The 57671-nt window shown below is 71.3% G+C and carries 43 protein-coding genes and 1 riboswitch (1 of these 44 running past the window's edge); of the genes, 15 read left to right on the top strand and 28 right to left on the bottom strand.

Features of this window, described 5'->3' with window-relative positions; all coding sequences use genetic code 11:
- Positions 1 to 269, bottom strand: the 5' end (the start) of a protein-coding gene (locus ABZS58_RS24790; RefSeq protein WP_354785250.1) for a glycerol-3-phosphate dehydrogenase/oxidase. The gene continues 1612 nt to the left of window position 1, outside the view; the window shows 269 of its 1881 coding nt (coding positions 1-269); its start codon is at positions 267 to 269; its stop codon lies beyond the left edge, outside the window.
- Positions 270 to 278: 9 nt separating this feature from the next.
- Here ABZS58_RS24790 and ABZS58_RS24785 point away from each other — a divergent pair, with 9 nt between their 5' ends.
- A complete protein-coding gene (locus ABZS58_RS24785; protein ID WP_354785248.1) occupies positions 279 to 716 on the top strand; it encodes an SRPBCC family protein in 438 nt (145 codons plus the stop codon).
- On the opposite strand, the gene ABZS58_RS24780 is transcribed toward ABZS58_RS24785, so the two are convergent.
- Entirely contained in the window at positions 707 to 2296 is a 1590-nt protein-coding gene (locus tag ABZS58_RS24780; RefSeq protein ID WP_354785246.1) for an NAD(P)/FAD-dependent oxidoreductase, read from the bottom strand. The genes ABZS58_RS24785 and ABZS58_RS24780 overlap by 10 nt on opposite strands.
- A 62-nt stretch (positions 2297 to 2358) precedes the next feature.
- On the opposite strand from ABZS58_RS24780, the gene ABZS58_RS24775 reads away from it, so the two are divergent.
- Both ABZS58_RS24775 and ABZS58_RS24770 read left to right on the top strand, forming a co-directional pair.
- Positions 2359 to 4641 carry a S8 family serine peptidase gene (locus ABZS58_RS24775; RefSeq protein ID WP_354785244.1) on the top strand — a complete coding sequence of 761 codons (2283 nt, stop codon included), beginning with the start codon at positions 2359 to 2361 and terminating at the stop codon, positions 4639 to 4641.
- 64 nt (positions 4642 to 4705) lie between these two features.
- Positions 4706 to 4960 (top strand): hypothetical protein, encoded by a 255-nt coding sequence (locus tag ABZS58_RS24770; RefSeq protein ID WP_354785242.1) that lies wholly within the window; start codon positions 4706 to 4708, stop codon positions 4958 to 4960.
- A 175-nt stretch (positions 4961 to 5135) separates the two neighbouring features.
- Here the strand turns inward: ABZS58_RS24770 and ABZS58_RS24765 are convergent, their stop codons facing one another.
- Positions 5136 to 6206, bottom strand: a complete 1071-nt coding sequence (locus ABZS58_RS24765; RefSeq protein ID WP_354785240.1) for a dipeptidase — start codon at positions 6204 to 6206, stop codon at positions 5136 to 5138.
- A 91-nt stretch (positions 6207 to 6297) separates the two neighbouring features.
- Between ABZS58_RS24765 and ABZS58_RS24760 the strand changes: the two genes are divergently transcribed.
- On the top strand, positions 6298 to 6528 hold the full coding sequence (locus ABZS58_RS24760) for a hypothetical protein (RefSeq protein WP_354785238.1): 231 nt from the start codon (positions 6298 to 6300) through the stop codon (positions 6526 to 6528).
- Between the two features lie 118 nt (positions 6529 to 6646).
- Here the strand turns inward: ABZS58_RS24760 and ABZS58_RS24755 are convergent, their stop codons facing one another.
- The 4 genes from ABZS58_RS24755 to ABZS58_RS24740 all read right to left on the bottom strand — a co-directional run bounded on the left by ABZS58_RS24755 (position 6647) and on the right by ABZS58_RS24740 (position 11530).
- Positions 6647 to 7513: a GNAT family N-acetyltransferase gene (locus ABZS58_RS24755; protein WP_354785236.1), complete on the bottom strand. Its 867-nt coding sequence runs from the start codon at positions 7511 to 7513 to the stop codon at positions 6647 to 6649.
- Positions 7514 to 7682: 169 nt separating this feature from the next.
- Entirely contained in the window at positions 7683 to 9305 is a 1623-nt protein-coding gene (groL, locus tag ABZS58_RS24750) for a chaperonin GroEL (protein WP_354785234.1), read from the bottom strand.
- Positions 9306 to 9688: 383 nt separating this feature from the next.
- Positions 9689 to 9892 (bottom strand): cold-shock protein, encoded by a 204-nt coding sequence (locus ABZS58_RS24745; RefSeq protein ID WP_203848689.1) that lies wholly within the window; start codon positions 9890 to 9892, stop codon positions 9689 to 9691.
- 381 nt (positions 9893 to 10273) lie between these two features.
- Entirely contained in the window at positions 10274 to 11530 is a 1257-nt protein-coding gene (locus ABZS58_RS24740; protein ID WP_354785232.1) for an MFS transporter, read from the bottom strand.
- 51 nt (positions 11531 to 11581) lie between these two features.
- Here ABZS58_RS24740 and ABZS58_RS24735 point away from each other — a divergent pair, with 51 nt between their 5' ends.
- Positions 11582 to 12088, top strand: coding sequence for a winged helix-turn-helix domain-containing protein (locus tag ABZS58_RS24735; protein ID WP_354785230.1), 507 nt, complete (start codon positions 11582 to 11584; stop codon positions 12086 to 12088).
- Here ABZS58_RS24735 and ABZS58_RS24730 read toward each other — a convergent pair.
- On the bottom strand, positions 12077 to 13102 hold the full coding sequence (locus ABZS58_RS24730; RefSeq protein ID WP_354785228.1) for a GNAT family N-acetyltransferase: 1026 nt from the start codon (positions 13100 to 13102) through the stop codon (positions 12077 to 12079). The genes ABZS58_RS24735 and ABZS58_RS24730 overlap by 12 nt on opposite strands.
- Before the next feature lie 364 nt (positions 13103 to 13466).
- Positions 13467 to 14735, bottom strand: coding sequence for a threonine synthase (gene thrC, locus ABZS58_RS24725; RefSeq protein ID WP_354785226.1), 1269 nt, complete (start codon positions 14733 to 14735; stop codon positions 13467 to 13469).
- Positions 14736 to 14745: 10 nt separating this feature from the next.
- Positions 14746 to 14884, bottom strand: a riboswitch (SAM riboswitch).
- 101 nt (positions 14885 to 14985) lie between these two features.
- On the opposite strand from thrC, the gene ABZS58_RS24720 reads away from it, so the two are divergent.
- Positions 14986 to 15900, top strand: coding sequence for a glucosyl-3-phosphoglycerate synthase (locus tag ABZS58_RS24720; protein WP_354785224.1), 915 nt, complete (start codon positions 14986 to 14988; stop codon positions 15898 to 15900).
- Here the strand turns inward: ABZS58_RS24720 and ABZS58_RS24715 are convergent.
- The 3 genes from ABZS58_RS24715 to ABZS58_RS24705 are packed head-to-tail and all read right to left on the bottom strand — an operon-like array spanning position 15881 to position 20022.
- Positions 15881 to 16351 (bottom strand): hypothetical protein, encoded by a 471-nt coding sequence (locus tag ABZS58_RS24715; RefSeq protein ID WP_354785222.1) that lies wholly within the window; start codon positions 16349 to 16351, stop codon positions 15881 to 15883. The two genes, ABZS58_RS24720 and ABZS58_RS24715, sit on opposite strands and share 20 nt — an antisense overlap.
- 36 nt (positions 16352 to 16387) lie before the next feature.
- Positions 16388 to 17269 carry an ABC transporter permease gene (locus ABZS58_RS24710; protein ID WP_354785220.1) on the bottom strand — a complete coding sequence of 294 codons (882 nt, stop codon included), beginning with the start codon at positions 17267 to 17269 and terminating at the stop codon, positions 16388 to 16390.
- Positions 17266 to 20022 (bottom strand): alpha/beta fold hydrolase, encoded by a 2757-nt coding sequence (locus ABZS58_RS24705; protein ID WP_354785218.1) that lies wholly within the window; start codon positions 20020 to 20022, stop codon positions 17266 to 17268. The genes ABZS58_RS24710 and ABZS58_RS24705 overlap by 4 nt, the downstream gene beginning before the upstream one ends.
- A gap of 84 nt (positions 20023 to 20106) precedes the next feature.
- On the opposite strand from ABZS58_RS24705, the gene ABZS58_RS24700 reads away from it, so the two are divergent.
- Positions 20107 to 22293, top strand: coding sequence for an AAA family ATPase (locus tag ABZS58_RS24700; RefSeq protein WP_354785216.1), 2187 nt, complete (start codon positions 20107 to 20109; stop codon positions 22291 to 22293).
- A gap of 60 nt (positions 22294 to 22353) precedes the next feature.
- Here the strand turns inward: ABZS58_RS24700 and ABZS58_RS24695 are convergent, their stop codons facing one another.
- Both ABZS58_RS24695 and ABZS58_RS24690 read right to left on the bottom strand, forming a co-directional pair.
- Entirely contained in the window at positions 22354 to 22707 is a 354-nt protein-coding gene (locus ABZS58_RS24695; protein ID WP_354785214.1) for a DUF3263 domain-containing protein, read from the bottom strand.
- A gap of 59 nt (positions 22708 to 22766) precedes the next feature.
- Positions 22767 to 23552: a DeoR/GlpR family DNA-binding transcription regulator gene (locus tag ABZS58_RS24690; protein ID WP_354785212.1), complete on the bottom strand. Its 786-nt coding sequence runs from the start codon at positions 23550 to 23552 to the stop codon at positions 22767 to 22769.
- Positions 23553 to 23738: 186 nt separating this feature from the next.
- On the opposite strand from ABZS58_RS24690, the gene ABZS58_RS24685 reads away from it, so the two are divergent.
- Positions 23739 to 24686 (top strand): ROK family protein, encoded by a 948-nt coding sequence (locus tag ABZS58_RS24685; protein ID WP_354785210.1) that lies wholly within the window; start codon positions 23739 to 23741, stop codon positions 24684 to 24686.
- The gene (gene nagA / locus ABZS58_RS24680) at positions 24683 to 25795 is read left to right on the top strand and encodes an N-acetylglucosamine-6-phosphate deacetylase (protein WP_354785208.1); all 1113 of its coding nucleotides are present in this window, start codon (positions 24683 to 24685) and stop codon (positions 25793 to 25795) included. The genes ABZS58_RS24685 and nagA overlap by 4 nt, the downstream gene beginning before the upstream one ends.
- Here nagA and ABZS58_RS24675 read toward each other — a convergent pair.
- The 5 genes from ABZS58_RS24675 to ABZS58_RS24655 all read right to left on the bottom strand — a co-directional run bounded on the left by ABZS58_RS24675 (position 25753) and on the right by ABZS58_RS24655 (position 31474).
- A complete protein-coding gene (locus ABZS58_RS24675; RefSeq protein WP_354785206.1) occupies positions 25753 to 26619 on the bottom strand; it encodes a hypothetical protein in 867 nt (288 codons plus the stop codon). The genes nagA and ABZS58_RS24675 overlap by 43 nt on opposite strands.
- Positions 26620 to 26648: 29 nt before the next feature.
- Entirely contained in the window at positions 26649 to 27680 is a 1032-nt protein-coding gene (locus ABZS58_RS24670) for a helix-turn-helix domain-containing protein (RefSeq protein WP_354785204.1), read from the bottom strand.
- Positions 27681 to 27688: 8 nt separating this feature from the next.
- Positions 27689 to 28396, bottom strand: a complete 708-nt coding sequence (locus ABZS58_RS24665; RefSeq protein WP_354785202.1) for a phosphatase PAP2 family protein — start codon at positions 28394 to 28396, stop codon at positions 27689 to 27691.
- 65 nt (positions 28397 to 28461) lie between these two features.
- A complete protein-coding gene (locus tag ABZS58_RS24660; RefSeq protein WP_354785200.1) occupies positions 28462 to 29670 on the bottom strand; it encodes a serine protease in 1209 nt (402 codons plus the stop codon).
- Between the two features lie 109 nt (positions 29671 to 29779).
- Positions 29780 to 31474: an NAD-binding protein gene (locus tag ABZS58_RS24655; RefSeq protein ID WP_354785198.1), complete on the bottom strand. Its 1695-nt coding sequence runs from the start codon at positions 31472 to 31474 to the stop codon at positions 29780 to 29782.
- Positions 31475 to 31722: 248 nt separating this feature from the next.
- Here ABZS58_RS24655 and ABZS58_RS24650 point away from each other — a divergent pair, with 248 nt between their 5' ends.
- Complete coding sequence (locus tag ABZS58_RS24650) at positions 31723 to 32796, top strand: hypothetical protein (RefSeq protein ID WP_354785196.1); 1074 nt, start codon at positions 31723 to 31725, stop codon at positions 32794 to 32796.
- A 124-nt stretch (positions 32797 to 32920) separates the two neighbouring features.
- On the opposite strand, the gene ABZS58_RS24645 is transcribed toward ABZS58_RS24650, so the two are convergent.
- Positions 32921 to 33484, bottom strand: a complete 564-nt coding sequence (locus tag ABZS58_RS24645) for a DUF1684 domain-containing protein (protein WP_354785194.1) — start codon at positions 33482 to 33484, stop codon at positions 32921 to 32923.
- 9 nt (positions 33485 to 33493) lie between these two features.
- Positions 33494 to 34483: an acyl-CoA desaturase gene (locus ABZS58_RS24640; RefSeq protein WP_354785193.1), complete on the bottom strand. Its 990-nt coding sequence runs from the start codon at positions 34481 to 34483 to the stop codon at positions 33494 to 33496.
- 100 nt (positions 34484 to 34583) lie between these two features.
- Between ABZS58_RS24640 and ABZS58_RS24635 the strand changes: the two genes are divergently transcribed.
- Positions 34584 to 35540, top strand: a complete 957-nt coding sequence (locus tag ABZS58_RS24635; protein WP_354785191.1) for a lactonase family protein — start codon at positions 34584 to 34586, stop codon at positions 35538 to 35540.
- On the opposite strand, the gene ABZS58_RS24630 is transcribed toward ABZS58_RS24635, so the two are convergent.
- Positions 35537 to 35779 carry a hypothetical protein gene (locus ABZS58_RS24630; RefSeq protein WP_354785189.1) on the bottom strand — a complete coding sequence of 81 codons (243 nt, stop codon included), beginning with the start codon at positions 35777 to 35779 and terminating at the stop codon, positions 35537 to 35539. The genes ABZS58_RS24635 and ABZS58_RS24630 overlap by 4 nt on opposite strands.
- Positions 35780 to 35937: 158 nt before the next feature.
- Positions 35938 to 36939, bottom strand: a complete 1002-nt coding sequence (locus ABZS58_RS24625; RefSeq protein WP_354785187.1) for a hypothetical protein — start codon at positions 36937 to 36939, stop codon at positions 35938 to 35940.
- A gap of 418 nt (positions 36940 to 37357) precedes the next feature.
- Here ABZS58_RS24625 and ABZS58_RS24620 point away from each other — a divergent pair, with 418 nt between their 5' ends.
- Positions 37358 to 38452 (top strand): EamA family transporter, encoded by a 1095-nt coding sequence (locus ABZS58_RS24620; protein ID WP_354785185.1) that lies wholly within the window; start codon positions 37358 to 37360, stop codon positions 38450 to 38452.
- Positions 38453 to 38675: 223 nt separating this feature from the next.
- Here ABZS58_RS24620 and ABZS58_RS24615 read toward each other — a convergent pair whose 3' ends face one another.
- Together ABZS58_RS24615 and ABZS58_RS24610 are read right to left on the bottom strand one after the other, a co-directional pair.
- On the bottom strand, positions 38676 to 44459 hold the full coding sequence (locus ABZS58_RS24615; RefSeq protein WP_354785183.1) for a ThuA domain-containing protein: 5784 nt from the start codon (positions 44457 to 44459) through the stop codon (positions 38676 to 38678).
- 308 nt (positions 44460 to 44767) lie between these two features.
- On the bottom strand, positions 44768 to 46333 hold the full coding sequence (locus tag ABZS58_RS24610) for a ricin-type beta-trefoil lectin domain protein (RefSeq protein ID WP_354785181.1): 1566 nt from the start codon (positions 46331 to 46333) through the stop codon (positions 44768 to 44770).
- 215 nt (positions 46334 to 46548) lie between these two features.
- Between ABZS58_RS24610 and ABZS58_RS24605 the strand changes: the two genes are divergently transcribed.
- Entirely contained in the window at positions 46549 to 50385 is a 3837-nt protein-coding gene (locus ABZS58_RS24605) for a hypothetical protein (RefSeq protein ID WP_354785179.1), read from the top strand.
- Here ABZS58_RS24605 and ABZS58_RS24600 read toward each other — a convergent pair.
- Complete coding sequence (locus ABZS58_RS24600; protein ID WP_354785177.1) at positions 50365 to 51309, bottom strand: TIGR03557 family F420-dependent LLM class oxidoreductase; 945 nt, start codon at positions 51307 to 51309, stop codon at positions 50365 to 50367. The two genes, ABZS58_RS24605 and ABZS58_RS24600, sit on opposite strands and share 21 nt — an antisense overlap.
- An 85-nt stretch (positions 51310 to 51394) precedes the next feature.
- On the opposite strand from ABZS58_RS24600, the gene ABZS58_RS24595 reads away from it, so the two are divergent.
- Positions 51395 to 52624, top strand: a complete 1230-nt coding sequence (locus ABZS58_RS24595; protein ID WP_354785175.1) for an MFS transporter — start codon at positions 51395 to 51397, stop codon at positions 52622 to 52624.
- Here the strand turns inward: ABZS58_RS24595 and ABZS58_RS24590 are convergent.
- Complete coding sequence (locus tag ABZS58_RS24590) at positions 52594 to 52980, bottom strand: hypothetical protein (RefSeq protein WP_354785174.1); 387 nt, start codon at positions 52978 to 52980, stop codon at positions 52594 to 52596. The two genes, ABZS58_RS24595 and ABZS58_RS24590, sit on opposite strands and share 31 nt — an antisense overlap.
- Positions 52981 to 52982: 2 nt before the next feature.
- A complete protein-coding gene (locus ABZS58_RS24585; protein ID WP_354785172.1) occupies positions 52983 to 54785 on the bottom strand; it encodes a sigma-70 family RNA polymerase sigma factor in 1803 nt (600 codons plus the stop codon).
- A gap of 146 nt (positions 54786 to 54931) precedes the next feature.
- Here ABZS58_RS24585 and ABZS58_RS24580 point away from each other — a divergent pair, with 146 nt between their 5' ends.
- A complete protein-coding gene (locus ABZS58_RS24580) occupies positions 54932 to 57529 on the top strand; it encodes a Tex family protein (protein WP_354785170.1) in 2598 nt (865 codons plus the stop codon).
- Positions 57530 to 57671 lie beyond the last annotated feature (142 nt).

Here is a 57671-nt window from a genome sequence, read left to right as displayed (position 1 = left end):
CCGTGGATCAGCTTCGACGACCGGCTGGACGTGCCGGAGGCCAGGTCACGGGCCTCGACGAGAGCGACGGACAGCCCGCGGGACGCGGCGTCGAGCGCCGCACCGGCGCCGGTGACGCCACCGCCGATGATCAGGACGTCGAAGCGCTCCCGGCGCAGCCTGGCGACGTCCTGCGCGCGGCGGCGCGGCGACAGGCGGCTGGCCTCGAAACGGGACGTGGAGGGTTCACGGCGCACCTCACTACGGTAGCCGCGCCCGTCACGGGGCATCACATCATCGTGTCCATCACCGAACGCATCATCGAAGCGCCGGCCGACCGAGTCTTCGCCGTCCTGTCCGACGGGTGGACGTACAGCGACTGGGTCGTCGGCACCGCACACATCCGCGACGTCGACCCGTCGTGGCCCGCACCCGGGGCGCGGCTGCATCACAAGGCCGGCCCGTGGCCGCTGTCGATCAAGGACCACAGCGAGTCCCTGGAGTGCGTCCCGGACCGGATGCTGCTGCTCAAGGTCCGCCTGTGGCCGCTGGGCGCCGGCGAGGTGCGCTTCACGCTCGACCCCCTCGACGCGCAGGCGACGCGGGTGACGCTGCAGGAGCAGTTCACCGACGGGCCGATGCTCGGGGTCCGGAACAAGATCGGCGACGTGGCGCTGTATTACCGCAACGGCGAGGCGCTCTCCCGGCTGGCCGATCTGGCGGTCGCTCAGCGGTAGATCGCCCGCATCGCCTTTCCGACACCTGCCGCGTAGGCGTCGCCGAGCAGGGGGCGGTGCCGGGCGAGCGCCGCCCGCGCCGCGTTCGCACCGGCGGCACCGTGCACGCCGCCACCCGGGTGGGCGCTGGAGCTCGCCAGGAAGAGCCGGTCGACGGGGGTGTCCGCACGTCCGAGGCCGGTGACCGGTCGCCAGACGAGTTGCTGGTACGCCGCCGCGGTCCCCCCGTTGATCGCGCCGTCGACGAGACCCGGGTTCTTCGCGACGAGCTCGGCCGGGCCGCTGACGTGCCTGGCCAGCACCAGGTCGTCGAAGCCCGGCGCGTGCCGGCGCATGGCGTCCTCGACGCGGGCGACCTGGGTGCGGACCATTTCCCCGTCGACCTCACCGGGTTTCGCCGGTCGCGGCAGGTGCGTGTATGCCCACAGCGACTCGGTCCCCGCCGGCGAGCGGGTCGGGTCGGCGGTCGTCATCTGCCCGATGAGCAGGAACGGGTCCTCCGGCGCGCGGCCGAGGGACAGGTCAGCGGCGTAGCGCCGCGGGTCGGCGCCGAGGTGGACCGTCCCGGCGCCGGCGACGTCCGGCGAGATCCACGGCACCGGCCCGGACAACGCCCAGTCGATCTTCAGTGTGGCGTTGTCCCAGCGGAAGCCTTCGAGGTCCCTCAGGAGCCCGACCGGCAGATGCTCCTGCTGGATGAGGCTCTGGTACAGAGTGGGCGCCGGCACGTCGGCAAGCACCGCGCGCCGGGCCCGGACGAGCCTTCCGCCGGCGCACCGGACGCCGAGTGCCCTGCCGCCGCCGACGATCACCCGCTCGACCATCGCGCCGGTGTGGATCGTGCCGCGCTTCCCGAGCCGCCTGACCAGGGCGTCGGTGAGCTGCTGGGCGCCGCCGACCGGCACGGGGAAGCCGTGCTGCTGACCGAGCATGGCCAGGAGCCAGCCGAAGCCGCCGCTGGCCGCGTCGTCGGGGGCGAGGTCGGTGTGCAGGGCGAGGCCGGTGAGCAGCAGCCGGCCGCCGTCGCCCTGGAAGAGTTCCTCGCCGAGGACCCTGGCCGGGACGAGGAACCGCCGGCCGAGCCGGAGCGCGTCGCCGAGTCCGGCGCGGGCGGCCAGCCTCACGCCGGACCGGACCGGCGGAAACGGGGTGAGCAGCGACGGGAGCAGGGCGTCGGAGAGGCGGTGCCATTGCTGGTAGAGCCGCCGCCAACGCAGACCGTCGCCCGGCGCGAAGCGTTCCAGCGACTCCGCCGTCAGGTCCAGCTCGCGGCTGAGGACCGCCGCGCGCCCGTCCGGGAAGAGGTGCGCGACGACCTCGGGCGCGTGTGTCCACCGCAGGCCGTGCGCCTCCAGGTCGAGCGCGAGCAACGGCGGCGACCCCGCGCTGAGCGGGTAGAAGGCGCTGCACAGATCGCTGAGGAAGCCCGGCGCGGTGATCTCCGCCGACCGGACCGCGCCGCCGGCGTGCCCGGTGCCCTCCAGCACGACGACGTCCCAGCCCGCGTCGGCGAGCATGTTGGCGGCGACCAGACCGTTGTGCCCGGCGCCGATGACCACCGCGTCGACCGTTTCCGTCATGCCTCCCAGTTTGCCCCTCCGGCTCATCCGAAACTGTCACAGGCGGGTCGTAGAGTGCGGCCATGATTCGGTCACGGGGTTGGGCGCTGGGATTGACCATCGTCCTCGGCCTGTGGACGGTGGCGGTCACCGTCGCGGTCCACGCCGGGGTGTGGGTGGTCAGTGAGGGCCTCCTCGCCCTGGGCTTCGGCCTGCCCCGCTCCGTCTGGCCGACCGCCGGCTGGCTGGTCTTCGTCCTGGTCGCGGTGCCCGCGCTGCTGCTCGCCCGGCTCTGCGGCGTGCCGTTCGCCCGCGTGGCGGGGCGGCAGTGGGCGCTGACCGCGCTGTTCGGCGCCCTGCTGGGCACCGTCCGCCTGATCCCTGACACCTATCACGAGGTCTATCTCGCGCTGCTCGCCCTGGTGGCGGGCCTTGCCGCGGTCGTGCACCGCTTCACCCGGGGGCGTGCTGATCGGGCCGACGGTTGGCTGCTGTGGTTGTCGCTCACGATCGGCCTGGTGGCGCTGCTGCCCTGGCTGTGGGTCGGCGCGTTCGGCGGGCAGTTGGAGACGGCCCTCGCCGTCCTCGCCGCCGTGGCGGTCGCCTGGCTCGCCGTCCGGCCGGCCACCGCGCTCGTGGCGCTCGGCGGGCCGCTGCGCAGCACCTGGGGCGGCACGGCGGTCGGCGGCCTGACCGCGTCCGTCGGCCTGGTCACCCTCGTCTCCGGCGCCGGCGAGCCCGGGGTGCAGCTGTTCGCGCTGATCGCGGTGCCTGCGCTGGCCTTCGCCCTCGCGGCGCTGGCCCGCCGCGGCCGCCCGTCGGTCCTGGCGATGCTGGCGCCCGCGCTGCTCGGCCCGCTCGCCCTGGTCGACCCCGAGGAGACCTCGCTGCTGCTCGGCACCCGCGACATGGCGTGGTGGGCCCTGATCGGCTCCCTCGCCGGCCTCGCCCTCGCGCTGCTGGTGGGCGCCCTCGCCGTCCCGGCGACCGGCAGGATCCGGTGGCAGCCGCGGTTCGCCGCCCTCGCCGCGGTCGTCGCCGTTGCCTGCGGCGTGGGCGTCTATGCCAGCGCCGGCCGGCCCGGCTTCCACGGCGAGCACCTCTTCGTGATCATGAAGGAGCAGGCCGACCTGAGTGGGCTGCGCGACGAGCCCGACCGCACCACCCGCATCCGCAAAACCTATGAGCGGCTCGTCACCACCGCCGAGCGCTCCCAGGCCGCACTGCGCTCGACGCTGCGCGCCAAGGGCATCGGCTACACACCGTTCTATTTGGTCAACGGCATCGAGGTGGACGACGGGCCGCTCGCCCGCCGGTGGCTGGAGGGCCGCTCCGACGTCGACCGCGTGCTGTTCAACCCGCGGCTGCGCCCCTTGCCGGCCGCGGCGGCCCCGACCCGCGGCGACCTGCCCGCGCCCACCGCCCCCGCATGGAATCTCACGCTCATCAAGGCCGACCGGGTCTGGTCCGAATACACGACCGGCCGCGGGATCGTCGTCGGCAGCTCCGACTCCGGCGTCGACGTCACCCACCCGGCCCTGCGCGCCTCGTTCCGCGGCGGCGACGACTCCTGGCTCGACCCGTTCAACCACGCCCCGCTGCCCGACGACAACAACGGCCACGGCACCCACACCCTGGCCACCGCGGTCGGCGCCGGCGTGGGCGTCGCCCCCGGCGCCCAGTGGGTCGCCTGCTCCAACCTCCCGCGCAACCTGGGCAGCATGGCCAACTATCTGAGCTGCATGCAGTTCATGCTCGCGCCCTATCCACCCGGCGCCGACCCCATGCACGCCGGCCGCCCCGACCGCGCCCCGCAGGTCCTCACCAACTCCTGGGGCTGCCCCTCCGTCGAGGGCTGCGACACCCGCTCGCTGCGCCACGCCGTCGACGCCTTCGCCGCCGCGGGCATCTTCTTCGTCGCCGCCGCCGGCAACACCGGCCCCGGCTGCGCCACCATCACCGACCCCCCAGCCAACTACCCGGCCACCTTCACCATCGGCGCCGTCACCCGCTCCGCGAAGGTCGCCTCCTTCTCCAGCCGCGGCCCCGCCCCCGGCAACCTCGCCAAGCCCGACCTCATGGCCCCCGGCGCCGCCGTCGTCTCCGCCCTGCCGGGCGGCGGCTACGGCGCCCTCAGTGGCACCTCCATGGCCACCCCCCACGTCGCGGGCGTCGTGGCCCTGATGTGGGCCGCCAACCCCACCCTCATCGGCAACATCGAAGAAACCCGCCAACTCCTCCTCACCACCACCCAGCCCGTCGACGCATCCACCTCCCCCTGCGGCCAACCCGACACCGCGGGCGCCGGCCTCGTGGACGCGCTGGCTGCCGTGACCGCCGCCGTCGCCACCCGCCCGTCCCCCTGACCCTGGCTCGGGCGGCGGCCTGTGCGCGGAGCGTTCGACGGCGTCGGTGCGGCCGGGGATCTCGATGTCGCTGATCACGAAGGTGGTGCCGGTGTGGCGCCGCTTGCGAGGGGCGTCCGGGTCCATCGATGATCGGCTCGAACCCGTCCAGCTTCACGGCAGCGGCCTGTTTCTCATGATCTGTGAAGGGTTTGTGTCGCCAGAGAGCCTGTTGCGTTTTGGCGGAAACCGTCTCGTCGACGGTCGTCGCGACCCTCGACGGCTACCGATCGGCCGCGACCGGCTCGCACAGCCGTGTTTTTCTCAGCACGGAACGTGAGACGGCCATTTCGCAACAGGCTCCAGAGTGGCGCAAACTCTTCCGGATCATCGAGAACCTCGCCGAGGCGGCGCAGCCGACACCAGCGCACGTTCGCTCGACCGAGGATCCGCGCGCGCCTACCCACAGACGGGCGGCGGCTTGCGGGCGGGACTCGTGTTGCGGGGGGTGCTGGTCAGCCGCAGGTGTCGCGCAGGACGCGCAGGGGGTTGTCCCAGGCGAGTTTGCGCAGGTCGGCATCGGACCAGTTGCGGGTGCGGAGCTCGTCGAACAGGGCTGGGTACGCCGACACGTCGGGCAGGCCGGTGGGGAGGACCTCCGTGCCGTCGAAGTCGCCGCCGAGGGCGACGGCATCGAGGCCGGCGACGGTACGGACGTGTTCGACGTGGTCGGCGACGTCGCGGACGCTCGAGGGCGGGCAGGGGTTGGCGGCGATCCACTGTCGCTGGAGCCGCTCGAACTCCGGCGAGCCGACCTCCGCGGGGATGGCGTCCTCGACCCGGAAGAGCTCGTCGCCCCACTGGCGGCAGGCCTCGTTGAGGAAGAACGGCACGAAGGTCACCATCACCACGCCGCCGGTGTCCCGGACGCGGGTCAGGACGTCGTCGGGCACGTTGCGTGGGTGGTCGCACAGTGCCCGGGCGGACGAGTGCGAAAAGAACGCCGGTGCGGTCGACACGTCCAGCGTCGCGTGCATCGTCTCCGGCGAGATGTGTGACAGGTCGGCGAGCATCCCGAGCCGGTTCAGCTCGCGGACCACCTCCACGCCGAAGGCTGACAGGCCCCCGACCGCGGGGTCGTCCGTCGCGCTGTCGGCCCACGCCGTGTTCTTCCCGTGGGTCAGCGTCAGGTAGCGGACGCCCAGCCGGTGCAGGCTGCGCAGGACACCGAGTGAGTTGTCCAGGCAGTGCCCGCCCTCGGCGCCGAGCAGCGAGGCGATCCGTCCGCTGCCGGCTGCCCGCTCGACCTCGCCGGCCGTCGTCGCGAGGGCCAGATCATCGGGGTACGCGCCGATCAGCCGGTGGACGAGGTCGATCTGCTCGAGCACCTTCACGGTCGCGTCCGCCTCGGGACCGCCGCACGGGACGTAGACCGACCAGAACTGTGCCTTGACGCCGCCCGTCCTGAGCCGGGGGATGTCGGTGTGCAGCCCTTCGACGTGCCCGGTCATGTCGGTCGCGCCCCGCATCCGGAGTCGCCAGGGCAGGTCGTTGTGGCCGTCGATGACTGGTATCGCACCGCTCATCCCACCGACTGTAGGGACGATATGAGGATTTTGCCCGCATCACGTGAAGGGTCCTCATATGGTGGGAGCGGCCTACACGAGGGGGAAAGCCATGGGCAAGTCAAAGAAGAACAGCGACTTCGACGGCCGCGGCATGCACCGGAGCGAAGACGACCTCGGTTACCTGGACCAGGACATGTCCGACGACATGACCATCACGCCGGACACGGACATCGCGGCCCGGACGGCGACCACGAACACGGCCACCATGCAGGCGAAGAAGATCCTCCAGGACCAGCAGACGAGCGTGCAGGACAAGCGCGCCAACCAGCCCGACCGCTGAGCTTTCCGAAATGTAGAGACGGCATCGGCCGCCCGTGGCACAACGGGGGATCACTGGGCGCCGATGCGACGTGTGCGGGGCAGGACTGTGGCGAACCCACGGCCTGCCCTTCATGCGTTCACAGCGTCTTCGTGTAGATCCAGAAGATCCGTTCGAGCCGCGCGCCGACCGTCTTGGAGTAGAACGCGACCGGCCCCGCCCACCCGATCTGCGCCGTGCGGTGCCCGTCGGCGTACTGGTCCGCGAGGCACCGCCGCAGCAGCACCCGCCCGACGCCGAGGCCTTCCGCCGCCGGCGCGGTGCCCATGGGGCCGAACCAGCTGGGGCGGTTCGCCCCGTACGCCGCGAACCCGAGGATCTCGCCGTCCCGGGTGGCGACCCAGCAGCCCTGCGCCTGCCGCACTTCCCAGGCCCAGCCGTCGCCCCAGATGCCCCGCACCCACTCCGGCGCGGCGGCGTCCGCCCGCAGGACCTTGACGCCCGCGCGGTCGAGCCGCTCCTCGTCCTCCTGTTTCGCCTGGCCGGCCCTTTCCAGGTCGGCGGTCATGTTCCAGGCGGTGTCGGTGTGCTCGTATCCGGCCCGCTGCGCGAGGCACACGGCCGGCGTGTACCGCACGTCGATCCCGGGCCACGCGTAGCACGGCGGGTTGCCGCCGATCCTGACCCGCCGCGCCCCTCGCTCCGCCAGGCCGCGCTCCGCCGCTTCCAGCAGTCTTCGGCCGATGCCGCCACGCCGCCGGTCGGGCCGGACCACGAGCAGCTCGACGTGCCCGAGGTGCGGGTCCCGGTCACTGATCGACCCGAACACCGCCCCGGCGAGGCGCCCGGCGTCGTCCCGCTCCGCGAATCGCACCGTAACCCGCCCGGCCGGCGGCGCGCCCAGCCGCCGCACCAGCGCCTCCGCCTCCCCGGCATCCTCCGGGAGGTCCAGCGCCGCGGCGCACAACCGGCTCACCTCACGGTCATCCACCCGCTCCACGATCATTTGGTAAAGATACCTAACTGTTAGCGCCCACCCTGCTGTCCACGCGCCTCAGGTGTCCCGAATCTCACAAACACCAACACAACCGCCCATGCCGCGAAGACCCGACCTGGACAGCAAGAAGGGCAGGCCCGAAACGGGCCTGCCCTTCTTGACGAAGGAAGACGTGGACTCAGAAGTCCATGTCGCCGCCGCCGGGCGCACCCGCCGGCGCCGGGTTCTTCTCCGGCTTGTCCGCGACCACTGCCTCGGTGGTGAGGAAGAGCGCCGCGATGGAGGCGGCGTTCTGCAGGGCGGAGCGGGTGACCTTGGCCGGGTCGATGATGCCCTCGGCCAGCAGGTTCACGTAGTCGCCGGTGGCGGCGTTGAGGCCCCAGCCGGCGTCCAGGTTGCGAACCTTCTCCACGACGACGCCACCCTCGAGGCCGGCGTTGACGGCGATCTGGCGCAGCGGCGCGTCAAGGGCGACCTTGACGATGTTGGCGCCGGTGGCCTCGTCGCCGACCAGGTCCAGCTTGTCGAACGCCGACTTGCCGGCCTGCACGAGCGCGACGCCACCGCCGGGGACGATGCCCTCCTCGACGGCCGCCTTCGCGTTGCGAACGGCGTCCTCGATGCGGTGCTTGCGCTCCTTGAGCTCGACCTCGGTGGCCGCGCCGACCTTGATGACCGCGACGCCGCCGGCGAGCTTCGCCAGCCGCTCCTGCAGCTTCTCGCGGTCGTAGTCCGAGTCCGACTTCTCGATCTCGGCACGGATCTGCGCCACCCGACCGTTGATGCCGTCGGCGTCGCCGGAGCCCTCAACGATCGTGGTCTCGTCCTTGGTGATGACGACCTTGCGGGCCTTGCCCAGCAGGTCGACGGTCGCGTTCTCCAGCTTGAGACCGACGGTCTCGGAGATGACCTGACCACCGGTCAGGATCGCGATGTCCGTCAGCATCGCCTTGCGGCGGTCGCCGAAGCCCGGGGCCTTGACGGCGACGGACTTGAACGTGCCACGGATCTTGTTCACGATCAGGGTCGCGAGGGCCTCGCCCTCGACGTCCTCGGAGATGATCGCGAGCGGCTTGCCGGACTGCATGACCTTCTCCAGCACCGGGAGGAGGTCCTTCACCGCGGAGATCTTCGACTCGACGATGAGGATGTACGGGTCGTCGAGGACCGTCTCCATCCGCTCGGTGTCGGTCACGAAATACGGCGAGATGTAGCCCTTGTCGAAGCGCATGCCCTCGGTGAGCTCCAGCTCGAGCCCGAAGGTGTTGCTCTCCTCGACGGTGATGACGCCTTCCTTGCCGACCTTGTCCATCGCCTCGGCGATGATCTCGCCGACGGTGGAGTCACCGGCGGAGATCGAGGCCGTGGAAGCGATCTGCTCCTTGGTCTCGACGTCCTTGGCAAGGTTGGCCAGCTCCGACGCGACGGACGCGACGGCGGCCTCGATGCCGCGCTTCAGCGCCATCGGGTTGGCACCCGCGGCGACGTTGCGCAGGCCTTCACGGACCAGCGCCTGGGCGAGGACGGTCGCGGTCGTCGTGCCGTCACCGGCAACGTCGTCCGTCTTCTTCGCGACCTCCTTGACCAGCTCGGCGCCGATCTTCTCGTAGGGGTCCTCGAGCTCGATCTCCTTGGCGATGCTCACACCATCGTTGGTGATGGTGGGCGCGCCCCACTTCTTCTCGAGGACGACGTTGCGACCCTTGGGGCCCAGCGTCACCTTGACGGCGTCGGCGAGGATGTTCATGCCCCGCTCGAGGCCGCGGCGCGCTTCCTCGTCGAACGCGATAATCTTGGCCATTCGGCGTTGTCCTCCTGGACACTCCGGCTACGCCTCGGCCCACGTGGGGCCGGCGGCTCGCCGCCTGCTTTCGCACCTTCAAGGACCCAGTGGGATCCTCGCTGGCCGGGCCGGATGAGCCCGCGACGACCAGCCCCTCGACGCTCCCGCGCCCAGGCGCTGCACCGCCCCGACCGTTGGCACTCGCCTGATGCGAGTGCCAACTCCTGTTTAGCACTCTGGCCCGGCGAGTGCAAGCAAACCCGAGGTGACGGCCCGGGTGGTCGAAGCGCCGCAAAGAGCGTCAAATCAGGCATGAATGGCGCGAACAATGCCGAAAAAGACGCAGGGCACCGTTCCTCATCAATGAGGACGGTGCCCCGGCGGGGTGTGGACGAACGTTGTCAGGCGAGGTGACGAACCTTCTCCGCCTGCGGGCCCTTCTGGCCTTGCGCGATCTCGAACTCGACGCGCTGTCCGTCTTCCAGCGATTTGTAGCCATCCATCTCGATCGCGGAGAAGTGGACGAACACGTCCTGTCCCCCGTCGACCGCGATGAAGCCATAGCCCTTTTCGCTGTTGAACCACTTCACGGTGCCCTGAGCCACGGTGCACTTCCTCTACTTCAGTCCCTCTTTTGTCACTCCGGCTGGCTGTGGGGACCAGCCTTGAGGTCCTCGGCCGGCACGCCGGGCCAAGGGGTGGCACCGCGCGAGGATCGACGACCGAAACGGACGGTACACGAGATATACCGAGGCCCGACAGCCCCAAACCGGACAGCAAGGTCACGGTTCATGCGCGCACAAAAGGTCCCCGATCGAACCTTTCTTGGGGTGATCGACAAACAGCGAGCGCATCGGCAGGCGTCGAATAGTGAGCACAAACGAATAAGGAAACGTCAGACGAATCCGAGAGGAAGCGCCGATCTTGCGGTTGGAACCGGAAGCCGCGACTGGAACCACGCAACCTGTCACAACCGCAAGATCGGCCTACTTCCGCACTGCTTCCGTGCCCGCGGAAGGTGCGGACGTCAACTCGCGGAGACTCCGCAAGGGTGACAGAACAAGCGGCACGACGGATATCAGCATTCCGGCGCACGCCACCCAGATCGTCGGGTGGACACCGATGACCGTGCCGAGCACGCCGCCGACGAGCCCGCCGATCGGCATCGTGCCCCACACGATGAAGCGCATCGTCGCGTTCATCCGGCCCAGCAGGTCGTCGGGAGTGATGGTCTGCCGGAAGCTGACCTGGGTCACGTTGTACACGACGACGCCGATGCCGAACATGACGCTGCCGAACGCGGCGAGCCACAGCCGCCAGTCGTCCCGGGCGAACGGCACGAGCAGCTCGCCGAGCGACGCGCCGAGCATCGAGATCCACATCGCCGGCCCCTGACCGAACCAGCGCACGAACGGCCCGACCAGGAACGCGCCGGCCAGCGCGCCGAGGCCGGTGACGCTGAAGTACAGGCCGATGACCGCCGGCGACAGCGCCAGGTCACGGGCGAAGTAGATGATGATCATCGCGTTGAAGATGGAGCCGAAGAAGTTGCCGGTGGCCGTGCACATGGAGATCGCCCGCAGCAGCCGGTTGCCCAGCACGAACCGGAGGCCCTCCATGATCTCCCGCCCGAGGTGGGCGTCGGCCTTGCGCGTGGGCGCCGGCTCGATCTTGCGGATCCGCCACAGGGCCAGCGCCGAGACCAGGTAGCTGGCCGCGTCGGCGGCGATCGCGAGGGGCCCGCCGAGGAACTTGACCAGGCCGCCGGCGACGGTCGGGCCGCCGATCTGGGAGGTGGAGCGGACCATCTCCAGCCGGGCGTTGCCCTCGACGAGGTGCTCCTTGCCGACCAGGAACGGCAGATAGCTCTGGTACGACACGTCGAAGAAGACCGTGCAGACACCGCAGAGCAGGCCCACCACGTACAGCTGCGGCATCCGCAACGCGTCGGCCCACCAGGCGACCGGGACGGAGGCGAGCAGGAGCGCCCGCACGACGTCGGCGACGATCATCGTCCCGCGCCGGCGCAGCCGGTCGACCAGGGCGCCGGCGGGGAGTCCGACCAGCAGGAACGCGGCGGTCTCGCAGGCGGCGAGGATGCCGACCTCCAGGGCCGTGGCGTCCAGCGTGAGCACCGCGACCAGCGGCAGTGCCAGCAAGGTCACCTGGGTGCCGACCTGACTGATGGTGTCGGCGGTGAACAGCAGCCGGAAGTCGTGATCGCGGAGGAGGCCGAGTCTCACGGACCCACTGTCGATGACCGATTGGGAAAAGTCAATCGTTAGACTCGGACGATGCGGCGACCAGCTACCGACGCGGAGGCCAAGGCACTCGCCTCCGGCATCCGCCTGCGCATCATCCGGCTCTGCCTGGACCGGGCGCTCACCAACAAGGAGATCGCCGAGCGGCTCGACGCCAATCCGGCGACCGTCCTGCACCACGTCCGGACGCTGGTCGCGACGGGCTTCCTGGTGCCGCAGGAGGAGCGCCGCGGGCCGCGCGGCACGCGCGAGGTGCCCTACCTGGCGACGACCAAGTCGTGGCAGCTCAGCCTCGGCGGCCAGCGCGCGGGCACCAACCGGGCGATGCTCGACGCCTTCGAACAGGAGCTGGCGCTGCTGGACGCCGAGATCGACGCGATCGACTTCGCCCGCCTCGGGCTGCGGCTCACCCCCGAGGAGTGGGAGGAGCTGCGGGTCCGCTTCCAGGCCCTGCTCGACGAATACGCCGGCCGCGAGCGGACCCACGGCCGACCGTATTCGATCTTCCTGGCGATGTACGAGGACCGCTCAAGAGACTGACGTCTGCCAGTTGGCCCACCGATCCACCGCGCGGAAACCGATCGCCTCGTTGATCGCGATCATGTGCGCGTTGACCTCGGCGTTGAAGGTGTCCACGATGCGCACCGACGGCTCCTGGGCCCGCAGCGTGCTCAGGTTGACCAGCTTGGTGATCAGGCCGAGCCGGTGCCCGCGGTGCTCGGGGTGCACCAGGGTGATCAGCTGCCAGGCGTGCCAGTCGATCGTCTTGGCCACCCGGATCGCGGTCCACGCGACCACCCGGCCGGTCGCGTCGTGGATGACCCCGGTCTCATACCGGCGGGAGCCGTACTGCGCCCGGACCGCCGACGCGCTGCGCAGCCGCTCGGCGTCGACCTTCTCCGGCTCGAGGTCCAGCTCGCCCATCGGCGACTCCTCGAGGAACGAGCTGTCCAGCAGCGCCAGGTCCTCGACCAGCTCGGGCGGCGGCGTGTTGCCCCACTGGACGGTCGAGTAGCCGGCCGCCTTCGGCCAGCTCTCGGCGAGCATCCGGTCCAGGGCGGCGTCATCGGCGCTCGACAGGTCCAGCCGGCGGCGGACGTCGAGCAGCTTGTTCGAAAGGCCCAGCGCCTCGGCGAACGGCGCCGCCGCTCCGATCGGCGTGCCGGCCTCGTCGGTGAGCACGCTGAAGCCCATCACCGACGTGCGGCCGCGGGCCGTCCCGAAGTCGACCGCGTGCCGGAAGAGCGCCCGGCCGACGCCCTGACGGCGGTGCTGCTTGGGCACCAGCACGTCGAGCAGCGCCTTGTCGAGGTTGTCGTGGTCGGGCAGGTCGAGCACGGCCACGCCGACCGGCTCCGCGCCGCGGTAGGCCAGGAAGGTGTGCCGCTGCGCGCCCGGCAGGGGCACGCGGACCCGCACGTCGTGCTCATAGCGGCAGTTGGGCGGGAAGTCCGGCAGGTCGGCGAGGATCGCCGCGTTGCCCAATGTGAACGCCGCGTCGACCTGCGCCGGGTCATCGGCGTCCAGCTCGACGATGCTGAGGTCCTGGGTCATGCCCGCCAGGGTGGCGCACCGGCACATCGACGGACAACAGATATTCGCATCGATGCCCGGAAATTGGTCGAGAGGACGCTCGCCAGCACCTCCGGTGCTGTGGTCGCGGGCCTGGACCAGGGTCCGGGCCTCGCGGCGACACGTCCTCCCGCATCGAGCATCCTGGCGCGCGGTCCTGAGGTCGTCAAGTCCCTCAGCGGGTGGCTTCGAGACGCTCGGCTCGACCGTGATCACGCTGCGTCGCGGTCGCCTCCGTCGATCGGCTGAGGAGCCCCTCGTCCGAGCGTGGAAGCGCTCTCTCGATCGCAGCCGATCCGACACCGTCCGTGACAGCTGTCAACTGGTTGCGCAAAAAAATCAGCCGTCAGCTCAAAAGCCCGGCCTCGCGCACGGACTTCAGCGAGGGCTTCACCCGGTGCGATGGGCCGACCCTGCCGGCGACCGCATCGAGGGTCTTCAGCCCGTCGCCGGTGTTGAAGATGACCGTCTCCTTCGCCGGGTCGAGCCTGCCGGTCTCCACCAGCTTCTTCAGCACCGCGGCGGTGACCCCACCGGCGGTCTCGGCGAAGACGCCCGCGGTGCGGGCGAGCAGCTCGATGCCGGCGCGGATCTCGTCGTCGTCCACGTATTCCATCCAGCCGCCGGTCCGGCGCACCGACTCCAGTGCGTAGACCCCCGCGGCCGGGTCGCCGATGTTGAGCGACTTGGCGATGCCGGTCGGCTTGACCGGGACGATCTCGTCGGTGCCCTTGTGCAGCGCGACCGCGATCGGGTTGCACCCCGCGGACTGCGCCCCGAACACCGTCCACTCCGTGTCCGGCACGAGCCCGATCTCGACCAGCTCGCTGAACGCCTTGTCGATCTTGGTGAGCAGCTCGCCGCTGGCCATCGGGATGACGACCTGCGCCGGGATGCGCCAGCCGAGCTGCTCGGCGACCTCATATCCCAGCGTCTTGGAGCCCTCGGCGTAGAACGGCCGGACATTGACGTTGACGAACGCGGTGTCCTCGAACTCGTCGGTCTCCGTCAGCTCCGAGCAGAGCCGGTTGACGTCGTCGTAGGACCCTTCGATCGCGACGACATCCCCGCCGTAGACGGCGCTCATCACGACCTTGCCGGGCTCCAGGTCCGACGGGATGAACACGGTCGACGGCACCCCGGCGCGCGCGGCGTGCGCGGCGACCGAGTTGGCCAGGTTGCCCGTGGAGGCGCACGAGTAGCGGGTGAAGCCCAGCGCCTTCGCGGCCGTCAGCGCCACCGAGACGACCCGGTCCTTGAACGAGTGGGTCGGGTTGGCCGAGTCGTCCTTGACCCACAGCTGACCGGTGATGCCGAGCTCCCTGGCCAGCAGATCGGCCTTGATCAGGGGGGTCAGCCCCGGGTCGAGCGTCACGCGGCTGTCGGGGTCGGTGCCGACGGGCAGGAGCGGCGCATAGCGCCAGATGTTCTGCGGACCCGCCTCGATCTGCTCCCGGGTGACCCGGGAGAGCGCCTCGGCGTCATAGCCCACCTCGAGGGGGCCGAAACACTCATAACAGGCGTGCTGCGCCGCGAGCGGGAACTGCGCCCCACAGCCACGGCAGACCAGGTGGCGGGCGGGAGAGTCGGTGAAGACGCTGAGCGTCGAGGTCATGGAGGCCTTCCTCTCATCTTCCCCAGGTGCATGGCCTTGCGCACCGGGACGGATTTGGCACCTACCGCGACCGGCCTCAACGTCGAGACGCGTCGCAGGGGTTGCCGGGGCTTCATCGGGCCGTATCCCTCTGCCCCTCTGGATGAGGTATTCAGTTGTGACGAGCGTGTTTCGACTTCGAGTGTAAGGGCCGACACGGGTGGCGTCGTATGAGTCATCTCACGAGATGGACCTGACTACGGTTTCACTCATGCATTCCGACGCGGCCGCCTGGTTCGCCAAGCGCACCTCGACCTGGCGCGACTGGACCCTCGCCGACCTTCAGCGCCGTAAGGGCGGCACCCGGATCAGCGTGGTGCTGCCGGCGTTGGACGAGGAGCCGACCGTCGGGGAGATCGTCACCGGTGTGCGCACCCTCATGCCGCTCGTCGACGAGGTGATCGTCGTCGACTCCGGCTCCGTGGACCGCACCGCCGAGGTCGCCCGGCAGGCGGGAGCCACCGTCCACCACCGCGACGACATCCTCCCCGGGACCGGATCCCGGCCCGGCAAGGGTGAGGTGCTCTGGAAGGCCCTCGCGGTCACCAGTGGCGACATCCTGGTGTACGTCGACGCCGACCTCACCGACTTCCAGCCGCACTTCGTCACCGGGCTTCTCGGCCCGCTGCTGGAGGACCCGGCCACCCTCATGGTGAAGGCGTTCTACGACCGGCCGCTGCTGGACGTGTCCGCCTCCGGCGGCGGGCGGGTCACCGAACTCGCCGCACGGCCGCTGCTCAACGCGTACTTCCCCGAGCTCGCCGGCGTGGTGCAGCCCCTCGCCGGCGAGTACGCGGCCCGCCGCTCGCTGCTGGAGTCGCTGCCCTTCGCGGCCGGGTACGGCGTCGAAACGGGCCTGCTCATCGACACCTACCGCACCGCCGGGCTCGACGCGATCGCCCAGGTCGACCTCGGCCAGCGCACCCACGGCCACCAGGACACCGCGGCCCTGGGCCGGATGGCCGCGACGATCCTGCGGACCATCCACACCAGGGTCACGCCGGGCACGCCGATCTGGCCGACCCTCACCCAGTTCGCCAGGCACGGCGACACGGCGACCCCGGTCGATCACGACGTCGCCCACCCCGACCGCCCGCCGATGCGCGCTACACGGGCTCAGGGGTGAACTGCCACAGGGTGGAGGTGGTGATGCCCGCGCCCACGAGGGCGGTCACGACGGCGGCCCACTCGGCCAGGAGCAGCCACAGCGGAGTGTCGATCACGGCGGTCGGCGGCTCACCCGTCAGCGTCGCGACCACCACGACCATCGCGACCAGCGACAGCAGCACGAACGTGAGCACCACGGTCAGCCGCAGCGCCCAGTGGCCGACGGAACGGCCGGTGGCGAACAGCAGCGCGCACAGCGTGACCAGCACCGCGACCGCCGCCGAGGCGACCGCGCCGACCATTGTGAAGATCTGCGCGGTGAGGGCCTCGGCGGGGCCGTTCATCGCGTTGGACGAGGCGATGTAGGTGGTCCAGGCCGCGATGTTGGCCTGGTCGTAGTAGAGGGTGGCGGAGAGCGCCGCGAGGCCGAGGACGAGCAGCCACGCACCGCGGAGCGCCGAGATTCGCATGGACCGGCACCCTACCGGTCAGTACGCGAATCCCGTTCAGCTCACCACGTCCTTGCGCAGGAAGCGCCACCACGCGAGGGAGAAGAAGACGGTGGCGTACGCCAGGGACGCGATGCCGCCCTTCACCATGTCGTCGGTCTGCAGCGGGGTGGACAGCAGGCCGAGCCACGCGTCACCGTAGTGGGTCGGCAGGAAGTTGCGGATCGTGCCCAGCGCCGTGATCTGGTCCAGGATGTTGGACAGGATCTGCAGCAGGACCGCACCGCCGACGGCGCCGAGCGGGGCGTCCGTGGACACCGACAGCAGGAACGCCAGGGACGCCACCACCAGGAGCGAGACGCACAGGTAGCCGACGATCTCCAGCAGCCGCACGACGCTGGTGCCGGCGGCGATCTCCCCACCGATCGGCGCGTTGAGCGGCGCCCAGCCATAGCGCAGGGTGCCCACCAGCATGGCCGTGCCGACCAGGATCAGCACCGCGACGAGGCAGTAGAGCAGCGCCGCGGTCACCTTGACGCCGAGCAGCCGGGCCCGCGGGACGGGCATCGCCAGCAGATACCGCAGGCTCCCCCACGACGCCTCGCTGGCCACGGTGTCGCCGCAGAAGAGGGCGACGACCACGACCAGCAGGAAGCCCGAGGACACCAGCAGGGTGAAGAGGGTGAAGTTGGCGCCGCCGGCCGTGGCCAGGTCCGACAGGCGGGAGAACTCGCCGCCGTTGCCGCCCTCGCCGTCGCCGCCGCCGTTGTCGAGCTGGAAGGCGACCAGGATGATCAGCGGCAGCAGGACCATGAAGCCCAGTGCCATCTGGGTGCGGCGACGGGCCGCCTGCCGGCGGATCTCCGTCCACAGCGAGAGGGTCGCGCCCGGCTTGTAGCCCGGCGCACCGCCGATGACGTCCACGGACGAAGTTGTCATGACCGCTCCCCACTGGCCTTGGTGTCGCCGCCGACGAGCGACAGGAACGCGTCTTCGAGCCGCCGCCGCGGCGTCACCCGGTCGATCCCGACGCCGGCTCGCACCAGCGCCGCGACGACCTCCGATCGGGGCACGCCGTCGAGGTTGACGACCAGGCCGCCGTTGCCGCCGGAGGCGGTGACCGAGCGGACCCCGTCGAGCTCTTCGAGCACCTTCGAAGCGGCGTCCACGTCGGACACGTCGAGCTGGACGGTGGGCGAGTCGCCGACGATGTCGTCGACCTTGCCGGTCGCGACGACCTCGCCGCGGTGCATGACGACGACGTCGGTGCAGGTCTGCTCCACCTCGGCGAGCAGGTGGCTGGAGACCAGGACCGCGCGGCCGCCGGTCGCGTACCGGCGCAGCACCTTGCGCATCTCGGCGATCTGCGGCGGGTCGAGCCCGTCGGTGGGCTCGTCCAGGACGAGCAGCTCGGGCAGGCCGAGCATGGCCTGGGCGATGGCGAGGCGCTGCCGCATGCCATGGCTGTAGGTGTTGACCCGCCGGTTGACGGCCGTGCCGAGGCCCGCGATGTCGAGCGCCTCGTCGAGATGCGCATCGTCGGAAGGCCGGCCGGTCGCCGCCCAGTACAGCTGGAGATTCCGCAGACCGGTGAGGTGCGGAAGGAAGCCCGGCCCTTCCACCAGGGCGCCGACCCGGGACAGGACCGGGGCGCCCGGCAGGAGCTGGTGGCCGAAGACGAAGATCTCGCCCTGGCTGGGCCGGGTGAGCCCCATCAGGACCCGCAGCGACGTGGTCTTGCCGGCGCCGTTGGGGCCGAGGAGGCCGACGACCTGGCCGCGCTCGACGGTGAAGTCGACCTTGGCGACGGCGACGAAGTCCCCGTACGTCTTGCGCAGCCCCCGCACGACCAGCGGCGTGTCGACGAGGTCGGTGTCGACGCGGCGTTCGATCCGCCGGGCCCGGCCGCGCGCGACGAGGATCGCGACGATCAGGCCGACCGCGATCACGGCGACGAGCGCGGCGAGGACGTAGCGCCAGATGACGTCGGGGTTGGCGAGCGGTGTGCCGGCGATGTTCGGCAGGGTCAGCGCGCCGTCGACGGCGACCTGGTAGACGACCGGGTCGGGCGGCGACAAGTACGCGGTGTCGGCGGTGGCGACGGTGACCCGGACGCTGCTGCCGGCCTCGAACCGGTGCACGACGGCGGGCAGCGTGACGGTGACGGGCTGCGCGTCGGCGATGTCCTTCGGCAGGCCGGTGAGCCTGACCGGCGCGATGAGCCCGTCGGGGATCGACGCGGCGCCCTTCGCGGGCACGTCGTAGAGCTTGACGAACAGCACGGCCTCGCCGGTCGGCGACGCGGCCCGGATGCGGACCGTCGGCGCGCCGGCCGCGTCGAGGCGCGCGGTCAGCGGCGCGGACGTGAAGTCGGCGTGCTGGCCGGGGATCTCGACGGACACGCCGCTGCCGAGGAGGCTGGCGAGGCCGGCGATGGGCAGCGACGAGATCGCGGCGGGGTTGCCGTTGGGCGGGTTGGCGATGCCGGTGGGGCCGCCGGTGAGGGGCACGCTCTCGGTGGAGGTGCCGGCGATGCCCGGGTAGGTCGACGTCGACGACGCGGTGGTGACGAGCCCGCGGCCCTGGGCGTTGAGACCGGATACCCGCGAGTAGGTGAAGCTGTTCTCCGGTGCCTTGCCGTTGCCCTTGACGTAGTGGTCGAGCCATTGCGCCGTCAGGTACCGCAGCCGGTCGACCTCGGACTGCGGCCCGGTGCCGCCGTCGTGCCCGCCGGTGAACCACGCGACCCGGACGGGCGTGCCGGTGGCGGCGATGCCACGGGCGTTGGCGTCGCCCTCGCTCAGCGGGAACAGCGTGTCGACCTGCCCCTGGATGAGCAGCGTGGGCGCCTTGATCCGGTCCAGGACGGGCGCGGGACTGGACCTGCGCAGCAGCGCGACGGCGTCCTCGTCGGCCTTGCCGGTGGTGGCGATGTCGAGGTACGCCTCGCAGACGTCCCTGGCGAACCGGCCGCATTGGGCGTCCCCGGCCGGGGTCCGCTGCGGGGCGTCGACCCCTCCCGTGAGGGAGCTGATCGGATCCGCGTTGCCGGAGCCGAAGAACAGGCCCGCCCACTGCTTCTTGAACACGCCGCCCGACGGACCCTTGCCGGTCGACTCGGGCAGGAACACCCGCGACAGGTCGTTCCACGTGATCATGGGGACGATCGCGTCCACCCGCTTGTCCTGCGCGGCGAGCAGGAGGGCGAGGGCGCCACCGTACGAGCCGCCGACCGCCGCCACCCGGGGGTCGCCCGCCGCGTCGGTCTGGATGTCGGGACGGGCCGCGAGCCAGTCCAGCAGGCGCTGGGCGTCCTTGACCTCCCAGTCCGGGCTGTCGATGTGGATCTCGCCGGTGGAGCGCCCGAAGCCCTGCGCGGTCCAGGTCAGCACCGCGTAGCCAAGGTCGGCGAAGTCCTCGGCGTCGGACTTCACGCTCTGCTTCGTCCCACCGAAGCCGTGGGCGAGCAGGATCGCCGGCTTCTTGCCGCTCTTCTTCGGCAGGTACAGCGTCGTGTCGAGCGTCACCTCGGTCGCGTCGTCGGGCCCGGTGCGCACCGTGATGCGCTGCTCCTCGGTGCGGAACGTGGCGGGCGACGGGACGACCGCCCAGCCGACCAGACCGGCCAGCAGCAGGGCGACCACCGAGCCGGCGATGACCCTGCGCCGGTCGAGACGCGGTAAGAGACGCATCGGCCAAACGTACGCAACGGATGTTGCGCTCTGGCGAATTCCTCAGCAGGTTCACAGCAAGCGGCAGGGTTATACGCTCGGTGGGTGGCCGCGACCTTGACGCTCACCGCCAGCCTGCGCCCCGCGGCCCTGGACGCCCGCCGCGGCGTGGTCCGGCTCCACCCCGAGGTCCTGTCCGCGCTGGGCCTGCGCGCCGGCGACCCGGTCACGCTCACCGGCCGCCGCGAGTCCGCCGGGATCGCCGCCGTCGCCGGGGCCGGCGCCAGCCGCGCCCTGCTCTACGCCGACGACCTCCTGCTGGGCAACCTCGGCCTGCGCGACGGCGGGCAGGTGACGGTGTCGGCGGCGCCGCTGCGGGCCGCGACCTCGGTGACGCTGGCCGGGCCGGCCGCGATCGCCGCGGCCGTGTCGCCGGAGATGCTGCGCCTGGCCCTGCTCGGCAAGGTCGTCACCGTCGGCGACAACGTGTCGCTGCTGCCGCAGGACGTGTCGCTCACCTCGCTGGACCCCGGCGTGTTCGAGGCGGCGCGCCGCACCCTGTCCAACACCGTCGGCTACGCCTGGACCAGCGCGCTGCTCACCGTCGCGGCCGCCTCACCCGCCGCGGGTGCGCTGGTCACCATGGACACCGCGGTCGGCTGGCAGCACGGCCACGCGACCCACGCGCCCGGGGGCGCCGTGGTGCGGGCGGCTCCTGACGAGCCGGCCCTCGACGATCTCCCCGGCCTGAAGGCGCAGGCCGAGCAGCTGAGCGAGCTGCTCGACCTCGGGTTCCACCACGGCGAGGTGCTCGCCAAGCTCGGCACGACGGTGTCGCTGGGCGTCCTGGTGACCGGCCCCGCCGGCTCCGGCAAGTCCGCGCTCGTGCAGGCCGTCGCGGCGAGTGTGCGGGCCCAGGTCGTGCAGCTGTGGGCGCCGGAGCTCGCGGCGCTGACGAACAACGACGCCGCCGCCCGGCTGCGCGAGGCAGCCGCCAAGGTGCGCGCGGCCGCACCGGCCATCCTGCTGGTCGCCGACGTGGACGCCCTCGCCCCGCGCGACCAGCCGGGCCCGCTGTCGACCGTCTTCCGCCAGCTGATCGGCGAGCTCATCCGCGACGGTGCGGCCGTGGTCGGCACGACCAGCCGCTCCGAGTCCGTCGACCCCGCGATCCACGCCCCCGGCCTGCTCGCGCACGGGATCGCCGTCCCGCTCCCCGACGCCGCCCTGCGCCGCGAGCAGCTCACCGTCCTCACCCGTGGCATGCCCCTGGACGACGACGTCAGGCTCGACGACGTCGCGGCCCGCACGCCCGGCTTCGTCGCCGCGGATCTCGCCGCGTTGTCCCGCGAGGCAGGTGTACGAGCCGCGCTCCGCCACCGCCGCGAGGGCGAAACCCCCTGCGTGCTGATGGCCGACTTCGAGGCCGCCCTGGAAGTCGTGCGCCCCACGTCGATGGCCGAGTCCTCGTTGGAGCTCGCCAAGGTCACCCTCGACGACGTCGGCGACATGGCCGAGGTCAAGCAGACCCTCACCGAGTCCGTCCTGTGGCCCCTGTCCTACCCGGACGCCTTCTCCCGCCTCGGCGTCGAGCCACCCCGCGGCGTCCTGCTCTACGGCCCGCCCGGCTGCGGCAAGACATACCTGGTCAAGGCGATCGCCGGCACCGGCAAGGCCAACGTCCTGTCCGTCAAGGGCGCCGAACTGCTGTCGAAATGGGTCGGCGAGAGCGAACGCGCGGTCCGCGAGCTCTTCCGCCGCGCCCGCGAGGCCGCCCCGACCCTCGTCTTCCTCGACGAGGTCGACGCCCTCGCCCCGACCCGCGGCCAGGCCACCGACGGCGGCACCACCGACCGCGTCGTCGCCGCCCTCCTCACCGAACTCGACGGCGTCGAATCCCTGCGCAACGTCGTCGTGATCGGCGCCACCAACCGCCCCGACCTGGTCGACCCCGCCCTTCTGCGTCCGGGCCGCCTCGAACGCCTGGTCTTCGTCCCGCCGCCGGACGCCCCGGCCCGCGCCGAGATCCTGCGCGCCGCCGCTCGTACGGTGCCGCTCGCCGCCGACGTGGACCTGCCTGCGCTGGCGGCCTCGCTGGACCGCTTCTCCGCCGCGGACTGCACCGCGCTGATCCGCGAGTCCGCTCTGGCCGCCATGCGCGAATCCCTGGAAGCCACCGAGGTCACCGCCGCGCACGTGGCCCTCGCCCGCGACCGGGTCCGCCCCTCGCTGGACCCTGGCCAGGTCGCGTGGCTCGCCGCGTACGCCGAGCAGCACCAGTCCCGCAGCTGACCCGGGGCGAGCGCGCCGGCAAGGCGACATCCACCCGCTGGACAGCTGGCGCGGCTGTCGCTAGTGGCGGCGGGAGCGGGAGGCTCGCAGGCGGCGGAGGCGCTGGACGACGATCGGGTCGTGCGCCAGGGCCAGGGGGTCGTCGAGCAGGGTGTTGAGCAGCTGGTAGTAGCGGGTCGCCGACAGGTTGAAGGTGTCGCGGACGGCCTGCTCCTTGGAGCCTGCCTGGCGCCACCACTGGCGCTCGAAGGCGAGGATCCTCTTGCTGCGTTCGTCGAGCTCAGGCGGCTCCTCGACCGTGGCAAGGTCGGGGGCGGGCTCAGGGTCGGTGGTGACGTCGCTGTCCACGAAGTCGTCGGCGTCCTGGGTGGACTGCGTCGGGACGCGAGTGGCGGCGAGGTCGTCGCGCTGCATCGTCGCTCCATCGTGACTGCGGGGCTCGGGGGTCCCGCAAGCCTACCGCCGTCACACGGTCAGGCGGTCACGATCTTGACGCCGGCGGCGGTGAAGGCGGCCAGGGTCTCCGGGGTGGCGTTGGAGTCGGTGACCAGGGTGTCGATGCGGTCGATCGGGCAGATGCGGGCGAACGCGTGGCCGCCCAGTTTCGAGCTGTCGGCGATGATGACGACACGGCGGGCGCGGGCGACCATGAGGCTGTTCATCGCGGCCTCGCCCTCGTGGTGGGCGGCCGCGCCGAGGGTGACGTCGAGCGCGTCGACGCCGAGCAGGGCGATGTCGAGGGTGACGTCGCGCAGGATGTTGCCGCCGAGGGGGCCGACCAGCTCGAAGGACTGCGGGCGGACCACGCCGCCGGTCACGACGATCTTCATGCGGGAGCGCACGAGCAGCTCGTTGGCGATGTTGAGGGCGTTGGTGACCACGGTGAGCTGGGCGTCGTCGACGCCGCCGGTGAGCTCGGGGCGGACGGCGAGCGCGCGGGCGACCTCGGTGGTCGTCGTGCCACCGTTGAGGGCGACGACCATGCCCGGGGACACCAGCGCGGCCGCGGCGGCCCCGATGCGCTGCTTCTCCGGTGCGTGTTTGGCCGTCTTGTACCGCAGCGGCAGGTCATACGAGACGCCGTTGGCGACCGCCCCGCCGCGCGTGCGGGTGATCATCTGCTGCTGGGCGAGCTGGTCGAAGTCGCGGCGGATCGTGGCCTGCGACACGTCGAGGCGCTCGGCCGCGTCCTCCACGCTGATCCGGCCGCTGTCGGTCAGGATCTCGAGGAGCGCGTTCCAGCGTGCGTAGCGGTCCACTGACCCCTCCTTTGCGCGTACGGTGCGAGATGTGTGCACAATAATGCGCGAAACTACGGGTAAACGCAAAGGCAACTGCTCAAACTAACCTCCGGGTTACGGTTGCCAGCCTGCCCGACAGTGCGCAATGATGCGCGAACCCGCCCGGTTTCATGCCACATCGATCAGCGCGAGGACGAGCTACACATGACGAAGACCGTGATCGCCCTCGATGTTGGGGGCACCGGGATCAAGTGTGCGCTGGTCGGCGCCGAAGGCGACGAGCGGCACCGGGTCCTGCACGCCGAGCGGCACGCCACCGGGCGCGAGCGCGGACCCGAGGCCGTCATCGCGACGATCCTCGACATCGCCGAAGGCCTCGCCGCCACCGCCCGCGCGAAGGGGCTCGACCCCCGTGCCGCGGGCGTGGCCGTGCCGGGCGTGATCGACGAGCGCAACGGCATCGCCGTCTGGGCCGCCAATGTGGGCTTCCGTGACGTACCGCTGAAGGCCCTGCTGGAAGAGCGCCTGGGCCTGCCCGCGGCGCTCGGTCACGACGTGCGCGCCGGTGGGCTCGCCGAGGCGCGGCTGGGCGCGGGCCGGGACCACTCCTACGTGCTGGTCATCCCCATCGGCACCGGCATCGCCGCGGCCAACGTCGTCAACGGTCAGGTCTACACGGGCGCGCACGGCGCCGCGGGCGAGATCGGCCACATCGTGGTGCGCCCGGGCGGACCGCGGTGCGGGTGCGGGCAGCGCGGCTGCCTGGAGTCGATCGCCTCCGCGTCGGCGGTCGGCCGCCGGTACGGCGAACAGGCCGGCCGACCCGCCACTGCCGAAGAGGTCGCCCGGCTCGCCGCCGAAGGCGAACCCGTCGCGGTCGCCGTGTGGCAGGAGACGATCGACGCCCTGGCCGACGGCCTGATGACCGGCATCGCCCTGTTCGACCCGGCGGTCATCGTGCTCGGCGGCGGACTCGCCGAGGCCGGCGAGGCACTGCTCGCCCCGCTGCGGGCAGGGGTCCACGCGCGCGTGACGTTCCACCGCGAGCCGACCATCACCCGCGCCGCGCTCGGCGACGAGGCCGGCTGCCTCGGCGCCGCCCTGCTCGCTCTGGACAGCATGCAAGACGACAGCACAGGAGGATCTCGATGACGTTGGTGTCCGGCGTACGGGTGATCGCGGGGGACCGCGTCATCGACAACGGCTTCGTCCGGGTCGAGGGCGACCGCATCGCCGAGGTCGGCGCCTCCTCCGACGGCTCGCCGGTCACCGCCACGGTCGTGCCCGGGTTCGTCGACATCCACGTCCACGGCGGCGGCGGCGCCACCTTCACGACCGGCGACCCCGCCGCTGCCCGCACCGCCGCGGCGTACCACCTCGGCCACGGCACCACGACGATGCTGGCGAGTCTCGTCACCTCGCCCCCCGACCTGATGCTGTCCGCCACCAAGGCCTTCGCCCCGTTGGTCAGTGAGGGCGTCCTCGCCGGCGTGCACTTCGAGGGCCCGTACCTGTCACACGCCCGCTGCGGCGCGCAGAACCCGGCCCACCTGCGCGAACCTTCACTCGACGAGCTCACCGCGCTCATCGACGCCGGCGAGGGCGCGGTCCGCATGGTCACCGTCGCCCCCGAGCTGCCCGGCGCGCTGGACGCCATCAAGCTCCTGGTCTCCCGCGGCGTCGTCGCCGCCCTCGGCCACACCGACGCCACCTGGGAGGAGACCCTCGCGGGCGTCGACGCCGGCGCGACGGTCGGCACCCACGTCTTCAACGGCATGCGCCCCCCGCACCACCGCCAGCCCGGCCCGGTCTTCGCCCTCCTCGGCGCGGCACCGGTCACGTGCGAGTTCGTGGCCGACGGCGTACACCTCCATGACGGCACCCTCGCATTCGCCGTCTCGGTCACCGGTCCGGCCCGCGCCGCGCTCATCACCGACGCCATGGCCGCCGCCGGCATGCCCGACGGCGAATACGAGCTCGGCGGCCAGAGCGTCGCGGTCGCCGACGGCGTCGCCCGCCTCACCCGCGACGGCTCCATCGCCGGCAGCACCCTCACCATGGACGCCGCCTTCCGCCGTGCCGCGGGCGCCGGCCTCTCCCTCGTCGACGCCTCCCGCATGGCCTCGGCCACCCCGGCCATCGCCATCGGCCTCGGCGACGAGCTCGGCACGCTGCGCCCGGGCCTGCGCGCCGACCTCGTCGTCCTCGACGACTCCCTTCAGGTCACTCGCGTCATGCGCTCCGGCACCTGGTTGTCATAAGCCTCGACGAGGGCGGCCATGTATGAGACCGCGAGCTCGCGAACAGTGAGGTCCGGCACCGCCCCGGCAAGCGCGACCACGGCCAGATCCACCCCCGGGGACCTGCGGCGACCGAAGAGTCGTCGCAGGTGACCGACCCCCTCGCGCACACTCGGACCCGCCATTGGATCATCGGCGATCACCCCCAGCCGCGCGCCGACCTCATCGGGTGCCGCGGCCTGCATCAACCGGATCACGTCACTGGCGTCCTTCGGCTTCAACCGCTCCGGCCGTCCGTGGTCCGCGTCCGCCAGTCGTTCGGCGATCTTGTGCGCCTTGGCAACGAACAACGCGGGAACCCCGGCGACCGCCACCGACCGGACGCGCCCATCGACCTCTGATTCAAGGCTGGCGATCCGCAGGACACCGTGATCAACTACGGCCGCTTCCAACCCTGGCGTCCGGCGGGCCGAATTTCGCCCGTGCTCGGGAAGCCGGGCGGAGCGACGGCCGGCACCTGCGAGCGACTCGGGCACCAGAAGGTCGACCGGAATCTCGACGATCGCATCGCCGACCAGAGTTCTGGTCGTCCACGTGCCCGGCGCCGAGGAGAGACGGAAGCCAGCACTTGTCATCGCCTCGTCGATCCTTGGGTCGGGACCGAGGACTCGGGGATCGAGTGCCAGATCGGCATCCGAGGTGAAGGGGGCGATGCTGGCGTCCAGTTCAGCGGCTCCGGTGCGGGCATAGACGGCTTGGGCCCCGGCGAGCACGACTGCCGCAGCGTGCCCGGTAAGTGCGTCGAGCGCGTTCAGGAGCACGCAGCGAGCAGCAACGTACAGCATCGGAGATTCAGTAGCCATAGGGCCATACTCTACTGAAGTGCGGGAAGGCTAGTCAGGCGCCAGGTGCTGGGGTTGGTGCGCATCCAGGTGAGGACGGCGGCGGCCTCTTCGGGGAGACGGCCGTTGCCGCCGAGGCAGTCCAGGACGAGCTGGCTCAGGGCGACGTGCTCGGCGCAGTCAAGCGTCCGAGTGCCGACCAACTGTGCCGATTCGTCCTCGGCCTGCAGGATCACCACGTCGGCACCGCGTTCAGCGGGGAGCAGCCGGCCGAACCGGCGCACCGCCGCAGGGTCCGACGCGTAGAGCACCAGCTGTGCCGGCGCAGCGACCGGCGCGATCGCCGAGGCAGCGAATGAGCCGGTCACGATGGCGCGGGGCGCCCCTGGGACGGACAGCCGCTCGTACAGGGCCCGCGGACCGCCCGGAGCGACATAGCCGGCGGCCGCATTGTTACGCAGCAGTTGATAGCCTTCGGCGCCGACCGCAAGCAGCGCGGGCCAGTCGACGTCGAGGATGCTTCCGCGTCTGTCGCGCTCGATCAGCGCGGCTTCGGTCATGGCCTGCAGCAGGGTGGAGACGTAGCCCTTGCTCAGTCCACTCGCGTCCGCCAGGTCGGTCAGCCGATACGGCGGCATGGTGTCGACGAGCATCCGGACGAGCCGGCGGGCGCGCGGACCGTTCCAGCGGGCGGGCGGCCGGGCCGAAGGGGCGGGATCCCGGTCGGCGCCCTGGAGCCTCACGTAGATCGGCGGGCGCTCCACGGAAAGGCGAACGTTGCCGGTCAGGTCGATGTACGAATATCCACCCCGGTCGAGCAACTCACGCGTGCGGGGACTGATCCACGGCGCGATCACCAGCGTCCCGGGACCGCCTTCGAGCCTGCCGACGCCGCGCGGCGACAGGGTGCTGAGGGTCAGGACCCGCAAGGAGCCACCGCCGGGAAAGTCCCAGTCGACGTCGCCCGACGGCTGCAGGTACACCGGCAACAGCTCAGTCAACTGACGCCTGGCACGGTCCCGGATATCCGCTGCGAGCATCAGCCAAGTTTTCCACAACAGCAATTTTGCTGCTATCGCAAACTGGCGGTTCCAGTGAACTTCGGGGCTTCGAGAGGGCCGGACCAGGCGGCCAGGCGGCGGGGCAGGGGGATGCGGTCCCAGGGGACGCGTTGCATGAGGCGGTCCAGGACGATGCCGAGGCAGATGGCGGCCAAGCCGTCAGTGACCCAGTGGAAGCTCAGGTAGGTCGTGGTGAACAGGACGATGGCCGGGGCGCCGTAGCGGATCGCGCGGAGCTGGCCCGGGCGGAGGAGGGCGCCGAGGAGGAGGGCCAGGACGCCGTACCAGATGATGGCGTTGACCACGTGCCCCGACGGATACGACATCCCGGTCGGCACGTGGAACAGGTACTCGGGGTGCTCGACCTTGTGGTCGCTGGCGGCGGTCCGATCGCTCCACACCTTCAGCGGGCCGATCGTCAGGTACGTGATGACGAACCCGCCGATGACCGGGAGCGCGGGCCGCACGGAGTGGGTGCGCCAGCCGACGAAAAGGGCGGTCAGCACCGCCAGGGGGGTCAGGACCTGGCCGCCCTGGCCGAGGTAGTTGAAGACGCGGGCGGTCCAGTAGGCCCAGGTGGGGCGGTGGGCGTCGACGAGGTCGCGGACCGCGAGGTCGACGGACAGCAGCGGGGTGCGCAGCGCGAGCGCGACGGTGATCGCGGCGAAGAGTGCCAGAAGCACCAGGTCGAACCACAGGGCCGGGCGCACGTTTCGCATGCCGGAAAACGCTACCCGACGACGCTCACGTGACCCGGCCCTGGACAGAGACCTGCACGAAGGCTCTACAGAAGGTTCTTGATGTCCGCCGCGATGTGGTCCATGCGGACGCCGGAGTTGGGGCAGCCGCCGAAGTGGTGCAGGGCGATGACCTTGTTGGTGCGGCGGGAGATCACCGGCGAGCCGGACGAGCCGCCGTCGGTGTCGCAGTAGTACGACATGTCGGTGCCGGCGGCGTAGCCGTTGTAGGCGGGGTTGGCCACGGCGCAGTTGCCGCTGCGCTCGCTGCTGTCGAAGGTGGTGATCACGGTCGGCATGCCGCGGGGGTGCTGCGGGATGTAGAGCTCCTCGCCGCGGACGGGGGCGCGGTCATCCATCTGCAGGTAGCCGAAGCGGGAGATCGCGTCGAAGTTGCGGACCGTGAAGAGGGTGTAGTCCAGGACGTTGTCGGTGGCGAGGACCTGGTCGGCCATGACCTTGACGGGGCGAAGGGTGGGGCCACCGCCGCACTGCGCGCACTCGTAGTTGAACCAGACCTCGGTGTTGCGGGCCTCGCGGGTGGTGGTGAAGCAGTGCGCGTTGGTCATCATGCGGTTGTTCGCGCCGAGGCGCCAGGCGGTGCACAGCTCGACGCCGTTGATGAGGATGCGCGCGACCGGCTTGGAGTTGGCGTACGCGACGGGATCGTCCGACTTGTAGCAGACGGCGTTCTCCTTCTCGTCACGGTCGCAGATGCTCTCCTCGTGGGGCTTCGCGGCGGCGGCCGCCTTCCGCGCGGCCTCGGCGGAGGCCTGTTCCGCCGGGGTCTGGCCACGGGCGACCCGGTCGACGGTGACGCCGAGGCCGGCGAGCTTCGACCGGATGCCCAGCGGGTCGGTCTCGGCACGTTCGACGCTGACCGTGGCCGACTCGCCGGAGACGGACATCGTCCAGTTGTCCATGTCGCTCAGCTGCGCGGCGTCGTACCGGTGGATCTCGGAGCCGGTCGCGTCACTGACCTTGACGGTGTCGCCCGGGTTGAGCTGGAGCCGGGAGAAGTGCACCTTCACGTAGTCCGCGCCCGGGTAGCGGTAGGTGGTCGCCCGGTCGAACGCGCCGCTGGTGACCGACTCCAGGATGCCCGACGGCTCAGGGGCCGGCTCTTCGTGCGCGGGCGCCGCAAACGCGGTCGCCGGCTGTCGTGCGGGCGCGAACGAGGTCGCCGTCGCGACCCCCGCCCCGGTGAGCGCGACAAGGGCGCACACCCCGCTTACCAGCAAAACCCTACGGCGCATGAGCGCATTCCTCCCAGTGGTCCGCATGAAGGGACCGCCCGGGCTGTTAGGGGTAAATCGGGCGATCCGCCCCATTCAACGACGGATCCCGTACGGAGGAGGCGGGAACTCAGGGAGTTGGGTCGAGCGTGCCGCCGGTCTGAGCCAAAAGGTTGCCCAGTCCCACCCGGGTCGCTACCACGATGAGCAGGTCGCCTTCGCTCAGCACGTACGTCACGGGCGGGCACCAGACCGTCTGCCGGCCGCTGTCGGTGGTGACCGCGAGGACCCGGACCTCGCCGACGTCCTCGGCCGCGCCGACCAGGCCGCCGTCGAGGTCGGAGGCGGCGACGACCGGCACCTCGGCCAGCAGCAGCACCTTGCGGTCGACGGGGATCGTGCCGATGACCTCGCGCTCCAGCAGCGCCGCGGCGAAGGCCGGCGCGGCGAGGAAGGAGACGCTGCGCGACGCGGTGATGCCGAAGGCCCGCTGGACCCGGTGCGCGAACGCGCCGTCGAAGAGCCGCAGCACGACCCGCAGGTCGGGCTTGAGCTCGCGGCTTTCCAGGGCCGCCTCCAGGTTGGCCTGGTCGTCGGTGGAGACCACGACGAGCGCCCGGCTGGTGTCCACCGACGCGGCCCGCAGGGTCGCGATGCGGCTGGCGTCGCCGACGATGAACGGCACGCCGCGGTCGCGGGCGGACTGGGCGCCGCGGGCGTTCTCGTTGCGGTCGATGACCACGACCGGCACGCCGAGGTCGACGAACGCGTGCATGACCCGGGTGCCGACGTTGCCGAGGCCGACGAGCACGACGTGGTCCGACAGCGGCTCGCGCAGCCGGCCGAGCGCGATGGCCAGCTTCGCGTTGACGACCGCCTCGACGACCGCCGCCGTGATGACCGGGATCAGCGCGATGCTGACCAGGCTGAGCAGCACCGTGATCAGCTTCTCCGGCCAGCGTGCCTCCAGGTCCGCGTCGGCGCCGACGAGCTCGGACAGCAGCGTCACGTAGGCCGCGTCCCACCAGGGGATGTCCTGGTAGGCGGCGAGGATCGCGGTGCCGGCGGCGAGCAGGCCGAGCATGATCAGGGCCGTGGTCCACAGCCGGCGGCCGACCAGCCCCCGGTACGCGCGGAACGGGTTGCGCAGCCAGCGGCGGCGCCGGCGGCGCACCTGCGTGGTGTCCGGGCCGTCCTCGCGGACGACGACGGTGCTCACCGGCTCGCCGGTCGCGACGGCCAGGACGAGGTCGGCGGCGTTCTGGTCGGCGGGCAGCAGCACCGCCTCCCCGTCGCCCTCGGTGACCGCGAGCCCGCAGATCACGTCCTCGGCGCGCACCTCGGAGCGGCGGGCGACGAAGAGGGTGCGGCGCGCCACCCGTACGTGCACCGGCGCGACCTCACCGAGCGCCTCCGACACGAAGGCCGGCGCCGCCATCTGCGCGTCGGACAGGACGCGGAGGTCGGCGAAGTTGCGGCGGACGCTGTACCCCAGCCGCAGGTTGAACATCCGGATGACGAGCCGCACCCCGGGGTTGACCTCCTGCGCCTGCAACGCGGCGTCGAGGTTGCCGATGTCGTCCTGCTCGACCAGCGCGAGCGCGTCGGCGTCGGCGAGACCGGCCAGCTCGAACGCGTCCCGGTCCGCGCCGGGCGACTCGACGACCCGGCCGCCACGGTCGCGCAGGAGGCGGGCGATGTCGGGCCCGTAGCGGCGCTCGACGCTCGGCAGGATCGCGGTGACGTGCACCCCGTACTGGTGGATCAGCTCCTCGATCAGGCGATACGCGAGGGGGTCGTCACCACAGACGATGATCTTCTTCATGGCCGCCGCTCGGGGCGGCTGATGGGGGTGCCCGTCAGGCCCGAGGGACCACGGACGGGTGATCGCCTGAGCGCGGGGGAGGCCGCTGCGGAGCCGGCGCATCAACCAGGATTCGGACTCCACAGGGCGATCCTAACGAAGATCACCAACCCCTGGAGCCCCGGCGGATCGACAAACTGCCGCGTCACTTTGTCCGGGTTGGTCGTTGAACAGGCGATCGGATTTGTCGACCAGATTGGTTTACGAGGATGAACACGTGGTTTCGCAGGGCGGTCGGTACCGTCGGTGTGGCCGGCGGCATTTTGCTGCTCGGTGCCGGTGCCGCACATGCCGATGACACCCTGGCGCCCGGCCGGCTGGACGATCTCTTCTCACCCGCCGGCGGGCCCAACAACCAGTCGCTGCAGCTCGAGGCGCACGGCTCGCGCATCGACACGAGCGCGGCGAGCAGCACGCAGTCGGGTCACCGCACCACCACGACCCAGGTAGGCAGCCGGCGGCTGCCGAACGTCCTGGACTTCCTGCCGACCGAGATGCTGGGCCTGCCCAAGACGACGTCGAGCAAGGTCTCCAACATCTCGGCGGCGCCGGGCAGGGCGCTGCCGGCCGAGGACTCCGTCGCCGCGCTGCCGCTGGTCGGCTCGCTGCAGCAGTGGGGCCTTCCGGGCGTGAGCGGCATGCCGGTCGACGCCGGCGACACGCTGCGCGGCACGTCGATCGCCGACACCCGCACCGCGTTCCCCGCTGTGGGGACCGAGGCGACGAGCCTGCCGCTGGGCAACACCGCCGGTGGCGGCCTGCCGCTCGTCGGGAGTCTCGCCGGTGGCACGGGTGGCCTGCCGCTGGTCGGTGGCCTGCCGGTGCAGGGCACGCTCAAGCCCGTCGACGACCTCGCCATCCCCGTGGGGGCCGCCGGCAAGCGCTCCGGCAACCAGCGGGTGCAGCGGATCCAGGGCACCGAGGCGGGCACGGGCCTGCCGGTCGTCGGCGACCTCCCGCTCGGCGGCAGCGACATGCTGAAGAACGACTCGGTCACCGGCATCCCGGTGATCGGCGGCGTCGGCCCGACCCCGGGCGTCAGCACCACGGCGGTCGCGAGCCGCTTCGTGCCGACGACCGGTGCCCTGCCGCAGGCGGCGAGCCAACTGCCGCTGGTCACCGAGAAGACCTACGCGCCGAAGCACTCGACGCAGTACAGCCCGAGGCACTCCGTGACCGAAGGCGCCGAGGAGGCCCTGCCGCTGGTCGGCGGACTCCCGCTGCTCAACGGCGTCGCGGGCGGCAACCTCCCACTCGTCGGGGGCCTGCTCGGCGGTCGCTGACCGGGTTCGTGAAAGGCCGGTCCACGACCGGGTTCGTGAAAGGCCGGTCCACGACCGGGTTCGTGAAAGGCCGGTCCACGACCGGGTTCGTGAAAAAGGCCGGTCCCCGGGCGGGGCCGGCCTTTCACGTGTACGCCAGCTCGCCCGCCCTGATCTCGGCCTCGAGCCGGTTCTCGTAGGGCGCGAGCGGGCACGCCCAGGCATCGTCATAGGCGCAGGAGGGGTTGTACGCGTAGTTGAAGTCCAGCCGGACCCGGCCGCCGGGCTCCAGCGTGACGCCGCGGCCATGGGTGCCCTTGACGGTGTCGGTCAGGTAGCGGCCCGCGCCGTAGGACTCCTTGCCACAGGTCGCGTCGCGGAACGGCAGGAACAGGCCGCCGCCGTACGCCGCCAGCCAGAACAGCGTCAGCCGGCCCCAGGGGGTGCTCAGCACACCGACGCGGTCGTACCGCAGGACGCCGTCCTCGCCCCCGGTCGCTATCTCCAGCGAACCTTCGGCGGGCTCCATCGGCACCGACGCCGAAAACGACGGATCGACGGGGAAATACCGCAACGGTCCGGGTGCCGCGGCCTGCGGATGCGTCGCGAACAGCGCATCGCGGAGGGCCCGGAACCCCACCACGTCCACGTCGGACAGATACATGGCGGCGACCCGGGCCCTGAAGTCGGCGAGCGACAGTGCGTCCACGCCTTGACGCTACCCGCGCAGCGGCGCCCCGGCCTGGTGCAGGTGACGCAGGGCCTGCGCGTACGAGTCGACGAACGACGCCGACAGGTACGCCACGCCGATCTCCGCGCAGTGCCGCTCGACGATCGGCTGGGCCTTGCGCAGGTTGGGGGTCGGCATGTTGGGGAACAGGTGGTGCTCGATCTGGTAGTTCAGCCCGCCGAGCAGCACGTCGACCCAGAAGCCGCCGCGCACGTTGCGGGAGGTCAGCACCTGCTTGCGCAGGAAGTCGAGCTCGTCCTCGCCGGTCAGGGTGGGCATGCCCTTGTGGTTCGGCGCGAACGTCATCCCCAGGTACAGGCCGAACAGCCCCTGATGGATGGCGATGAACGCGACCGCCATGCCCGGCGAGAGCAGCGCGAACACGGCGACCAGATAGATCGCGAAGTGGCCGTACAGGAGGAAACCCTCGAGCTTGGAGCGCTTGATCCTGCCGATCGCCCGGGCGCTGGCGACGTGCAGGTTGAACCCTTCCAGCAGCAGCAGCGGGAAGAACAGCACCGCCTGCCAGCCGCCGATGAGCCGGGCCACGCCCTTGGCCTCGTGCGCCTGCCGGGTCGACCAGACCAGGATGTCCGGCGCCACGTCGGGGTCGTGCTCCTCGTGGTTGGGGTTGGCGTGGTGGCGGGTGTGCTTGTTCATCCACCAGCCGTAGCTCATCCCGATGCCGAGGTTGCCGACCAGCATGCCGAGGGTCTCGGAGATCCTCTGCTTACGGAACACCTGCTTGTGCGCCAGGTCATGGGCGACGAGCGCGACCTGCGCGAACGCGACGGCGAGCAGCACCGCGGCCAGCAGCGGGTTGCCGAGGACAAGGGTCGCCCAGCCGCCCACGTAGAGGGCACCCACCAGGGCGAACCTGAGGGCGTAATAGCCGGGGCGGCGGTCGAGCAGACCGGCCGCCCGGATGTGTTTCGACAACGTCGTGAAGTCGGACGTTCGGTCGGCCAGGAGCGTCATGCCGTCCAGCCTCGCGGTGTTCGTGTCCGGTCACGAGCCGGGCAGCCCCGCTGTTTGTGGTAGTGCTGGCCCTACCATCGGGGACCGTTAGGTTGGTGGGGTGCCAGTGCTCATCGGCTCCTACGCAGACCAGATCTCGATCTTCGACGACGACTTCAAGCCATCGGCCCCACCGATCCGCACCCCCTCGCCCTCCTACCTGGCGTTCTCGGCCGCGACCGGCGTGATCTACACGGTCGCCGAGCTGGACGAGGGTCACGTCGCCGCGTTCCGCTCGGACGGCACCCCGCTGGGCTCGTTGCCGACGGGCGGCGCCTCCCCGTGCCACCTGGCGGTCACCGACGGTTTCGTCCTGTCCGCCAACTACCAGGGCGGCAGCGTCTCGGTCTTCGCCCTCTCCCCCGACGGCGCCCTGACCTCCCGCACCGACCTGGTGCGGCACACCGGCAGCAGCGTGCACCCGTCACGCCAGACCGCGCCGCACGCCCATCAGGTGACGGTCCGCGATTCCATGGTGCACGTGGTGGACCTCGGCCTCGACGAGATCATCCACTACGAGCTGTCGCCTGCGGGGTCCCTGTCGCGGGTCGGCGTCACCTCGACGACCCCGCTGGGCAGCGGGCCGCGGCACCTGGTCATGCATCCCGACGGCCGCGTGTTCGTCGCCAACGAGCTCGCCTCGACGGTCGCCGTGCTCTCCCCCGGCTTCGCGGTGCTCGACGTCCAGCCGTCGGTGCTGGTCCCGCCCGTGGGTGACAACTTCCCGAGCGAGCTGCTGCTCTCGCCGGACGGCACCCGCCTCTACGTCGCCAACCGGGGCAACGACACGATCACGACGTTCGCGGTGTCGTCCTCCGGCGTCTCCCCGTTGGACGAGGTGTCCACGGGCGGCACGTGGCCGCGCCACTTCACCATGCTGGACGGCGCCCTGGTCGTGGCCAACCAGCACTCCGACACGGTCACCGTGCTGGAGCTGGACCCCGCGACCGGCGTGCCCCAGCCCGGCCGGGTCGTCCTGGAGCACCCGTCGCCGAGCATGGTGCTGCGCCTGCCCTAGGCACTCTCTTCCCGCGCCACCACCGGCGCCACGTCGAACTCCATGGCATCGAGGGCGGCCCGCAATCTGGGCAGGTCGCCCTCGGCCAGCTGAAACGAGGCCCGGCAGATCTTGTCCACCCACAGCGACACGACCACGGTGCCGCGCGTCGGGTGACAGGTCACCCGCATGGTGCGATCGTCACCCCGCACGTCTTCGAACACGTCGCCCGACTTGGGCAGCGCCACTAGCTCACCCATGCACTCCATGCTGCGACACTGAACGCTCGTTCTTCAACCCTTCAGGTGCCCGCTCCCCCACGCACTCATGCTGTGTCTCACCAGGCACGGGTGGTCCTGGGCCCGCCCTGCTCACTTCCCCGGCCCCGCGCTCTCGGGGAAGCGCCGACCGGGTGTGGTCAGGCGGCTTCGGTGAGCGGGGTCTTCGCGGCGGCGGCGGCCTCGATGGCGGCGCGGATGTCCTGGGTGCGGTCGGGGTCGGGGGTGACCGTGACGGCCGGGCCGGGGCGGGGGGTGGCGGTGTCGGTGGCCCGGGCGTTCTTCGGGCGTTGCTGCGGGACGCGGCGCTTGGTGCGGGTGACGGTGGAGGCGGTGATCGCGGACTGCCGGGCGGCGTCGAGGGTGTCGCGCAGGTCGGCGGCCTCCTCGGCGACCTCCGCGGCCTCCTCGGCCAGGGCGTGGGCGGCGACGACCGCCACGTCCGCGGCCTTTACGGCGGCGCGCTCGGTGGCGGTGGCGGCGTCGTAGAGGCGGCGGGCGCGGCTCTCGGCGGAGCGGCGCAGCTCGATCTCGCGGGCCTGCAGCTCGTGCAGCTGGTCCCAGCCGGAGGCGCCCTTGAAGACGGACTCGAGGGCGTCGACGGTGATGTCGCCGCGCTTGAAGGCGGCGAGGGCGGCGCGGGAGACCTCGCGCTTGGCGTCCTCGTCCTCGTCGGCCGGGGCTGACGGCTCGGCGGCGGAGCTCAGGGCCTCCTCGTAGGCCTTCTGGGCGACGTCGAACGTGGCCCACGCGACCTCGCGGGCCTGCTGGGCGGCGAGGGCGCGGGCCTGGGCCTCGACGACCTCGATCCGGGCGCGCTTCGCGGCGGCGGCGGTCGCGGCGGCCTGGCGGATCAGCTCGCCGGCCTCGACGCGGAGGCGGGCGCGCTCGGCGGGGCTGAGGCTGGCGTCGGCCTCGGCGACCTCGGCGCGGCGCTCGGCCCGGTTGATGCGGGCCAGGCTCCACCGGGACAGGATCGCGGCGAAGAGGATGAACAGGACGATGACGCCCATCAGTGCGGCCCAGACCACGAGGGCGCCGGTGATGGGGTCGAGGCCGAGGATGCCTCTGCCGCCGTCGAGGGTCCAGGGCAGGCCCTGTCCTGAGGGTGACCCGTGCGTGGCGGGTGCGGAAAGAGCCACGGCGCGACCTCCGGCTGTGCGTGTCGCTACAGCGTAATGGTCACCAGCTGGAAGGGTCGACCCATCGAAGGGTGACAATCCGATGAAAACCCGGACACGAATTGTCACCGTCACGCGTAAAAGCGCCGGTCAGCAGCGGGAAGCCGGCAGCGGACAGTGATGATCACCACGGCAGTGTCGGCGACTTGTCACCAGAACGTGATCGTCGCAGGTAATTGAGGTGTCCCACCGCCGGGTGATCGCTAGCGTGCGCGGCATGTGCCTACGTGTCGTGCTGTCGCCACCCACCCGTTAGCGGGCGGCCGGCGAACGACCCCGAATCAGCGCCGCGGACGCGAGAAGTCCCGGCGTCGGTGACCGCTGCCCGCAGAAGTCGAAAGGGTAATAGCGGGAGCCATAATTCGGGAGAAAAGCATAAATGGGACATAACAACGTCAATAGGGGATTGTTCTTCGTCGCGGTGGCGGCCGCCGCATGGGGCGTCGGCGGGTTCGTCGCCGCCGTCCTGTACGACCACAGCGGCCTCGGCCCGATCGCCGTCACCTTCTGGCGGTACCTCGGCGGCATCCTCCTGCTCGCGGCCATGCGCCCGCTCAGAGGGCGGACCGGAACACCCACGAGCTGGAAACTGAGAACCGTCAACGGCCTCGGCATGGCCCTGTACCAGACGACGTACTACGTGGCGATCGACCTCACCGGCGTCGCCGTCGCCACGATCGTCGTCCTCGGCTCTGGCCCGGTGCTCGTCGCCATCGGCGCGAGGGTGCTCCTGAAGGAGCGCCTCCAAGGAACGATCGTCGCGACCTCGCTGGTCGGGCTGGTCCTGCTGATCGGTGTCGACGGCACAGTCACGACAGCGGGCCTGGCCGTGGCACTGGTGTCCGCGGCCGGATACGCCGGCGTCACGCTGCTCAACCGGGCCGCGAAGGACGACCCTTACGACGCCGCGCTCGGCGGCTTCGCGGTCGGCACCGTGGTCCTGCTGCCCCTGGCCATGATCGAGGGCCTGCTGCCGACCAGGGGCGGGACCGGCGAGACGGTCGCGCTGCTGGCGTTCCTCGGCGCGGTGCCGACCGCCCTCGCCTACGCGCTGTTCTTCGCGGGCCTGAGCGTGGTCAGGGCCACGACCGCGTCGGTCGTGGCCCTGGTCGAGCCGCTCGCCGCGGTCGCCCTCGGCGTGCTGGTCCTGCACGAGCCGCTGACCGGCTGGTCAGCGGCCGGTGCAGGCCTGTTGCTCACATCAGTGCTGCTGTTGTCGATCGCCGAGCATCAAGCCCGGCGCCGCACCACGGCGACGACGGCGAACGCGCCTGCCGCCACGGCGGCCGCGAGACCCCAGATCCACAAGCGGGACGGCGATGCCGCAGGCGGCGGCACCGGCTTGGCGACTGCAGGCGGCGACTGCGCGGGACGCGACGTCACCACCGCCGACGCCTTGACAGGCGAAGCACCCGCCCCGGTGACGACGACGGTCCACGTCGCACCGGCCGGCAGCACCGGCCCGGAGGAGTAGAAGCCGCGCCCCTCCGAGGCCGCGTTGAGCTGCAGCGGGCCGACCGTCCGGCCGCCTTCCGCGGTAGCGGTCAGCACCAGGCGGAGGTCCCCTTCGGCGGGGCGGCCGTCCGCGCTGAGCGCACGGACGGTCACCCCCTCGGCGCCGTCCCCGGCGACCTCAAGGTTGAGGTCACCGGGGGCGAGCGCCAGCACCGCGAGTGCCAGCAGGGCAACAACGGACTTCACAGCTTGCCGTTCTTCTTCACCCTGTTCGGGTCCTCGTCGAGGCGCCCGGTTCCCTTCAGCGACTTGCCGTCATTGGCTTTCACTCCCGCGTTGTTGGGTGGTGTACCACCGAGCCGCACCGTCATTGCATCCGTGTCCCGGACCAACGTGTCCCGGATCTCGGCCTCGGGGACCAGCTTGACGGTCAGCAGCTCACGGAAGGCCGCGAGCTCCTTCAGCGCCTTCTTGTCGTTGCCGCTCGCCTCGGCCTTGCGGGCCTTCGCGAGCTGGTCCGACAGCTGGTTGTAGGCCTTGGTGGTCAGCCGGCTCGTCGCCTTGAAGCGGTCCAGGAGGTTCTGCATGTCCCGGAACGACGTGGTGACGAAGAACCGCACGGTGCTGGTGGTGGTGTTGCCGGCGTTGTCGGTGCCGACGACGACCAGTTCGTGCAGGCCGAGGTCGAGCTCGTACATGGCCTGCAGGGTGCCGGTCTGGTAGGCGCCGCCGTCCAGCGACCCGGTGACCGACCTGATGCCGGACACGGGGTCGATGGCCTGCCAGGTGACGCGGACGTCCTGGCTGTCGCCGTAGAGCTGGCCGTCGGCGAGGCCGGCGACGATGACCGTCGGCGCGGTGCCGTCGATCTTCAGGATGGCCGACTTGAGCGTCTCGGCGTTGCCGGCCGCGTCGGTCGCCTTGTAGAGCAGTTCGTGCTGGCCGTTGCCGGCCACGTTGACGGGCGTCGTGTACGCCGTCCACGGGCCGCCGTCGAGCGACCACTCCACCTTGGACACTCCCGCACCGGCGTCGGTGGCCGCGAGCGCCACCGGGGTGGCGCCGTTGTGCCAGCCCGCGTCGGTCGCCGGCGCGAACGCCGCCGTGGTGACCGGCGCGGTCGCGTCGATCTTCACGGTCGCCGTCTGGACGGCCGCGACGTTGCCCGCCTTGTCGGACGCACGGTACTTCACGGTGTGCGTACCGTCGCCGCTGACGGCAATGGGAGCGCTGTAGGTGGTCCAGGTGCTGTCGGCGTCGAGCTGGTATTCCAGCTTGTCGACGCCGGAACCGCCCGTGTTGTCGGTCGCCGCGAGGGTCACGGTGACCGGGCCGGTGTACCAGCCGTTGGCCAGCGGGCCCTCCACAGTGGACGTCGCGACCGGTGCCGTCGTGTCCGCCACGACCGTGCTGAGGCGGAAGTAGTCGAACGACGCCGGCTTCGACGCGGTCTGCCCGGCGCCGAGGGTGTACAGCCCCACCTTGGTGCCGGTCGCCACCGCCGCGTTGGTGAGCGTGCCGAGCGGCGTGTAGGTGACGCCGTCCGTCGAGTACGAGCCGGTGTAGGCGTCGCCCGCCTTGACCAGGCGCAGGTACCAGACCGAGGCGGTCAGGTTGCTCGCGCCGGGCTGCGGGTTCTGCACGACCCCGCCGATCTCGCTGCGGAACTCGAGCCGCCGCGTGACCGCCTGGCCGGCCTGGTTGTCGGCGACGAAGTCGAGCTTGACGTAGTTGTCGTCATCGCCGTAGACGATCAGGCCGCCCTGCTGGTACTGCTCGGTGAACAGCGAGCCGTCGACCTTCGTGTCGAGCGTGAAGTCACCGGTGGGTGCCTTCTGCAGAATGAAGTTCGTCGGGTTGGTGTTGCCCGTGCCGTAGATGTCGCCGTTGGGGACGTCGACCTGCAGGGCACCGTTGGCGACGCGGTACTTCGTGGAGTCCTCCCGCACGATCGCGTTCCACCGGCAGTGGTCCAGTGCGGACCCGGTGAACTCGTCGTTCGGGTTGACACTCGCGACCTCGTCCGGCGTCAGCACGAAGTAGTCGAAGCTCGCGTTGACCACCGGCGCGGTGGTGCCGCCGTTCAGCGCGAACAGACCGATCTTCGGGTTGGCGATACCGGCGAGCGCCGCCGACCGGCCGACCGGGACGAACGTGGTGCCGTCCGCCGAGTAGAACGCGGTCAGGTTGGTGCCGTCGGAGGCGATCCGCACGTAGTACGTGTCGCCCGCCGGGCCAGCGGTCGCGTCGGCAGCCTCGTTGCGCGGCGTGCCGGCGCTCTCGCGGATGAACTCGACCCGCCGGGAGCCGCTGTAGAGCACGTCGACCTTGGCGTAGTTGTCGTCATCGCCGTAGACGATGAGACCGGCCTGCTGGTAGTTCGCCGTCGTCGGCAGGGTGATCTTCGTGGTGGCCTGCCACGTGCCGCTGGGTGCCGGCTGCAGCACCAGGTTGGTCGCGTCGTTGCGGCTGCCGTACAGGTCGCCGGCCACGGTCGGCAGGATCAGCGATCCGCCGCTGACAGAGAACGTCTGGTTCTCCCGGACGACCGTCCACTTCGCCCGGTCCAACGCGGATCCGAGGAAGTCGTCGGACTTCGCGCCGAAGCACGACGTGTTCGCCGCCTCGGCCTTCACGGCCACGCTGCTGTACGCCTTCGCCCCACGGGCGTCGGTGACGGTCAGCGTCGCGATGAAGTTCCCCGCGGCGGTGTAGGTGTGACTGGCGTTCGCCGTCGTGGCCGTGCCACCGTCACCGAAGTCCCACGCGTAGGTCAGCGGCGTGTCGCCCTCGGCGTCGGTCGCCGAACCGGTGAACGCCACGGTGAACGGCGCGGTCCCGGTCGGCGGGGTGGCGGTCGCGGTGACCACCGGCGGTGCGTTGTCCGTCACGCCACGGCCGATGAAGTCGACCCAGTTGATGTTGTAGCCGGCTCCGGAACCGGTGGCGATGAAGTACAGCGGGCCACTGGAGGTGCTGGGGGTCACGTCGACCGTCAGGTCCACATAGGTCTGCCAGCCGCCCGTGCCGGGCACCGCGACGGATCCGACGATCGGGCCGTCGAGAGCGCCGGTGCGGACCTGGATCGTGCCGCCGGAGGCGTTGTTGCTGGCGGCCCGGATCCGCAGCTGGCTGATGCCGGTGAGGTTGGCCGGCGCGAACGAGAACCAGTCACCCTCCTCGACGAAGCCGATGTTCTGGAAGCCGCCCTGCGGGTCGCCGGTCGTCTCGGTGCGCACGCCCGGGTCGCCGCCGGCGGTCGAGCCCGGCACCCGCCCGGTGGCCGCGAAGTACTCGGCCTGCTTGCGCTTGGGCTGCAGCTGCACGAGCGAGCGCCCGGTGAGCGGACCGGCACCGCCGGCACCGCCGTTGTCCACATAGGACGCCTCGATCACCGCGAAGACGTCGGCGTCGGCGCCGTGGCCGCTCGCCAGGGACGTCTGCACGGTGCCGCTGCAGCCGGTGTACTGGTTGAGCGGGTGCGCGTGTTCGTCGTGGCCCAGCAGGTACTGGATCTGCACGCGTCCACAGTCGACGGTGCCGTCCTCGGGGTCGGTCACGGTGACCGTGAACGCGACCTGGTCGCCCCACTCGTAGAAGCCGCCGTCGGGCGGCAGCGTGATGGTGACCTTCGGCGCGGTGTTGCCGACGGTGACGGGCACGTTCGCCGTGGCGCTGCGCCCCTCGGAGTCGGTGACCGTCAGCTGGGCGGTGAAGTTGCCGTTGCTGGTGTACGTGTGCGTCGGGTTCGCCTCGGTGGAGGTCCCACCGTCGCCGAACGCCCAGGCGAACGTGATCTGCTGCCCGTCGGGGTCGCGGGACCCGGCACTGGAGAAGTGCACGGCCAGGGGGGCGACGCCGCTGGTCGGGTCGGCCGCGGCCTGCGCGATCGGGGCCCGGTCACCGGCGATGTAGTCGATGCGGTAGACGCCGGAGTCGTCGTTGTTGCCGCCGAAGCCGGTGCCCCACTCGATGAGGTAGAGCGCGCCGTCGGGGCCGTACTCCATGTCCATCGGGCGGATCGTGCTCATGCCGACCAGCGCCTGGTTGATGTCCACAAGGGACTTCCCGTCGGCGGTGACCTGCATGGTGTAGAGCTTGTTCTGGTTCCACTCGCCGAAGATGGCCTTGCCGTCGTAGTACTGCGGCCACTTCCGCTCCGAGGTGGAGTCCGCGTCGTACCGGTAGACGGGGCCGGCCATCGGCGCGCCGCCGCCACCGATCTCGGGGAAGCGCGGGTTGCCGTCGTAGTCGTAGTCGACGGTCGCCGCGATGACCGGCGGCAGGTTCGTCAGACCGGTGTTGTTGGGCGAGTTGTTGACCGGGGCGGCACAGTCGAACGCGGGACCGGCCGGGCCGGACGGGAACGTCCAGTCGCGGTAGGGCGCGTTCGCGCCGGTGCAGTACGGCCAGCCGTAGTTGCCGGGCTGCCCGACGATGTTCCACTCGACGGTGTTGCCGGGGCCACGGTTGGGGTTCGCCGTCCCGGCGTCCGGGCCGTAGTCACCGACGTACAGCGTGTTGGTCTTCGGGTCCACGCCGATGCGGAACGGGTTGCGGAAGCCCATCGCGAAGATCTCGGGACGGGTCTTCGCGGTGCCGGCCGGGAAGAGGTTGCCCGCCGGGATCGTGTAGGTGCCGTCGGCCTGCGGCTTGATCCGGATGACCTTGCCGCGCAGGTCGTTGGTGTTGGCGGAGCTGCGCTGCGCGTCGTAGTCCTGCCGGCCGGCCCGCTCGTCGATCGGCGCGTAGCCGTCGGACTCGAACGGGTTGGTGTTGTCGCCGGTGGCGAGGTACAGGTTGCCCGCGCTGTCGAACGTCATCGTGCCGCCGGCGTGGCAGCACGTGTTGCGCTGCGTGTCGACCTGCAGCACCTGCTTCTCGCTGCTCAGGTCGATCGTGTCGCCGACCGCGGTGAAGCGGCTGAGCACGTTGCGGGGGCCGCCGCCGTTGGGCGCGTAATACAGGTAGACCCAGTGGTTCTGGGCGAAGCCCGGGTCGAGGGTGATGCCGAGCAGCCCGTCCTCGTTGCCGGTGAACACCGGGATCGTGGCGGCCGTGACGGTGGTGTGCGTGTCCGGCTTGACGATCTGGATGCGCCCGTCGCGCTCGATGTAGAAGACCCGCCCGTCGGGCGCGATCGCGAGCTCCATCGGGTTGTTGGTGTTGCTGTCCAGCGTGACCTTCTCGAAGCCGCTGGTCAGCGTGGCGCTGCAGTCCGACTTGAGCACGCCGGCCGCGGTCTCGATGCCGCCGAGCAGGTGCCCGAGGAACGCCGGGTCGCTGTAGGACTCCTGGGTGTGGCCCGCGCCGGTGTACCAGGAGCGGCCGCCGTCGTAGTCGCGGCACCAGGCGAACGGGTGGTCCGCCCCCATCGCGCCGGTCCCGGGCGTGTAGCTGCTCTCGTCCAGGCTGGCCAGGACGTGCACCTTCCCACGCGGGTTGGCGCGGAAGTTGTACCACTCGTCATAGCGGCTCCACCGGTCCGGCAGGTCCTTTGTGGACGGGTGCGCCGGGTCCTCGACCTTGATGGTGGCCTGCTGCTGCGCCGGGTGGCTGGTGAAGTAGGCGCCGACCAGCTCGCCGTACCACGGCCAGTCGTATTCGGTGTCGCTCGCGGCGTGCACGCCGGCGTAGCCGCCACCGGCCTTGATGTAGCGCTCGAAGGCGCTCTGCTGGTCGGCGTCGAGCACGTCCCCGGTCGTGGACAGCCAGACGACGACCTCGTATTTGGCGAGGTTCGCGTCGGTGAAGGCACCGGCGTCCTCGGTCGTGTCGACGGTGAAGCCGTTGGCGGCGCCGAGCTGCTGGATCGCGGTGATCCCGGCGGGGATGGCGTCGTGCCGGAACCCGGCGGTCTTGGAGAACACGAGCACGTCGAACGGTTCGACGGCCTGGGCCTGCACTGTTTTCGGGGCGGGAGCGGCTTCGGCGACGGCCGGAAGAGCGACCGCCGCGGTTGCGGAGAGGGATATGGAGGCAAGGCTGAGTAGCGCGCGTGACGCGCGCCGGCGTTGGGTGAACACGGAGCTCCTTGTGCGGGGTGGACACAGGTCGCTGCGCGCAACGGTTCACCGAAACCGCTGTGCGTAAAGGGGCCGGGGTCTTCCCGCCGAGGAGTCGACCGGCCCGCGCGTGTGGTTCGTTGTGTTACCTAACAAACTAGCCGTGCGGGGCGTCGTGGGAAAGAGCCACACGATGCCCGACATTCGCGCAGCTCAGCGAGCGCGATTCGGCCAGGTTGAGGAATGCCATGTGGCGTTTGGCATGCCGTACAAATGCCGGCACGCGATTGGCTCGTACCCTTGCCGGCGCACGAAGCCGCCGTCGTGGGTCAGTAGGCCTGGCGGGTCCACCGCTGGTTGGCGGCGCCGCTGCAGTCCCAGATGATGACGGCGTTGCCGGCCCCGGTGCCGCCGTTCTCGACGTCGAGGCAGCGCTTGGAGTTGACGTTCTGCAAGGTGCCGTCGGCGCGGACGGTCCAGCGCTGGGCGGGGGTGCTGTTGCAGGTGAAGAGGCGCACCGGGGTGCGGTTGGCGGTGCCGGCGTTCAGCACGTCGAGGCAGCCGCCGTCGGCGCGGACCGTGCCGTCGGCCTGGAAGGTCCAGCGCTGGTTGCTGCGGCTGGAGCCGCGGGCGTCGCAGTTGTCGATGACGCCGCGGTTGCTCTCGCCGGAGCGGTACTCCAGGCACTTGCCGGAGCCGGCGCCGACCAGCTGGCCGCTGTTCACCGGGGGCGGCGGCGTGGTGGAGCCGGCGGACTTCGACACCGACGCCGAGACCGAGGCCGAGGGGCGCGCCGAGGGGCGCGACCGGCTCGGCGACGGGTTCGCCGAGCCCGGGGCGCTGGACGCCGCCGGGGACGGCGCGTTACGGGTCACCTCGGGCAGCCCGCCGATGTTGGGGCGCTGCGCGGCGGTGTCGGCGGCGGGGGTCGGGCCGTCGCCGTCGCTGCGGACGAGCTGCAGGACCACGGCGGCGGTGACGAGCAGGATCAGCACGGCGACGGCGACGGCACCGACCGGATACCTGCGCCAGGGCGCGGTCCGGCGGCGGGAGCCGCGGTAGTCGTCGCCGTCCTCGTCGGCGGGGTCGTCGGTGACGATCGCGAGCACCGGCGGCACGTAGTCGGCGACCGTCGGCGAGTCGTCGGCGGTCACCACGACCGTCGCGACCCCGACCGGAGCCGCCGGGACCGGCGCCGCCCCGACGGCGACGACCTCGTCGACGGGCTCGTCGATTGGCTCGTCGTCCAGCGATGCCGCCGAGGTCGGGTCGAAAACGGCGGGATCCACCAACGCCGGCGACTCGACCACCGGCTTGCCGAGCGCCACAGGCTCGACGTGCGTCGCAGCCTCGGAGGACTCTGCGGACTCGTCGAGGAACGGCACGGCGTTCGCCCTGACCTCGCCCGCGAGCGTGCCGACCGTCGCCGGATCCTCTACCTCGTCAGGACCTTCGGCCTCCACCTCGCCGGAAGCAGCGTCCTCCGGTTGCGAGCGGGACGCCTCGTCCAGGGCCGGGGCCTCCATGTCGTCAGCGATCGCGTCGACGGTCGTCGCGTCCCCGTCCGCGTCCGGCTCGGGCGCGGTGTCGGGCTCAGGATCGGGCTCGTCGCCCAGCGCGTCAGCGAAAAGGGCGTCGAAGTCCGGCTTGTCCTCCTCGACGGGAACGAGCGGGATCGAGGCGGTCGCGATCGCCGTGGGGCCGCCGCGGCGTTGGCGGGGAATCGCCGCACCTGCCGGGAACGTCGGCTTCGCCGGGTTGAACGGCTCCGGCAGACGGGGGACCTTCGCGGCCGCGGCGGCCGTCGGCGGAACGCGATGTCGCGCCGCCCGGTCCGTACGCTGCTGCGATTCGCCCGGCTGCACCTGCTCGTTGCCGTCTTCAGCGACGGACATACCCGACGTGCTCCTTCCAGCGGCCACCAATGCCCGCTGCACCGTAGCCTGCGCACGCAAGGACGCGCGACCGTCCGTTCGGCCCCAACAGGAGCAATCCGTTGCCCTCGGCCGGTAAGTTTTCCCGCATGGCTCCTGACGGCTGGGAAACGTTCGCTGCACAGCACACGGTGTGGGGGCGGGTGACCGAGGGCACGTCGCATCGTGACAGTGCGGTGACGCTCGTTCACCAGCTCGCCGAGGCACGCAGACGGTCCGCGGCCCTGCTGGCGGACGACCCGTGGCAGGACGGCGACTTCGCCCGGCGGATGTCCGAGCAGGTCGCGGCCCTGGTCGGGTTCCTGCCGCAGGACGTGACCTTCAGCGGGGCCGAGGCTGCGCTGCTGGTGACGACCCCGTTCCTGCACGACGCCCTGTGGGCCGGCATCGCCGCCGCCGAGCGCGGGGTGCAGCCGGGCGACCTGGAGCCGTCGCAGGACGCGTCCAGCGACCGGGCCGCGTTCGAGCGGTTCTCCCAGACGTATGCCCAGCCGCACCGCCGCGCGCTCGCCGCCATCCGCGCGGGCCGGCGGGAGGCCGCCGCGGAGCTCGGCTGGTGGCTGCTGCACCGGTGGATCGGCCGGCGGCCCGCCGCGTATCAGCCGTCGACGATCGAGTCGCTGATCCAGGGCCCCGAGGGGCAGACCCAGGACCTGGCGAGCGTGATCGACGAGGAGCCGCAGAAGCGCCTCGCCGAGCTGCTGCGGGCGATCCGCGCCGACCCGGCGTTCCTCAACCGGCACGACCGCCCCGAGTCGCTGGTCTCCCAGGACCGGCACGGCACACGGGAGCGGCTCGTCGCGTTCCTGCTGACGATCGCCCGCTGGCTGGCGATCGAGGCGACCGTCCTGCCCGAGGTCATCGGCGAGCACCTCGGCATCGGCGACCCGGTCACGCCGCGTCAGGTGATCGGCACCGTCCACGCGGCGCGGTGGAATCTTCGCGGTGCGACACTCGTCCTCGCCGCCGACTGCGCCCACCCCTCGATCGAGGTGGCGCTGCGCGTACACATCGAGACGCTGAATCAACTGCTCGCCGAGGCGCAGCGGGCGGCCTCCCGGGACGACACGCTCGCCCCGCTGCGGCACCTGCCCAACCGGGCCGCCACCGACGAGGTCGGTCCCGCGGTCGTCGACGGGGTCCCCGCCTACCAGTCGGCCGGGGTCCGGTTCCGGCTGGCCGAGGACCGGGTGCGGGAGCTGCTCATGGGCGAGCAGCTGTACGGCGACCCGGCGCTCGCCATCCGCGAGCTGTACCAGAACGCGCTCGACGCCTGCCGCTACCGGGAGGCGCGCACCGAGTTCCTGACCCGGACCGGCTCCGAACAGTCGTCGTGGGACGGCCGGATCCGCTTCGAGCAGGGCGTCGACGACGACGGCCGGCCGTATCTGGACTGCGTGGACAACGGCATCGGCATGGGCGTGCGCGAGCTCAGCGAGGTGTTCTCGCAGGCCGGCGTGCGCCTCGCGGACCTGCCGGAGTTCCTGGAGGAGCAGGCGGAGTGGGCCCGGCTCGACCCGCCGGTGCAGCTCTTTCCGAACAGCCGCTTCGGCATCGGCGTGCTCAGCTACTTCATGCTCGCCGACGAGCTGACCGTGCAGACGTGCCGGATGGGCCGCGACGGGCAGGCCGGTGAGCGGCTGCGGGTGTCGATCGCGGGGCCGGGCAGCCTGTTCCGCATCCAGGATCTGGGCCCCGGCACCGACTCGGGCACGACCGTGCGGCTGCACCTGCGCGAGGGCGTCGCCGTCGCGTCGGTCGAGGAGCTGCGCAAGCTGCTGTGGGTGGCCGAGTTCGCCACCGACGCGACCGACGGTGTGGAGACCCAGCAGTGGGCGCCCGGTGAGCTGTCGGAGGCGGCGACCGCGGTCGACGACGAGGACGAGGACGAGGACGGCGTCGGCGTCGGGGTGGTCGCGACCGAAGGGTCGCGGGTGTGGTGGTGCAGGGGCACCGGCGCGCTGCTCGCCGACGGCCTCTACGCCGGCAAGGAGATCTTCGGCGCGGTGGTCAACCTCAACCGGGACCTCGCGCCGCGGCTGTCCGTCGACCGGACGAAGATCCTGGCGTACCGCGAGGACGACGTCGACCGCCTGCTGTGGGAGGCGGTCCCGGCCCTCACCGCGCCCGGCACCACGCTGCTCGGCTATGAGTGGCTGTGCCGCCTGGCGCCGATCCGGCCGCTGGTCGCGGATCTCATCTTCGAGCAGGCGATCGAGCGCGGCCACGGTAAGTGGGAAATGGACGGCGAGACCGTCGACGCGTCCGTCACCGGCTGCTTCGTGGCCAACGACGGGCCGGTCGGCGGCCCCGACGAGCTGGTCGAGTGGCGGCTGACCGCGCTCGCGGCCGGCGGCCGCTACCGCAAGGTGCTCAAGCCGGGCGCGGACTGGAAGCGGGCGCTGCGCTCCCGCCCGTCCGACGCCCTGCTGCTCAGCGTCGACGTCGACGGCACCGGCCCCTGGCTGGAGCCGGTCGACATCGTGCCGCTGGTCCATCTCGTGCGGGCGGCGCGCAAGACCGGCAGGAGCGCCCCGGAGATCGCGGCCCGCCTCGACCAGCTCGGCTACGAGCCGTCGGTGGGTGCCGCGCAGGTCGGCGTCGACCCGGACGACCTCGTGTTCACCAGCCGCGACGTGGACGGCACCCGCCCCTGGATGCACCCGGATCAGCCGGTGCACCTCGTCCACCTGCTGCGGGCGACCCACAAGACCGGCCGCCCGATCCAGCAGATCGTCGCCAGGCTGCGGCAGCTGGGCTTCGACGTGGACGTCGACGTGGACATGCTGCCGATCGAGCAGTTCGGCCCGAAGGACCTGACCATCGCCAGCCGGGACCTGGACGGCTCGCACCCGTGGCTCGACCCGCGGGAGCCGGTGACGCGGCTGCACATCCTGCGCGCCGCGCACAAGGTCGACCTGCCCGCCGACGAGACGGCGGCGCGGCTGGCGTTGCTCGGCTACCCCCTGGAGCCGGGCTGGGAGGCGCTGACGGTCGAGTCCGACGACCTGGTGCTCATCTCCCGGGACCTGGACAGCACGTCACCGTGGCTGGACCTGCACGAGGAGGTGGCGCCGGTGCACGTGCTGCGCGCCGCCGAGCGGACCGGCCGGCCGGTGACGGAGGTGGTGGCGCGGCTGCGGAGCTTCGGCTTCACGCTCGGGGGCAACCTCGAAGCGCTCGAGGTCGTGAAGCTGGAGGCGGAGGACCTGCAGCTGGCGAGCCGCGACCTGGACAGCTCGCAGCCGTGGCTGGACCCGTCGCGCCCGGTGCCGCTGATCCACCTGCTGCGGGCGACGGAGGCGACCGGCCGGGAGGTCCGCGACGTCGCCACGAGGCTCGCGGCGGTCGGGTACCGCGTCGACGTCGACCCCGACGCGATCCTCATCGACCACCTGGAGCCCGACGACCTGACGATCACCAGTGAGGACCTCGACGGCTCGGACCCGTGGCTGGACCCGATGAAGGCGGTCCCGACGATCCGCGTCCTGCGGGCGGCGCAGCGGACCCGGCGCAGCGTGCACGACATCGCGGCCCGGCTGACGTTCCTCGGCTACGCGGTCAGCCTGCACGGCTCCGGTCCGTCGCTGGACCAGGTGGAGCCCGACGACCTGCTGATCACCAGCCGGGACCTGGACGGCTCGCAGCCGTGGCTGGACCTCGACGAGCAGGTGCCGCTGCCGCACCTGCTGCAGGCGGCGCGGCGGGTCCGCCGGCCGGTGCACGAGGTCGCGGCGCGGCTGGAGACGCTGGGCTACACCGTCGACGTCGACCTCAGCAGCATCCAGGTCGACTCGGTGAAGCCCAACGACCTGCTCCTGGCCAGCACCGACCTGGACGGCTCCCGGCCGTGGCTGGACGCGGGCCAGCCGGTGCCGCTCAACCACCTGCTCGCCGCGGCGCAGAAGATCCGCAAGCCGATCGAGGAGGTGTCGAGCCGCCTGCGGGCGCTGGGCTATTCGGTGCCGGACGTCGACTCCCGGCTCCCCCGCCTACGCCCCGGCGGCGTTTAGGGCGGGCAGCAGCTCTGACTCGGACCAGGCCAGGAACTCCTCCTGGTGGCCGCCGCCGATCTGGACCAGCGCGATGTGGGTGAAGCCCGCGTCGACGTACCTGCGGACCGCCGCGACGTGCCGGTCCAGGTCGGGGCCGCACGGCACGGACGCGGCGACGTCGTCCTCGGTCACGAACGCCGAGGCGGCGTCGAAGGCGCGCTGGTCGGGCAGCTCCGCGAGGACCGGCCACTGCAGCCCGGACCAGCGCCACTGGTCCAGCGCGCGCTTGCGGGACTCGGCCTCGTCGGGGCCGTAGCAGACGGCGACCTGCCCGTAGGCGGGCTTGCCGGGCAGGCGCAGGGAAGCGTCGGGCGCGACGGCGACGGTGCCGTCGAGCGGCTCCGCCAGGCGCAGCGAGTCGTGCCCGGAGACGGCCAGGACGACCGGCACCCCGTCGTCGGGGCGGTCCCACAGCCGCGCCTCGGGCACGTCGAAGTAGGTGCCGCCGTGGTGGACCGTCTCGCCGGCCAGCAGCGGCCGGATGATCTCCAGGGACTCCGCGAGCATCTCGTGCCGCTGGGTCCGGTGCGGCCAGGCGCCGGCGACGTGCTCGTTGAGATTCTCCCCCGCGCCGAGGCCGAGCGTGAAGCGCCCCTGGGACATCGCGCCGATCGTCGCCGCCTGCTGGGCCACGACCGCCGGCTGGTAGCGGCGGATCGGGCAGGTCACCATGGTCATGAGTTCGAGGTTCTGGGTGGCGTACGCGACGGCGCCGAGCACCGACCACGCGAACGGTGAGTGCCCCTGCTCGACCAGCCATGGGTTGTAGTGGTCGGAGATCGCCGCGAAGTCGTACCCGGCCTCCTCCGCGCGGACCGCGTCGTCGACGAGTTCCGTGGGCCCCGTCTGCTCACACATCAGCGTGTAACCGAAGTTCGCCATGGGTTTCGGAATACCCCGACCGGCGGCCGTTACGCGCTCGACCTCACCCTTGGTGAATGCCCAGCATCTGAGTAAGAATCAATCGATGTCTCCCTATCTACCGGTCATCCGGCACCCGGTCTTCAACCGGATCCTCCCCGGGCTGGTGCTGTCCGCACTGGGTGACGGCATGAGCGCGGTCGCGGTCGGCTGGCTGGCCCTGCAGCTGGCGCCGGGCCACGCGCGGGGACTGTGGGTCGGGCTCGCCATCGCCGCGTACGCACTGCCCGGCGCCGTCGGCGCGATCGCGCTCAAGCCGCTGCTGCGAAACCGCGGTGCCGCGCAGCTCGTCGCGTGCGACGGCATCCTGCGGGCGGTGTTCCTCGGCACCATCGCACTGCTGTCGACCTGCGGCGGGCTCTCGATCGTCCGGTACGTGCTGCTGCTGGCCCTGTCCGCGCTGCTGTCGGCGTGGGGGTCGGCCGGCCGGTACACCGTCATCGCCCAGGTCCTGCCGAAGACCCTGCACCTGCCGGCGAACGCGCTGCTCACGGTCATCACGGAGGCGTCCACGGTGGTCGGCCCGGCGATCGCGGGGCTGCTGATCGCGATTCTGGGGGCTCCGGCTGTACTGGCTGTCGACGCCGCCACCTTCGCCGTGCTCGCCGTGTCGTTCCTGCAGATCAGGGCCCTGACGCCGGTCGCGGCCCCGGCCGGGGACCGCGGCGAGGGCTTCGCGGCGATCCGCCGGGACCCGGACCTGCTCGGGCTGATGGTGATGACGTTCTGGTTCTTCCTGCTGTTCGGGCCGTTGCCGGTCGCGGTGCCGCTGTTCGCCTCGACGGCGAGCGAGGTCGGACTGCTGTACATGGCCTTCGGCGTGGGCGCGCTCACCGGGGCGATCGCCACCGGGCATCTGCGCCGGCTGCCGCTGTGGCCGACCACGATCGTCGCGGTGATCGCGTTCGGCGTGCTGCTCATGCCGCTCGGCCTGGCGCTGCCGCTGTGGGCGCACATGATCACGCTTGCGCTCGCCGGGCTCGCCTGGGCGCCGTACCCGGCGACCAGCATGGCGCTCTTCCAGCGCAGGGTGCCGGCCTGGCGGCTGCCGCCGGTGCTCGCCGCCCGCGGCGCGGTGATCGTCGTGTCGACACCCCTGGGCACGCTGATGGGCGCGCCGCTGGTGCAGTCGGTCGGCGCGTCGGCCGCGCTCGTCACCTGCGGCGCGCTGACGGCGGCGGTGGGCCTGGTCGCGCTCACCGTCCACCTGCGCGTACTGCGCGCACGAAGCCGCCGGCCGGTGCTTCAGGCGACGTCGTCGAGCACGTTGCGGTAGGAGCACAGCCGCCGCGTGTACTCGCGCAGGACGTCGATCGCCTCGTCCAGGTCGGGGGTCAGCACGTCCGGCAGGTCGATGAGCAGCCGCCTGCCGTCGACGGTGCCGTAGCCGCTGACCTCGAACGCCCCCTCCCGCACCCACAGGTCGACACCCAGGTCGACGGTGGTCCGGTCGTACCGCAGCACCACGCCGACGAGGGCGAACGGCGCCTCACCGGGTCCGATGCGGCCGATCAGCTCCCAGTGGATCGGGCCGTGCGTGGCGGCGACCTGTTGCCCGTACCGCTGGAAATCCTCACAGGCGTCGTTGAGCGCACCGAGCAGTGTGGCGGCGCCACCCGATCTCGCGTCCATGATCATCCTCCTGCTGCGCGATAGGCGGCGCCCACCCCGGTCGGGGTGGTGCCGTTGCTGTAGAGACCGGTGTCGCCCGCTTTCGAGCTGTACAGGATGAACCAGGCATAACGTTCGACGAACGACAGCCCTTCGAGCATCGCCGTGGAGCTCTTCACGAAGCTGACCTGCTGGTCCACGCTCGGGTAGACGGTGCCGTTCTCGAACCGCATCAACGCGTACTCGGTCAGCCAGATGGGCAGCTTGTACCGGTTGTAGACGTTCTGCAGGTAGCGCTTGAGCTGGTTCGGCGCGTCCGGCCCGAAGTCGCCGCCGTACCAGTGCAGCGTGATGAAGTCGACCCGGTAGCCGCGCTGCTTCGCCCCGGCCATGAAGCGGTCGAGCCAGCCGCCGGCGGTGTCGCCGCCGTACGCGACGGACGGGCTGCCCAGGCGAAGGCCGGACGCCTGCAGCTTCGGCCACAGGTCGAGGACCTGCTCGGGGCTCATGTTCGACTGCTCTTTGAGGTCCGGCTCGTTGAAGCCGAGCAGCACCTTGCCGTTGGCCTTCGCCTTGGCCACGTCGGCGTCGACGTTGGCGGTGCCCCAGACCATGGGCACGAACTCCACGCCGCTGGTCGCGCCGAAGCTCGGGCTCGGCGACCAGTTGTAGTACCAGCCGGCCTTCATGTCCTTGACCGCGGCCTGGTTGAAGTTGACCTTGCCGTTGGTGCTGATGCCCTTCTTCGGGCTCTTCACCGCCGGCGGCAGGGCGGCGGGCGCGCTCGTGGTCTTGGAGGGCGCCGCGCTGGACGCGGGTGCGCTGCTGGGCGTGTTCTCCGAGGCGCTGCCCTGTACGGACGGCGACTCCCCGGGCTGGGACACCACCGCCGGCTTCTGCTCGCCGCTCGTGGCCACGTAGACCGCACCGGCCGCGCCGGCGATCGCGACGGTCGCGGCGACCCCGGCCAGGGCCGGCTTCGCGGCGCCGAACCAGCCGAGGATGAGGCCCTTCAGCCCTTTTGTGCCGATCGCTGCGGTGGCGAACGCTCCGGTCTTCGCCGCCGCCGCGGAGAACACGAACGGGACCGGTACCAGCGAGATCCCCGCCAACAGACGCTCGGCGGCGACCATGTCGGTCCACGCGCGGTCACACCGCTGGCACTCCCGGGTGTGCCGGGCCAGCCGCTTGCGCCACAGCGCGCTCGGCCGCCCGTCCCAGCTGGTCACGATCGCGTGCAGCTCCGGGCAGCGGGGCCGCACGGCGAGCGCCCGCACCACCGCGCGGGCCGCGTCGAGCTGCGCCTTCATCCGCTGGATGCGCACCGCGGCGTGCTGCTTGGTGATGTGCAGCGCCTCGACGACCTCCTCGCGCTCCAACTGCCCGGCGGCCTCCAGCCACCACAGCGACAGCAGCTCCCGGTCGTCGTGGTCGAGCCACCGGGTGGCCTCGGCGACCTCCTGGCGCTGCCCGGACAGCCGCAGCCTGGTGATCGCGAGGTCGGCGAAGTCGGCGCCGGGGTCGGCGGTGTCGGTCGGGTCGGCCCAGTCCCCGACCAGCGGCGCCTGCGTCTGCCGGCGGTGCCGGTCCCTGACCTGGTGCATGGCGATGGCGACGGCCCACGACCGGAAGCTGTCCGGCTCACGCAGCCGCGGCAGTCCGTCGACGATGCGCAGCATGGTCTCCTGCACCACGTCGTCGACGTCGGCGTGCCCCTGCAACGCCCGCCCGACGATGTTGTAGATCAGCGGCAGGTATTCGGCGACCAGGGCGTCGAGCGCCCGCTGGTCACCATCCCTCGCCGCGATCACCGTGGCCGTGCCCATCCGCATCCTCCTGTCGAACTATTCAGGAGACGGACCGGCTCAGGGTCAATAACGCTTTGTCGAAAAAAGTTTTACCGGAGCTTCCGGCGGACCCGGCCGTGCTGGCCCGCGCGGCAGGTGAGGTGCGTGGGGCAGAATGCAGGATCGTGACGACCTCCATTCAGCAGCGGATCGCCGAAGAGCTCGGCGTCAGGGAGCGGCAGGTGACCGCCGCGGTCGAGCTGCTCGACGGCGGCGCGACCGTGCCCTTCATCGCCCGGTATCGCAAAGAAGCGACCGAGATGCTCGACGACACCCAGCTGCGCACCCTGGAGGAGCGCCTGCGGTATCTGCGGGAGATGGAGGAGCGCCGGACCGCGATCATCGAGTCGATCCGCACCCAGGGCAAGCTCGACGACGCCCTCCTGGCGCAGATCATGGCAGCCGACTCCAAGGCGCGGCTCGAGGACATCTACCTGCCTTACAAGCCGAAGCGACGCACCAAGGCGATGATCGCCCGCGAGGCCGGCCTCGAGCCGCTCGCCGACGGGCTGCTCGCCGACCCTTCGGTCGACCCCCAGGCCGCCGCCGCGGTCTTCGTCGACGCTTCCAAAGGCGTCAACGACACCGCCGCGGCGCTGGACGGGGCGCGGGCGATCCTGGTCGAGCGCTTCTCCGAGGACGCCGACCTCATCGGTGAGCTGCGCGAGAGGATGTGGTCGCAGGGCCGGATCGTGTCGAAGATGCGCGACGGCAAGGAGGCCGACGGGGCGAAGTTCTCCGACTACTTCGACTTCGACGAGCCCTTCACCAAACTGCCCTCCCACCGCATCCTCGCCATGTTCCGCGGCGAGAAGGAGGAGATGCTGGACCTGGTGCTGGAGCCCACCCAGGATCCTGACGCGCCGTCGCTGTACGAGCCGGCGATCGCCTCGAAGTTCGGCATCCGCGACGAGGGCCGGCCCGGCGACAAGTGGCTCAACGACACCGTCCGGTGGGCCTGGCGCACGCGCATCCTCGTGCACCTCGGCATCGACCTGCGGATGCGGCTGTGGCAGGCGGCCGAGGAGGAGGCGGTGCGGGTCTTCGCCGCCAACCTGCGCGACCTGCTGCTCGCCGCGCCCGCCGGCACCCGCGCCACGATGGGCCTCGACCCGGGCTTCCGCACCGGCGTGAAGGTCGCCGTCGTCGACGCGACCGGCAAGGTCGTCGACACGCACACGATCTACCCGCACGTGCCGCAGAACAAGTGGAACGAGTCGCTCGCCGTGCTGGCCGCGCTGTGCCAGAAGCACAACGTGCAGCTGATCTCGATCGGCAACGGCACCGCCTCGCGGGAGACCGACAAGCTCGCCGCCGACCTCATCAAGCAGTTCCCGGCGCTCGACGTGACCAAGGTGATGGTGTCGGAGGCCGGCGCGTCGGTGTATTCGGCGTCGGCGTTCGCCTCGCAGGAGCTGCCCGGGATGGACGTCTCCCTGCGGGGCGCCGTCTCCATCGCGCGGCGCCTGCAGGACCCCCTGGCCGAGCTGGTCAAGATCGACCCGAAGTCGATCGGGGTCGGGCAGTATCAGCACGACCTCAGCGAATCGAAGCTGTCGCGCTCCCTCGACGCGGTCGTCGAGGACTGCGTCAACGGCGTCGGCGTCGACGTCAACACGGCCTCCGCCCCGCTGCTGACCCGCGTGTCGGGCATCGGCGGCAGCCTCGCCGACGCGATCGTCGCGCACCGCGACGCCAACGGGCCGTTCCGCTCGCGCAAGGCGCTCAAGGACGTGGCCCGGCTGGGGCCGAAGGCGTTCGAGCAGTGCGCGGGCTTCCTGCGCATCCCCGACGGCGACGACCCGCTCGACTCGTCCAGCGTGCACCCCGAGGCGTATCCGGTGGTCCGGCGCATCCTGTCGACGACCGGCACCGACATGAAGACCCTCATCGGCAACGGCACGGTGCTGACTCGTTTGAAGCCTGCCGACTTCGTCGACGAGACCTTCGGCCTGCCGACCGTCACCGACATCCTCAAGGAGCTGGAGAAGCCGGGCCGCGACCCGCGACCCGCCTTCAAGACGGCGACGTTCGCCGACGGCGTCGAGAAGATCTCCGACCTCACGCCGGGCATGCTGCTGGAGGGCGTGGTCACCAACGTGGCGGCGTTCGGGGCGTTCGTCGACGTGGGCGTGCACCAGGACGGTCTCGTGCACGTGTCGGCGCTGTCGTACACCTTCGTGAAGGATCCCCGCGAGGTCGTCAAGCCCGGCGACATCGTGCGGGTCAAGGTCCTCGACGTCGACATCCCGCGCAAGCGCATCTCCTTGACCCTCCGCCTCGACGACGAAGCCCAGCAGTCAGGCGCCGCTTCCGACGGCTCGGGCGGCTCGGGCGGCTCGGGCTCTGGCGGCCAGCGCGGCGTCCGTGGCCCGGGCGGTGGTCGCGGCGCTTCGGGTCGTGGCGCTTCGGATGGCGGCGCTCCGGGTGGCGGCGCTTCAGGTGGCGGCGGTCAGGGCGGTCCCGGCGGCGGCCGTGACTCCCGCGGCGGCTCCGCCTCTGGCGGTCAGCGCGGCGCCTCCGGTGGTGGTGGTGGCCAGCGGGGCGGTTCCGGTGGCGGCGGTCAGCGCGGTGGGTCCGGTGGTGGCGGCGGTCGCGGTGGCGACTCCCGTGGCGGCGGCGGCCGCGACTCCCGGGGCGGTGGCAGCCTGCAGAACAGCGCCCTCGCCGACGCTCTGCGCCGGGCCGGTCTCGACAAGGGCCTCGACGGCCTCAACAAGTAGCGCTTCTCCCCTTCTCCGCTTCTCCATGATCCGGAAGACTTCTGGTCGCCCTGGCGCAATGCCGGTGAGTTAAGGATTTGCGTCGAGGGTTGTCGATGCCGCGTGGCGGCTTGCGCAGCAACGAAGCTCCCGTTACACATGC

Origin of the sequence: Dactylosporangium sp. NPDC005555 (genome assembly GCF_040605635.1) — a bacterium.
Classification (GTDB): domain Bacteria; phylum Actinomycetota; class Actinomycetes; order Mycobacteriales; family Micromonosporaceae; genus Dactylosporangium.
The sequence above is the reverse complement of the archived record's forward strand: the minus strand, read 5'-3'. Positions and strand labels throughout refer to the sequence as shown.

Excerpts from the sequence above, each read along its gene's own strand:
- ABZS58_RS24780 (WP_354785246.1), bottom strand. The coding sequence starts at position 2,296 with ATGACGGAAACGGTCGACGCGGTGGTCATCGGCGCCGGGCACAACGGT.
- ABZS58_RS24775 (WP_354785244.1), top strand. The coding sequence starts at position 2,359 with ATGATTCGGTCACGGGGTTGGGCGCTGGGATTGACCATCGTCCTCGGC.
- ABZS58_RS24770 (WP_354785242.1), top strand. The coding sequence starts at position 4,706 with ATGTCGCTGATCACGAAGGTGGTGCCGGTGTGGCGCCGCTTGCGAGGG.
- ABZS58_RS24765 (WP_354785240.1), bottom strand. The coding sequence starts at position 6,206 with ATGAGCGGTGCGATACCAGTCATCGACGGCCACAACGACCTGCCCTGG.
- ABZS58_RS24760 (WP_354785238.1), top strand. The coding sequence starts at position 6,298 with ATGGGCAAGTCAAAGAAGAACAGCGACTTCGACGGCCGCGGCATGCAC.
- ABZS58_RS24755 (WP_354785236.1), bottom strand. The coding sequence starts at position 7,513 with ATGATCGTGGAGCGGGTGGATGACCGTGAGGTGAGCCGGTTGTGCGCC.
- groL (WP_354785234.1), bottom strand. The coding sequence starts at position 9,305 with ATGGCCAAGATTATCGCGTTCGACGAGGAAGCGCGCCGCGGCCTCGAG.
- ABZS58_RS24735 (WP_354785230.1), top strand. The coding sequence starts at position 11,582 with ATGCGGCGACCAGCTACCGACGCGGAGGCCAAGGCACTCGCCTCCGGC.
- ABZS58_RS24730 (WP_354785228.1), bottom strand. The coding sequence starts at position 13,102 with ATGACCCAGGACCTCAGCATCGTCGAGCTGGACGCCGATGACCCGGCG.
- thrC (WP_354785226.1), bottom strand. The coding sequence starts at position 14,735 with ATGACCTCGACGCTCAGCGTCTTCACCGACTCTCCCGCCCGCCACCTG.
- ABZS58_RS24720 (WP_354785224.1), top strand. The coding sequence starts at position 14,986 with ATGCATTCCGACGCGGCCGCCTGGTTCGCCAAGCGCACCTCGACCTGG.
- ABZS58_RS24715 (WP_354785222.1), bottom strand. The coding sequence starts at position 16,351 with ATGCGAATCTCGGCGCTCCGCGGTGCGTGGCTGCTCGTCCTCGGCCTC.
- ABZS58_RS24710 (WP_354785220.1), bottom strand. The coding sequence starts at position 17,269 with ATGACAACTTCGTCCGTGGACGTCATCGGCGGTGCGCCGGGCTACAAG.
- ABZS58_RS24705 (WP_354785218.1), bottom strand. The coding sequence starts at position 20,022 with ATGCGTCTCTTACCGCGTCTCGACCGGCGCAGGGTCATCGCCGGCTCG.
- ABZS58_RS24695 (WP_354785214.1), bottom strand. The coding sequence starts at position 22,707 with ATGCAGCGCGACGACCTCGCCGCCACTCGCGTCCCGACGCAGTCCACC.
- ABZS58_RS24685 (WP_354785210.1), top strand. The coding sequence starts at position 23,739 with ATGACGAAGACCGTGATCGCCCTCGATGTTGGGGGCACCGGGATCAAG.
- nagA (WP_354785208.1), top strand. The coding sequence starts at position 24,683 with ATGACGTTGGTGTCCGGCGTACGGGTGATCGCGGGGGACCGCGTCATC.
- ABZS58_RS24675 (WP_354785206.1), bottom strand. The coding sequence starts at position 26,619 with ATGCTGTACGTTGCTGCTCGCTGCGTGCTCCTGAACGCGCTCGACGCA.
- ABZS58_RS24665 (WP_354785202.1), bottom strand. The coding sequence starts at position 28,396 with ATGCGAAACGTGCGCCCGGCCCTGTGGTTCGACCTGGTGCTTCTGGCA.
- ABZS58_RS24660 (WP_354785200.1), bottom strand. The coding sequence starts at position 29,670 with ATGCGCCGTAGGGTTTTGCTGGTAAGCGGGGTGTGCGCCCTTGTCGCG.
- ABZS58_RS24655 (WP_354785198.1), bottom strand. The coding sequence starts at position 31,474 with ATGAAGAAGATCATCGTCTGTGGTGACGACCCCCTCGCGTATCGCCTG.
- ABZS58_RS24650 (WP_354785196.1), top strand. The coding sequence starts at position 31,723 with ATGAACACGTGGTTTCGCAGGGCGGTCGGTACCGTCGGTGTGGCCGGC.
- ABZS58_RS24640 (WP_354785193.1), bottom strand. The coding sequence starts at position 34,483 with ATGACGCTCCTGGCCGACCGAACGTCCGACTTCACGACGTTGTCGAAA.
- ABZS58_RS24630 (WP_354785189.1), bottom strand. The coding sequence starts at position 35,779 with ATGGGTGAGCTAGTGGCGCTGCCCAAGTCGGGCGACGTGTTCGAAGAC.
- ABZS58_RS24620 (WP_354785185.1), top strand. The coding sequence starts at position 37,358 with ATGGGACATAACAACGTCAATAGGGGATTGTTCTTCGTCGCGGTGGCG.
- ABZS58_RS24610 (WP_354785181.1), bottom strand. The coding sequence starts at position 46,333 with ATGTCCGTCGCTGAAGACGGCAACGAGCAGGTGCAGCCGGGCGAATCG.
- ABZS58_RS24600 (WP_354785177.1), bottom strand. The coding sequence starts at position 51,309 with ATGGCGAACTTCGGTTACACGCTGATGTGTGAGCAGACGGGGCCCACG.
- ABZS58_RS24595 (WP_354785175.1), top strand. The coding sequence starts at position 51,395 with ATGTCTCCCTATCTACCGGTCATCCGGCACCCGGTCTTCAACCGGATC.
- ABZS58_RS24590 (WP_354785174.1), bottom strand. The coding sequence starts at position 52,980 with ATGGACGCGAGATCGGGTGGCGCCGCCACACTGCTCGGTGCGCTCAAC.
- ABZS58_RS24585 (WP_354785172.1), bottom strand. The coding sequence starts at position 54,785 with ATGGGCACGGCCACGGTGATCGCGGCGAGGGATGGTGACCAGCGGGCG.